The organism is Noviherbaspirillum denitrificans (assembly GCF_002211445.1).
In the GTDB taxonomy this organism is placed as follows: Bacteria; Pseudomonadota; Gammaproteobacteria; order Burkholderiales; family Burkholderiaceae_D; genus Noviherbaspirillum; species Noviherbaspirillum denitrificans.
Genome location: NZ_LSTO01000001.1, coordinates 4365460 through 4407074 on the forward strand (window position 1 = coordinate 4365460; position 41615 = coordinate 4407074).

At 59.6% G+C, this 41615-nt stretch carries 35 protein-coding genes and 1 pseudogene; 17 read left to right on the plus strand and 19 right to left on the minus strand.

Annotated elements, in window-relative coordinates; genetic code table 11:
• Positions 1-1675 (minus strand): penicillin-binding protein 1A (locus AYR66_RS21185; RefSeq protein WP_088709976.1); only part of this gene is annotated, 1675 nt, incomplete at its 3' end.
• A 312-nt stretch (positions 1676-1987) separates the two neighbouring features.
• Between AYR66_RS21185 and AYR66_RS21190 the strand changes: the two genes are divergently transcribed.
• The 8 genes and pseudogenes from AYR66_RS21190 (at position 1988) to AYR66_RS21225 (ending at position 11851) form a co-directional block, all read left to right on the plus strand.
• The gene (locus AYR66_RS21190; RefSeq protein WP_088709154.1) at positions 1988-3070 is read left to right on the plus strand and encodes a pilus assembly protein PilM; all 1083 of its coding nucleotides are present in this window, start codon (positions 1988-1990) and stop codon (positions 3068-3070) included.
• Positions 3067-3669: a PilN domain-containing protein gene (locus tag AYR66_RS21195; RefSeq protein WP_088709155.1), complete on the plus strand. Its 603-nt coding sequence runs from the start codon at positions 3067-3069 to the stop codon at positions 3667-3669. The genes AYR66_RS21190 and AYR66_RS21195 overlap by 4 nt, the downstream gene beginning before the upstream one ends.
• 15 nt (positions 3670-3684) lie before the next feature.
• Positions 3685-4353 (plus strand): type IV pilus inner membrane component PilO, encoded by a 669-nt coding sequence (locus tag AYR66_RS21200; RefSeq protein WP_088709156.1) that lies wholly within the window; start codon positions 3685-3687, stop codon positions 4351-4353.
• Entirely contained in the window at positions 4350-4892 is a 543-nt protein-coding gene (locus AYR66_RS21205; protein ID WP_088709157.1) for a pilus assembly protein PilP, read from the plus strand. Before AYR66_RS21200 ends, AYR66_RS21205 begins: the two co-directional genes overlap by 4 nt.
• Complete coding sequence (locus tag AYR66_RS21210) at positions 4889-7057, plus strand: type IV pilus secretin PilQ (protein ID WP_234814966.1); 2169 nt, start codon at positions 4889-4891, stop codon at positions 7055-7057. The genes AYR66_RS21205 and AYR66_RS21210 overlap by 4 nt, the downstream gene beginning before the upstream one ends.
• Positions 7058-7161: 104 nt before the next feature.
• Positions 7162-9039, plus strand: coding sequence for an Ig-like domain-containing protein (locus AYR66_RS21215; RefSeq protein WP_088709158.1), 1878 nt, complete (start codon positions 7162-7164; stop codon positions 9037-9039).
• Positions 9036-10696 (plus strand): annotated as a pseudogene (gene aroKB / locus AYR66_RS21220) (bifunctional shikimate kinase/3-dehydroquinate synthase AroKB). The gene AYR66_RS21215 and the pseudogene aroKB overlap by 4 nt, the downstream one beginning before the upstream one ends.
• Positions 10697-11851: a deoxyguanosinetriphosphate triphosphohydrolase gene (locus AYR66_RS21225; protein ID WP_088709159.1), complete on the plus strand. Its 1155-nt coding sequence runs from the start codon at positions 10697-10699 to the stop codon at positions 11849-11851.
• Here the strand turns inward: AYR66_RS21225 and AYR66_RS21230 are convergent.
• From AYR66_RS21230 to AYR66_RS21265, 8 genes are all read right to left on the minus strand, one after another.
• Complete coding sequence (locus AYR66_RS21230) at positions 11848-12933, minus strand: enoyl-CoA hydratase/isomerase family protein (RefSeq protein ID WP_088709160.1); 1086 nt, start codon at positions 12931-12933, stop codon at positions 11848-11850. The genes AYR66_RS21225 and AYR66_RS21230 overlap by 4 nt on opposite strands.
• A gap of 154 nt (positions 12934-13087) precedes the next feature.
• Positions 13088-13435 carry a ribosome hibernation-promoting factor, HPF/YfiA family gene (gene hpf / locus AYR66_RS21235; RefSeq protein WP_088709161.1) on the minus strand — a complete coding sequence of 116 codons (348 nt, stop codon included), beginning with the start codon at positions 13433-13435 and terminating at the stop codon, positions 13088-13090.
• A 92-nt stretch (positions 13436-13527) separates the two neighbouring features.
• On the minus strand, positions 13528-15024 hold the full coding sequence (locus tag AYR66_RS21240; protein WP_088709162.1) for an RNA polymerase factor sigma-54: 1497 nt from the start codon (positions 15022-15024) through the stop codon (positions 13528-13530).
• Between the two features lie 19 nt (positions 15025-15043).
• A complete protein-coding gene (lptB, locus tag AYR66_RS21245) occupies positions 15044-15784 on the minus strand; it encodes an LPS export ABC transporter ATP-binding protein (protein WP_088709163.1) in 741 nt (246 codons plus the stop codon).
• 1 nt (position 15785) lies between these two features.
• Positions 15786-16331, minus strand: coding sequence for a lipopolysaccharide transport periplasmic protein LptA (lptA, locus tag AYR66_RS21250; RefSeq protein ID WP_088709164.1), 546 nt, complete (start codon positions 16329-16331; stop codon positions 15786-15788).
• Between the two features lie 38 nt (positions 16332-16369).
• Complete coding sequence (gene lptC, locus AYR66_RS21255) at positions 16370-16951, minus strand: LPS export ABC transporter periplasmic protein LptC (RefSeq protein ID WP_088709165.1); 582 nt, start codon at positions 16949-16951, stop codon at positions 16370-16372.
• Between the two features lie 5 nt (positions 16952-16956).
• The gene (locus AYR66_RS21260; RefSeq protein ID WP_088709166.1) at positions 16957-17481 is read right to left on the minus strand and encodes a KdsC family phosphatase; all 525 of its coding nucleotides are present in this window, start codon (positions 17479-17481) and stop codon (positions 16957-16959) included.
• Positions 17481-18509 (minus strand): KpsF/GutQ family sugar-phosphate isomerase, encoded by a 1029-nt coding sequence (locus AYR66_RS21265; RefSeq protein WP_088709167.1) that lies wholly within the window; start codon positions 18507-18509, stop codon positions 17481-17483. The genes AYR66_RS21260 and AYR66_RS21265 overlap by 1 nt, the downstream gene beginning before the upstream one ends.
• Positions 18510-18707: 198 nt before the next feature.
• On the opposite strand from AYR66_RS21265, the gene AYR66_RS21270 reads away from it, so the two are divergent.
• Positions 18708-20693, plus strand: a complete 1986-nt coding sequence (locus AYR66_RS21270; protein ID WP_088709168.1) for a monovalent cation:proton antiporter family protein — start codon at positions 18708-18710, stop codon at positions 20691-20693.
• Positions 20694-20780: 87 nt separating this feature from the next.
• A complete protein-coding gene (locus AYR66_RS21275) occupies positions 20781-21689 on the plus strand; it encodes an AEC family transporter (RefSeq protein ID WP_088709169.1) in 909 nt (302 codons plus the stop codon).
• Here AYR66_RS21275 and AYR66_RS21280 read toward each other — a convergent pair.
• The gene (locus AYR66_RS21280) at positions 21686-21961 is read right to left on the minus strand and encodes an acylphosphatase (RefSeq protein ID WP_088709170.1); all 276 of its coding nucleotides are present in this window, start codon (positions 21959-21961) and stop codon (positions 21686-21688) included. The genes AYR66_RS21275 and AYR66_RS21280 overlap by 4 nt on opposite strands.
• A 9-nt stretch (positions 21962-21970) precedes the next feature.
• Positions 21971-24823 (minus strand): excinuclease ABC subunit UvrA, encoded by a 2853-nt coding sequence (uvrA, locus tag AYR66_RS21285; RefSeq protein WP_088709171.1) that lies wholly within the window; start codon positions 24821-24823, stop codon positions 21971-21973.
• A gap of 144 nt (positions 24824-24967) precedes the next feature.
• Between uvrA and AYR66_RS21290 the strand changes: the two genes are divergently transcribed.
• Both AYR66_RS21290 and ssb read left to right on the plus strand, forming a co-directional pair.
• Positions 24968-26158, plus strand: coding sequence for an MFS transporter (locus tag AYR66_RS21290; protein ID WP_088709978.1), 1191 nt, complete (start codon positions 24968-24970; stop codon positions 26156-26158).
• Between the two features lie 53 nt (positions 26159-26211).
• On the plus strand, positions 26212-26703 hold the full coding sequence (gene ssb / locus AYR66_RS21295; RefSeq protein ID WP_088709172.1) for a single-stranded DNA-binding protein: 492 nt from the start codon (positions 26212-26214) through the stop codon (positions 26701-26703).
• 383 nt (positions 26704-27086) lie between these two features.
• Here ssb and AYR66_RS21300 read toward each other — a convergent pair whose 3' ends face one another.
• A complete protein-coding gene (locus tag AYR66_RS21300; protein WP_088709173.1) occupies positions 27087-27371 on the minus strand; it encodes a helix-turn-helix domain-containing protein in 285 nt (94 codons plus the stop codon).
• 156 nt (positions 27372-27527) lie between these two features.
• On the opposite strand from AYR66_RS21300, the gene AYR66_RS21305 reads away from it, so the two are divergent.
• The gene (locus AYR66_RS21305; RefSeq protein ID WP_088709174.1) at positions 27528-28004 is read left to right on the plus strand and encodes a formyl transferase; all 477 of its coding nucleotides are present in this window, start codon (positions 27528-27530) and stop codon (positions 28002-28004) included.
• Positions 28005-28087: 83 nt separating this feature from the next.
• Here the strand turns inward: AYR66_RS21305 and istB are convergent, their stop codons facing one another.
• The 6 genes from istB to AYR66_RS21330 all read right to left on the minus strand — a co-directional run bounded on the left by istB (position 28088) and on the right by AYR66_RS21330 (position 34891).
• Entirely contained in the window at positions 28088-28897 is an 810-nt protein-coding gene (istB, locus tag AYR66_RS21310) for an IS21-like element helper ATPase IstB (RefSeq protein WP_088707203.1), read from the minus strand.
• Positions 28887-30389, minus strand: a complete 1503-nt coding sequence (istA, locus tag AYR66_RS21315; protein WP_420093097.1) for an IS21 family transposase — start codon at positions 30387-30389, stop codon at positions 28887-28889. Before istA ends, istB begins: the two co-directional genes overlap by 11 nt.
• A gap of 443 nt (positions 30390-30832) precedes the next feature.
• Positions 30833-31123: a hypothetical protein gene (locus tag AYR66_RS21320; RefSeq protein ID WP_088709175.1), complete on the minus strand. Its 291-nt coding sequence runs from the start codon at positions 31121-31123 to the stop codon at positions 30833-30835.
• Positions 31124-31292: 169 nt separating this feature from the next.
• On the minus strand, positions 31293-31841 hold the full coding sequence (locus AYR66_RS28500; RefSeq protein ID WP_141104118.1) for a hypothetical protein: 549 nt from the start codon (positions 31839-31841) through the stop codon (positions 31293-31295).
• A 150-nt stretch (positions 31842-31991) separates the two neighbouring features.
• Complete coding sequence (locus tag AYR66_RS21325) at positions 31992-32954, minus strand: SDH family Clp fold serine proteinase (protein WP_088709176.1); 963 nt, start codon at positions 32952-32954, stop codon at positions 31992-31994.
• Between the two features lie 188 nt (positions 32955-33142).
• Entirely contained in the window at positions 33143-34891 is a 1749-nt protein-coding gene (locus AYR66_RS21330; RefSeq protein WP_088709177.1) for a glutamine--tRNA ligase/YqeY domain fusion protein, read from the minus strand.
• A 210-nt stretch (positions 34892-35101) separates the two neighbouring features.
• On the opposite strand from AYR66_RS21330, the gene AYR66_RS21335 reads away from it, so the two are divergent.
• Positions 35102-36223 carry a hypothetical protein gene (locus AYR66_RS21335; RefSeq protein WP_088709178.1) on the plus strand — a complete coding sequence of 374 codons (1122 nt, stop codon included), beginning with the start codon at positions 35102-35104 and terminating at the stop codon, positions 36221-36223.
• Positions 36224-36286: 63 nt separating this feature from the next.
• Here AYR66_RS21335 and AYR66_RS21340 read toward each other — a convergent pair whose 3' ends face one another.
• Positions 36287-36856 (minus strand): class I SAM-dependent methyltransferase, encoded by a 570-nt coding sequence (locus tag AYR66_RS21340; protein WP_170942232.1) that lies wholly within the window; start codon positions 36854-36856, stop codon positions 36287-36289.
• A gap of 178 nt (positions 36857-37034) precedes the next feature.
• On the opposite strand from AYR66_RS21340, the gene AYR66_RS21345 reads away from it, so the two are divergent.
• The 3 genes from AYR66_RS21345 (at position 37035) to AYR66_RS29705 (ending at position 41566) form a co-directional block, all read left to right on the plus strand.
• Positions 37035-38726 (plus strand): methyl-accepting chemotaxis protein, encoded by a 1692-nt coding sequence (locus AYR66_RS21345; protein WP_088709180.1) that lies wholly within the window; start codon positions 37035-37037, stop codon positions 38724-38726.
• Positions 38727-38764: 38 nt separating this feature from the next.
• Positions 38765-40879, plus strand: a complete 2115-nt coding sequence (locus AYR66_RS21350) for a putative bifunctional diguanylate cyclase/phosphodiesterase (protein ID WP_088709181.1) — start codon at positions 38765-38767, stop codon at positions 40877-40879.
• Between the two features lie 264 nt (positions 40880-41143).
• Positions 41144-41566, plus strand: a complete 423-nt coding sequence (locus AYR66_RS29705) for a hypothetical protein (RefSeq protein WP_206047243.1) — start codon at positions 41144-41146, stop codon at positions 41564-41566.
• The last annotated feature ends 49 nt before the right edge of the window (positions 41567-41615 follow it).

Below are 41615 nucleotides of genomic sequence, written 5' to 3' on the forward strand. Positions count from 1 at the left end.
CCTGGCCATACTTGGCGCCGATCTTGTGCAGGATGCGGATCGAAATCATGTTCTTCGACTTCGCCAGGCCTTTGCGCATCGGCATCGGGCCTTCGTACTTGCCGTCGTAGTTCTTCGGTTCCCATGCCTGCCCGCCGGTCTGGCCGGCATCGAAGGAGATCGGCGAGTCGGCGATGATGGTGGAGGGCGACATGCCCTTCTCCAGTGAGGCCGAATAGATGAACGGCTTGAACGACGAACCCGGCTGGCGCCATGCCTGCGTCACGTGGTTGAACTTGTTGCGGTTGAAGTCGAAGCCCCCGATCAGCGCGCGGATCGATCCATCCTCCGTGTTGGCCGCGATAAAGGCAGATTCCACCTCGGGCATCTGGGTGATCGTCCACGCGTTGTTCTCCTGCGTGACGCGAATGACCGCGCCGCGCCGCACCTTCTTGGCCGGCGGTGCCTTGTCGCTGAGCAGGTTGGTGGCGAAGCTCAGGCCAGGGCCGGTGATGTTGATCTCTTCGCCGGACGAGAGTACGGCCTTCACGCTCTTGGGCGAGGCATCCAGCACGACGGCGGCAACGATATCGTCGCTGTCCGGGTGTTCCGCCAGTTCGACTTCGATTGCGTGGTCCGCCGCTTCCTTTGCCGCCGGAATCTCCATGAAGGCTTCCGGACCGCGGTAGCCGTGGCGCTTTTCATAATCCATCACACCGCGGCGCAGCGCCAGGTAGGCGGCATCCTGGTCAGCCTTTGTGATCGTTGTATAGACATTCAGGCCACGCGTGTACGTTTCATCCTTGAACTGGTCGTACACCAGCTGGCGTGTCATTTCTGCCACGTATTCGGCGTGCACGCCGAACTCGCTGCTGTTGGTCTTGATCTTGAGCACCTGGTCCTTTGCCGTCTCGTACTGCGCATCCGTGATGTAACCGAGCTGGAGCATGCGCTGCAGGATGTACTGCTGGCGCGCACGGGCGCGCTTGGGATTGGCGACAGGATTGTAGGCGGACGGCGCTTTCGGCAGGCCGGCGAGCATTGCCGCTTCAGCCACGGTGATATCCGACAGCTTCTTGCCGAAATAAATCTGTGCCGCGGACGAGAATCCGTAGGCGCGCTGACCCAGGTAGATCTGGTTCATGTACACCTCGAGGATCTGGTCCTTGCTCAGGTTCTGCTCGATCTTCCAGGCCAGCAGGACCTCATAGATCTTGCGCTTGAGCGTCTGCTCGCTCGACAGGAAGAAATTGCGCGCCACCTGCTGCGTGATGGTCGATGCGCCCTGTTTCGAGCTGTTCGTCAGGTTGTGGACGCCGGCGCGCAGGATACCAATGTAGTCCACGCCGCTGTGGTCGTAGAAGCGGTCATCCTCGATCGCCAGCACGGCTTTCTTCATGATGTCCGGCACGTCCTTGATGCGTACAAGATTGCGGCGCTCCTCACCGAATTCGCCGATCAGTACGTTATCGGCGGAATAGATGCGCAGCGGGATCTTCGGCCGGTAATCGGTCAGCGTGTCCAGCCCCGGCAGGTTCGGATAGGCCATGGCCAACGCGAAGCAGACGATCAGGAGGCCGATGACTGCCAGCCCGACCACCGTCCCGAACAGGCCGAGGATGATGCGCGTGAGCAGGGAAAAACGGGGCGTCGACGCCTGTTTGGGAGCGTCGGCTTCAGGTTTATTGCTGGACATGCGGGGGGACAAGAAGGAGATAAGGGAACGGAAGAATTATAACGGTGGGCAACATTAAGGGATATTAGTAGAATCTCAACATTTGTCCCCACGGCGCGTGGGCTTTTGGCAACTGGTTACAAATTCCTGTACGGAAATCACTTTACACCCTTCGAAGCTTATTGCTAGGATTTAATGTAACGTTGGATATATATCACCTAAATATAGGTTTTTAAACGAATTTTTTGTCGAAGCACCACAAATCCTGCTACTTCGACCTATAAATAAGTGGTGCGTTCACGCAATACGCCACATTTTCGGGGAGTAAAACCCTTGGCCATTGATCTCGGATCGTTAGTCGGCAAGAAGAATCCACCGTTGATCGGCCTGGACATCAGTACCTCGGGCGTCAAACTCGTCGAACTGTCAGACACGGGCAAGAACGAATACCGGCTGGAACGTATCGCGAACGAGCCTCTGCCGCGCGGCGCCGTCGTGGACGGCAATATTGAAAACATTGAACAGGTGACGGAAGCGGTTCGCCGCGTCTGGAAAAAAAGCGGCACCAAGGCCAAGCATGTGGCACTCGGCATGCCGCCGGCATCGGTCATTACCAAGAAAATCATTCTTCCTGCAGGCCTCTCGGAGGAGCAGCTCGAGGTGCAGGTGGAAAGTGAAGCGAACCAGTACATTCCGTTTGCGCTCGAAGAAGTCAGCCTTGATTTTTGCGTCATCGGCCCGGCGCAGAATTCACCCGACGACGTCGAAGTGCTGATCGCCGCCACGCGCAAGGAAAAGGTGGAAGACCGTGTTGCCGTGGCCGAGTCCTGCGGTCTCAAGCCGATGGTCATGGATATCGAATCCTATGCCGCGCGCACGGCGATTGACCGTATCACGGCCCAGCTCCCTAAAGGTGGCCAGGGCCAGATTGTCGCCCTGTTCCAGATCGGCGCCCAGGTTACCCACGTCTCCGTGCTGCAGGATGGCCAGACGATTTACGAACGCGAGCAACCCTTTGGCGGCAACCAGCTCACGCAGGACGTCGTGCGTGCTTACGGCCTGTCGTTCGAGGATGCGGAATCGAAAAAGCGCTCCGGCGACCTGCCGGACGGCTATGACCGCGAACTGGTCGAGCCCTTCCTGGAAAATGCCGCCCTCGAAGTCACGCGCGCCATCCAATTCTTTTTCACGTCCACACCCTATACCCACATCGACCAGATATTCCTGGCCGGCGGCTGCGCGGTCATTCCGGGGCTGGTCGAAATCGTCGCGGAACGTGCCAAGATCTCGACTTCTGTCGTCAGTCCCTTCAAGGGAATGCAGATCGCTTCGACGATCCGCGAAAAACAGCTGCGCGCCGAGGCGCCGTCTTACCTGGTTGCGTGCGGGCTGGCCATGCGGAGGTTTGAAGAATGATCCGGATTAATCTTCTTCCCCACCGCGAGGAAAAACGCAAGCAGCGGAAAATCGCCTTCCTGCGCCTGCTCGTGCTTGCTGCGCTGATGGGGCTGGCGATTGCGATTGCCTATGCGGCGTTTATCGGCGCCAAGATCGCCAACCAGAACCAGCGAAACAGCTTTATCAAGGCAGAGAACGCCAAGCTCGATACGCAGATCAAGGAAATCGCCACCCTCAAGCAGGAAATCGAAGCGCTGCAGGCGCGCCAGCAGGCGGTCGAAGACCTGCAGAGCGACCGCAACCAGCCGGTTTACCTGATGGATGAGCTTGTCAAGCAAGTACCGGAAGGCATCTACCTGCGCACCTTCAAGCAAGACAACCAGCGTGTTGCGCTGACCGGTTATGCGCAGTCGAACGAGCGGGTCTCCGAGCTGCTGCGCAACCTCAGCAACAATTCTCCCTGGCTCGAACGCCCCGACCTGATCGAAATCCGCCTGACCAACCTTGGACAGGGAAGGGATGCGAAAAAGGTATTCGACTTCACCGTCAATGTCGGCATCAAGCGTCCGCGCGAGAAGGAACAGGCTGCATCGACACCCCCGAAGAAGCAGCCCTGACAGGAAAGACGCACTATGGCAGACCTCAAGAAAATCGGGGACACAATAGCGAGCCAGTTCCAGGGCCTGAACGGCCGGGACCCAGGGCAGTGGCCGATCATCCCGCGCGTGCTATGCGCGTTCGGAACGCTGCTCGGCGTGATCGCTCTTGCCTGGTTCCTCTATCTCAGCAGCCAGCAGGAAGAGCTCGAGCTCGGCGAGCAGGAAGAAGTCAAGCTGCGGGAGGAATACAAGACCAAGGTCAAGCAGGCAATCAACCTCGACAGCCTGCGCAAGCAGCGTGACCAGGTCAACGAATACGTGTCCACGCTCGAGAAGCAGTTGCCCAGCAAGGCCGAGATGGATGCGCTGCTGTCGGATATCAACCAGGCCGGTCTTGGACGTGGTCTCCAGTTCGAGCTGTTCAAGCCGGGCCAGGTGGTGGTCAAGGATTACTATGCCGAGCTGCCCATCGACATCAAGGTCACGGGCAGCTATCACGATATCGGCGCGTTCACCAGCGACATCGCGAACCTGCCGCGTATCGTGACCCTGAATAACCTCAACCTCATTACCGGCAAGGACGGCACCCTAACGCTCGAAGCGGTGGCCAAGACCTTCCGCTATCTTGACAAGGATGAGGTTGCGGCGCAGCGCAAGGCCGCGGAAGAAAAGGCGAAGAAAGCGAAGGGGGCGAAGAAATGAAAATTCCGCGCACCTTGAAGTTGGGCGTATCGTTCGCCGCCTTGTCCGTGCTCGCCGGTTGCGGCGACGGCGGAGTACAGGAGGTGAGGGACTGGATGACGGAAGTACGTGCGCAAACGCCGGTCTCTGTCCAGAAACTGTCGGAGCCGAAGAAGTTCGAGCCTTTCACCTATTCGGGAAAGAACGAATTCGACCCCTTCAATTCGACGAAGCTTTCCGTCGCACTGGCCAAGATAAATGCCAAATCGACCGGCGGCATCAAGCCCGACATGGACCGCCGCAAGGAGCCGTTGGAAAGCTACCCGCTGGATGCCATCAAGATGGTCGGCACACTGGAAAAACCTGGATTGAGCTATGCGCTACTGCAAGTGGACAAGGTGGTTTTCCAGGCAAAGGTCGGCAATTACATCGGCCAGAATTTCGGCATGATCACCCGGATCACCGACACGGAAGTCGAGATCAAGGAAATCGTGCGGGATCCATCTGGTGAATGGACCGAACGCAAAGCCAAGTTAGAGTTGCAGGAGAATAAAAAATGATGGCCGCACATACTTACCTACGAGGCTTCGGCGTCGGCGTACGCAGTGTATTTCGTCAATTCGCAGTCGCAGGCCTGTTGCTTGCGTCCTGCGTTGCCTACGCACAGGAAAACGCGATCGAGTCGATCGGCGCCAACCAGCAGGGCGCCAATGTCATCGTGAAAGTGAAGCTGAGGAAGGCATTGGGCAAAGCGCCCATCGGCTTTTCCATCACCAATCCGGCACGCATCGCGCTCGACTTCTCGGGAACCGCAAACGGAACCGGGAAAATATCCCAGGACATCGGGCTGGGCGACGTGCGCAGCGTCAACGTCGTACAGGCCGGTGACCGTTCCCGCCTGGTATTCAACCTGCTTCGTCCGCTCAACTACGCCACAGTAGTCGAAGGCGATACCGTGGTCGTGACCATTGACGGTTCCGGCGGTATTGCTACTGCAGTCAATGCTTCCGGCGTTCCGGTATCGACCGCGCCGGCAGCTGCAGCGAAGCAGGTATTGCGCGACATCGACTTCCGCCGCGGTGTGTCCGGCGAGGGCCGCGTCGTAGTTGACCTGCCGAGCAACCAGGTGGCGGTCGACGTGCGGCAGCAGGGGCAAACGATTGTTGTCGACTTTCTGAAAACGTCACTGCCGGAAGTCCTGCGCCGCCGCCTCGACGTCACCGACTTCGCAACCCCTGTGCAGACCATTACCACCTCGCCGCAGGGCGAAAACGTCCGCATGGTGATCGAACCCAAGGGACTGTGGGAGCACAGCGCCTACCAGAGCGATACCCAGCTGGTGGTCGAGGTCAAGCCGATCAAGGAAGATCCAAACAAGCTGGTGCAAGGTACCCAGGGCTATCGCGGCGAGCGCCTGTCGCTCAACTTCCAGAATGTGGAAGTGCGCGCCGTGCTGCAGGTCATCGCCGATTTCACCGGCCTGAACATCATCACCAGTGACACCGTCACCGGCAACGTGACCTTGCGCTTGAAGGACGTACCTTGGGACCAGGCGCTTGACATCGTGATGCAGGCCAAGGGGCTGGACATGCGCAAGAACGGCTCGGTGCTGTGGATTGCGCCCAAGGACGAACTGCTTACAAAGGAAAAGCTGGAGCTGGAGCAGAAGGCGCAGATTGCCGAGCTGGAGCCGCTCAAGACAGAGACCTTCCAGTTGAACTACCAGAAGGCGGAATCCTTCAAGCAGGTCCTCGGCATTGACGGGACAGACGCCAAGAAAAGCATTCTCTCCAAGCGTGGCAGTGCCGTGATCGATCCGCGGACCAATCAGTTGTTTGTAACCGATATTGCGTCGAAGCTGGAGGAAATCCGCAAGCTCGTGCAGAAAACGGACATCGCGTCAAAGCAGGTGCTGATCGAAGCGCGGATCGTCGAAGCCGATGACAAGTTCAGCAAGAACCTTGGCGCCAAGCTTGGCTTCACCGACATGAGGACATTGCGGGGCGGGGATACTGGCTGGCAGGTTTCGCGCTCGAGCAATTCGCGCGTGGCCGTTACCGGCAATCTGACCGGTGTTGGCCAGCAAACGGGCCAGGCCGAGGTGGATGACAATGCGTATACCAACAGCCAGTTTATCAACCTGCCGGCAGCGGGCATTAACGGTGTCGCACCTGGGACATTGGCGGTCAGCCTGTTCTCCGCAGCCGCCAACCGCTTCCTGAATCTTGAACTCTCTGCGCTGGAAGCAGACGGCAAGGGTAAGATCATCTCCAGCCCGCGGGTCGTGACGGCTGACCAGCTCAAGGCGGTGATCGAGCAGGGTACCGAACTGCCATACCAGGTTGCCACGTCGAGCGGCGCAACATCCATCATGTTCCGCAAGGCGAACCTCAAGCTGGAAGTGACGCCGCAGATCACGCCGGACGGCAATGTCATCCTGGATGTGGATGTGAACAAGGATAGTGTGGGTGTCGAAACGCGTGCTGGCTTTGCCATCGATACCAAGCACGTGAAGACGCAGGTACTGGTGGAAAATGGCGGAACGGTGGTCCTTGGCGGCATCTTCCAGCAGATCGAGCGTGAGCAAGTGTCAAAGGTACCTGTGTTCGGCGATATTCCCGTCCTCGGTCATTTGTTCAAAACGCAAGGAAGAACCAACGACAAGACGGAGCTTTTGATTTTCATTACACCTAAAATCGTTGCCGACCGCGTGGTAACACGCTAGTCAGGTAAACAGCAAGAATTCGAATAATGTTAAGGGTAGGGCTTATGACTCCAGGGGATTTCAGGACCTCGGTCCAAAAGTTTGTACGTTTTGCTGCAGGCGGGATGATGGCCTTGGCCCTCGTCTCCTGCGGTGGTGGCGGCGGTTCGGCCGGCACCACCTCGGGAACAAGCGGCAGTTCATCGACGCCAGCCTCCGTATCCTTGCTGTTCAGCAGCTCGGAACTGCCGTCCTCGGGAACGACCGGCACGGAAGTAACGGTAACCGCGCTGGTAAAGAACGCGAATAACAATGCGATTGCGTCGGCGCCCGTCACCTTTACTGCAAGTTCAGGTGCGCTGACCGCAGTTTCGGCCACGACCGACGCAAACGGCAAGGCGACTGCCCTGCTCAGCACCTCCGGCGACCGCACCAACCGCACTATCACGGTTACCGCCAAGGCGGGCAGCGTCACGACGACCGGTACCGTCAGCGTTGTCGGCACGGCAGTCTCCATTACCGGCCCGTCTACAGTGACTTCGGGCGGCACCGGCGATTTCGCTATTACGGTGCGCGACCAGGCCGGGAAAGCCATTTCGGGAGTGCCGGTCGCCATCTCGTCGACCAAGGGCAACAGTGTGGCCCTCAAGACCGCCGCAGGTGGCACGACGAGTGCAGCCATTACCAATACACAGGGCCAGGTTGTTGTGACGGTCACAGGCGTCCAGGCAGGCAAGGATACGCTGGTGGCATCTTCGCAGGGGAATACGTTCTCTTACGAATTCAACGTCAACACGCTAAGCCTCGTCATCACACCGTCCGCGTCGCAAGCCAATGTGGGCACTTGTAACGCCCTCAATGCGCGTCTCGAAAACTCCGGCGTTGGTCAGGACGGGGCGCTGAACATGAGCGCGTCGCGCGGGGTGATCTATACCGACGCCGCCTGCACGGCCCCGCTGGGTAGCAGCGCCATCCCGGTCACCTCGGGCCAGGCGCAAACCACGTACATCAAGTCCGACACAGCCGGCACGGCAACCATTACTGGAACTGTCGCGAACGGTCCCACGGCACAGACCAACATCAAGTTCGTTGCTCCCTTGACGCCATCGGCCACCATCAGTGTGCAGCCGGAACCTTCGGTCGTGAGCCCAAGCGGCACGGGCCAGAGCAATACCAGTGTGCTGACTGTGATCGTGCGTGACGGTACTGCCAACAACAACCTGGTGAAAGGCGCGATTGTCGAATTCTCGATCCTCACCGACCAGAGCGGTGGCGCCCTTTCCAACCCGGCTGTAGTAACGACTGAAGATGACGGCACTGCGAAGGTCATTTTCTCTGCAGGCCCGGCGACTACGCCTGCTAACGGGGTTCAGATCCAAGCACGCATCCAGGGCACGAGCAAGACTGCCACGGCGACATTGACAGTTTCCCGCAAATCGCTGTTCGTTACGGCAGGTACCGGTAACAAGCTTGAGACGCCGACGACTTCGACGTACCGTCAGGATTACTCGGTATTTGTGACTGACGCCTCAGGCAATGCAGTGCCTGAAGTGACCGTCACGGCTTCGGTAAGGGCTATCAACTATCGTAAAGGTCGGTACACGTTTGACTCCGATCCAGCAACACCTGAAACCGGATGGATTCGCGCGTTACCGCATTACGTTTGCGCGAACGAGGACATTAATAACAACGGTATTCTTGACGCGGGAGAGGACTTTAACAACAGTGGTGCACTGGAGCCGCGCATTCCGATGACAGTCACCTCCAGCGGCAAGACAGATGCAAGTGGAACGGCGATCGTCTCCATCCTGTATCCGCGCGACCGCGGCAACTGGACCGATGTACGAATGACGGTTACGGCAAGTGTGCAAGGTACTGAGGCAACCTATACGACTTCCACGTATACTCTGCCAGTGTTGGCGGCGGATTTTGCAGATCAGGCGACTGAGCCGCCAGGTAATCCGAGCCCGTATGGGGTAAATCCCTGCAACATACCAAATTGACATCCAATATATTCCTGGTTGGCCTCATGGGCGCCGGCAAGACGACAGTCGGCCGCGCCCTGGCCAAGAAACTCAACAAACGGTTCATCGATTCGGACCATGAGATCGAGGCGCGCACAGGCGCCTCGATTCCTTTGATCTTTGAAATCGAGGGCGAAGCAGGATTTCGCCAGCGCGAGGCGGAGGTGATCCGCGACCTGACTTCCCAATCGGATATCATCCTGGCGACCGGTGGTGGCGCGGTCCTTCGACAGGAAAACCGCGAGTGCCTCAAAGCACGCGGCACCGTGATCTACCTGCGTGCCAGCATCAACAGCATTCTCCAGCGCACCAGCCACGACAAGAACAGGCCCCTGCTGCAGACCGCCGATCCCCGTGCGCGGCTCGAGCAGCTTTCCCGGGAACGCGAACCGCTTTACCTGGAAGTTGCCGACTTTGTCATCGAAACCGGCCGTCCTAACGTACAATCTCTGGTGCAAACCATCATTTCGCAGCTCGAAATGGCCAATAAGGCTTCGTCGGGTGACGAAACGCCGAACCAGATTTCCTGAACTCTATGAACGCGCAGCAAACATCGCCGATCACCTTGAACGTAGACCTGGGTGATCGCAGCTACCCCATTTCCATTGGACAATCGCTGTTGTCGGATGCCGCGCTCGTGACGCGCCACATCGCCGGCAAGCGGGTTGCCGTTGTTACGAATACCACCGTCGGGCCGCTGTACCTGGATCGCCTGGTCGAACTCCTCAAGGGAGCGGGCAAGCAGGTCACAACCGTCGTTCTGCCGGATGGCGAAGAGGAAAAGAACTGGGCCAGCCTGATGCGCGTGTTCGACGTACTGCTGGAAGAGAAATGCGACCGCAAGACGACGCTGGTCGCGTTGGGCGGCGGCGTCATCGGCGACATGACGGGATTTGCGGCGGCGACCTACATGCGCGGCGTGCCGTTCGTGCAGGTGCCGACCACGTTGCTGGCGCAGGTTGACTCATCCGTCGGCGGCAAGACCGGCATCAACCATCCGCTTGGCAAGAACATGATCGGCGCGTTTTACCAGCCGCAAGCCGTAATCGCCGATACCTCCACGCTGGATACGCTTCCCGACCGCGAGTTGTCCGCAGGACTGGCCGAAGTCATCAAGCACGGCGCCATCATCGATCCCGCCTTCTTCGACTGGATTGAATCGAATATCGGCAAGCTTGTCGGGCGCGACCCTGGCGCGCTCTCCTATGCGATCCAGCGTTCATGTGAGATCAAGGCCGATGTCGTGCGCCAGGACGAGCGCGAGGGCGGGCTGCGCGCCATCCTCAATTTCGGGCACACCTTCGGCCACGCGATCGAAGCGGGACTCGGCTATGGCGATTGGCTGCACGGCGAGGCAGTCGGGTGCGGCATGGTCATGGCTGCCGACCTGTCGCATCGTCTCGGTTTCATCGACGCAGCCACGGCTGCGCGCCTGAATGCGCTGGTGAAGGCGGCAAACCTGCCTGCCGATGCTCCCGACCTTGGCGTCGAGCGCTGGCTGGAGCTGATGCAGGTCGATAAGAAGAACGAGGGCGGACAGATCAAGTTCATCCTCCTCAAGCCCCTCGGCACTTCCGTCATCATGCCGGTGCCGCAGGATGTCCTGTTAGAAACCCTCAAGGCCTGCGTCCGGTAAATGGATTTTGAAGCCAACCTCGCACCTTATGCCGCGCGCTCCGCGGTATCGCGGGGAAGGCATTTCGCCGAACCAGCGCCGGCTTCACGCACCGAATTCCAGCGCGACCGTGACCGCATCATCCACTCGACCGCGTTCCGCCGGCTCGAGTACAAGACGCAGGTATTCGTCAACCACGAAGGCGACCTGTTCCGCACCCGGCTCACGCACAGTATCGAAGTAGCGCAGATCGCGCGTTCGATTGCGCGCAACCTGCGGCTCAATGAAGACCTGGTCGAAGCGATATCACTCGCGCACGACCTCGGCCATACGCCGTTTGGTCACGCCGGCCAGGACGCATTGAATGCCTGCATGAAGGAATACGGTGGCTTCGAGCACAACCTGCAGAGCCTGCGGGTGGTCGACAAGCTGGAGGAGCACTACGGTGCCTTCGATGGCCTGAACCTCATGTTCGAAACGCGCGAAGGCATCTTGAAGCATTGCTCGCTTGCCGTTGCGCAGACGCTGGGCGATGTCGGCCAGCGCTTTATCGACGGGAAGCAGCCGACGCTGGAAGCGCAGCTGGCAAACCTGGCGGACGAGATCGCGTACAACAATCACGACATCGACGATGGCCTGCGCTCGGGTCTCCTGACGACAGCTCAGCTGAATGAAGTGGATTTCTATGCGCGCCATCGACGCGATGTGGAACAGGCATACCCGGGAATTGCCGGGCGGCGCGCCATACATGAGACCATCCGGCGCATGATCAATGCGCTGATCGTCGACCTGATCACGACATCAAGGGCACGCATAGACGCGGCACACCCTGCATCAGTAGAAGACGTGCGCGATGCACAGCCCATGATCGCGTTCTCGGACGAAATGAACCGCGACGCCGCGCAATTGAAGGTCTTCCTGCGGCATAACCTGTACCGGCATTACCAGGTCAACCGCATGACCAGCAAGGCGCGGCGCATTATCCGAGAAATGTTTGACGCATTCATGGGCGAGCCGCGGTTGCTGCCGCCCGACTACCAGACGGGCTTGCGCGATGGTGCGAGTGCGGATCAGGTGGCGCACCAGGCGCGCAAGGTGGCCGACTATATCGCCGGCATGACCGACCGCTATGCGATGCGCGAGCACCGTCGCCTGTTCACGATCGAAGAAGCCTAGTCGAGCGTCCTCAGCGGATGCGCATGCGCCGGCCACGCCGGTTCAAAGAAGCCTTCGACCATCTCCTTGCTGACGTCCTCCAGCTGAGCCGGCGACCACTTCGGCGCATTATCCTTGTCGATGACAACCGACCGGATGCCTTCCAGCACCTCACCGTTTTCGAAACTGCGGCGCACCATCGTGCGCTCCATGCGCAGGCATTCCGCCACGCTCATGGTCTTGCCCTTGCGCAGTTGCGACAGGGTGACGCACATCATCAGCGGTGAGCGCTTGTTCATGGTGTCGATCGTCTTCCTGGCGAAGGCACTGTCATCCCGTGACAGCGAGGCGACGATGGACGTGACATCATCGTGCGCGAAATGGCGATCGATGGTCGCGCGTTCCGCGGCAAGTAAGCCTGCAGCGACTTGCGACTGGAAGCGTGCCGCGAACTCACGTATGGCTTGCGGCAGGCGGGACGAGTCCGCCGATTCCAGCAGTTCAGACAGTCCAGGAAGCTCGGACGCCGGCACGAACACATCTGCAAGGCCCGCGTACAGCGCATCGGCGGCACCGATTACTTCACCCGTGACGCCAAGGTAGGTACCGATCTCGCCCGGGACGCGCGACAGGAAATAGCCGCCACCGACATCCGGGAACAGGCCGATGTTCACCTCGGGCATCGCCATTTTCGTGCGGTCCGTAACGATGCGCATGCGGTTGGTTTCTCCACCTTGTGCCACACCCATGCCGCCGCCCATCACGATGCCGTCCATCAGCGCCACGTAGGGCTTCGGATAGAAGTGGATCAGATGGTTCAGTGCGTACTCTTCAGTGAAGAAATCTTCCAGCAGTGCGCTGCCGCCCTGCGGTGTCGCGCGGCCCGCATCGTAGAAGAACCGGATGTCCCCGCCGGCGCAGAATGCGCGTTCGCTGCTGCTGCGGATCACTACCGCCTGCACGGCGCTGTCGTCGCGCCAGGCGAGAAGTGCCGAGGTTATTGCCCGCACCATGTCAAGCGACAGGGAGTTCAGTGCCTTCGGGCGGTCGAGGGTGATGAAGCCGATGTTGTTCTTGATGCGGGTGTGGACGAATTCAGTCATGGCTGTCGATGGATTGCGGAATGCGGGTCATTGTATCGGCATTGCCGCAACGCTGCAGTCGCTCGCCCGACATTCGCCTTGCAGGCGATGGGCAATAAAAAAGGGCGCATCCAATGCGCCCTTGATCATTCCGGCACCGGGCCGATGAGAGTTTTTACGCAGAGGCCGACACGTCGGGCATGCGCTTGAAGGTTTCGTGCTGGTGGTCCTGGATCTTGGTCTTGTACTTGAGTACCTGACGGTCCAGTTTGTCAATCAGCGTGTCGATCGCCGCGTACAGGTCTTCCGCAAAACTCTCCACGTGAATGACGTTGCCCCGTAGTCGCAGATTCACTTCTGCTCTCTGTCTCTTGTCCTTTTCCGAAGGTTTTTCCACACCCAAGATGACTGCGATATCAATGACATGATCGAAATGGCGGATGATGCGTTCCAGCTTGTTCTCCACGTAGTCGCGGATGGCCGGTGTCAATTCGAGGTGATGTCCACTGATGGTCAGATTCATACAGCGCTCCTATGGATGGTGTCGCTGGAGGTTCAAGTGTGCCCGCGCAGGCGAGCTACGCTGAACACAGCAACTGCACTACAACACGGGTACTACAGGGATTTGCGCAGATTGACTGGAGGGATTTTCAGGGCTTCGCGATATTTCGCGACGGTGCGTCGTGCCACGACCATGCCTTGCTCCCCCAACATATCCGCGATCTTGCTGTCTGAGAATGGATTCTTGGGGTCTTCTGCTCCTATCAATTGTTTGATCAGCGCGCGGATCGCCGTCGATGAAGCTTCACCCCCCGCTTCGGTGGCGACATGGCTGCCGAAGAAGTACTTCAACTCGAACATGCCGTGGGGGGTCAGCATGTATTTCTGAGTTGTCACACGGGAAATAGTACTCTCGTGTAAACCAAGTGTATCAGCAATTTCACGCAAGACAAGAGGGCGCATGGCGACTGCGCCGTGGGAGAAAAAGTTGCGTTGGCGGTCGACGATTGCCTGCGCCACGCGCAGGATCGTGTCGAAACGCTGGCGCATGTTTTTGATCAGCCATTTCGCTTCCTGCAGCTGGGAAGTAAGCGATCCCTCACCCTTGCTTTGCTTGAGGATATTGGCGTACAGGGCATTCACGCGCAGGCGCGGCATGACGTCATGATTGAGGAAGACTTGCCAGCCGTTCTTTGTCTTCTTGACAATCACGTCGGGCACAACGTAATCGGAAGCGTCCGATGCGAACAGCGCGCCGGGGTGGGGATTGCATTGGCGGATCACATGCTGTGCTTCACGCAGGTCTTCCTCGTCGCAGTCGAGTGCCTTCTTCAGTTTGTTGAAGTCGCGCTGCGCGAACAGCGGCAAGTGGTTTTCCACGATCTCCAGCGCGCGGCGGCGCGTCACGAGCGGTACCTTCGGAAAGCGGCGGATCTGGAGCGAGAGGCATTCGGACGCGTTGCGTGCGCCGACACCAGCCGGATCGAAGCTTTGCACGAGTTTCAGCGCGACTGCCAGTTCTTCCAGTTCGACTTCCAGCTCTTCCGGCAGGCGTGCGTGGATTTCCTCGATCGGTTCCTCGAGATAGCCGTTGTCGTCAAGCGCATCGACGATCAGCTCGACGAGCGCGCGGTCACGCGCTTCGCGAACGGTCACGCGCATCTGTTCAAGCAGGTGTTCACGCAGGGTGACTTCATGCGCTTCCAGCTGCGGGCGCGCATCGTCGTCTTCCGGCGCTTTCGATGTGCGTGCGACGTCGTCGAAGCTCCAGTCGCTGTCGCCGGAGCCGCCGTCTGCGTTTTCGCCGCCGCCTTCAAAGCCGCCTTCGGGTTCTTCTGGGCCGGAGGAGGAGGGCGCGCTGCTCTCTGCTGCGGGGGCTTCCGAAGTGCTTCCGTTGGCCGTGCCCGTGGCGCTGATCGCGCCGTCAGCAAGCAGGCGCACCGAATGGTCGAGCGGGTCGTCCACGCGCTCCAGCATCGGATTGTCCGAGAGGATCTGTTCCAGCTCCTGGTGCAGCTCGAGCGTCGACAGCTGCAGCAGCCGGATCGACTGTTGCAGCTGAGGCGTCAGCGCCAGATGTTGCGATATGCGAAGTTGGAGTGTTTGTTTCATACGTTCTGGTCTTCTTCCATTACATCCGGAAGTGCTCACCCAAATACACGCGCCGTACCGACTCGTTCGCAATGATGTCGTCGGGGCGGCCGCTTGCCAGGACGGAGCCCTGGTTGATGATATAGGCCCGGTCGCAAATACCCAAGGTTTCCCGTACGTTGTGGTCAGTAATCAACACACCGATGCCGCGCTCCTTGAGGAAGCGCACGATACGCTGGATCTCGATCACCGCGATCGGATCGACGCCGGCAAACGGTTCGTCGAGAAGCACGAAGCGCGGATTGGTCGCGAGCGCGCGCGCAATTTCCACGCGCCGGCGTTCGCCGCCCGACAGCGACAGCGCCTGGTTCTCGCGCAGGCGCTCGATCTGGAGTTCGGCCAGCAGCGTGTTGAGGCGCTTTTCGATTTCCGCTTTCGGCAGCGGCTTGTCGTCGATGCGTTGCAATTCCAGCACCGCGCGGATGTTGTCTTCCACGCTGAGCTTGCGGAATACCGATGCTTCCTGCGGCAGATAGGACAGGCCGAGCGTTGCCCGCCGGTGGATCGGCAGGCGCGAAATACCCACGCCATTGAGGTCGATCTCGCCCGCGTCCGAAGGCACAAGGCCGACGATCATGTAAAACGATGTCGTCTTGCCGGCGCCGTTCGGGCCGAGCAAGCCGACCACTTCGCCGCTCGCGACTTGCAGCGAGACGTCGCGCACCACCTGGCGCGTACCGTAGCTCTTTTGCAGACCGTTGACTACCAGTGTGCTCGTCATCTCACTTTTCCTTCGATTCAGAGCGTGGCTGGATGACAGCCTTGATGCGTCCGCCACCCGGCTTGTTGCCGGAGGCCGTGTTGTTGACGGTGAAGAATTCGGCGCGGCTGTCATAGGAAATGAATTCGCCTTCCACTTCATCGGTGGGCTTCGTGCCTTCGAGACGGCGCATCTTTGCCTTCGAGAACAGTTTCACCATCTCGGCCTTGCCATCGTATTCGATGCGCTCTGCCTCGCCTTCCATCCACTGGTTCGGGCCGGCGTCGCGCTTTTGGCGGAAGGTGGCGACGCCGCCCGGGCGTGCATACAACGTCGCAAACTGGTAACCCGCCGCATCCTGCGACACCACCAGCTTGTTGGCGCGCATGATCAGCGTACCGCGCGTCAGGACCACGTTGCCGGTAAAGGTATTGACCTGCTTGACGTCGTCATAGGCCATCTGGTCGGCCTCGACATTGGTCGGCTTGTCGGAGTCGGCTTTTTCCGCGTGCGCATTGCCTGCAGCCAGCGCGAACAGCGTCAACAGCAACAAGAAGAAACGTTTCATGAAAGATCTCGAATGTGATGCATCAAAGTTATACCGGATCACCGCTGCCGGGCTTGATACGTGCCATGAACATTGCTGGTCAGGTTGAGTTCCCGCGTCGCATTGTTCGCCAGCATGCCTGTTCCCGTCAGCCTCGCGCGATCCGTCGTGATTTCCACCGGCCTGTCGGTTTTCATCACGTCATCGTCCGGCAGCACCAGCATGTACTCGGTCCGGATGTGGACCGATTGCGACGTCGGCGTAGCTGGCCTGTCCATCTGCACGTTGTCATACAGGTGCACCTTGCTGTTGTCGCTGTTGACGCTGCCGCGTTCGGCGCGGATCGTCGTCGGTGCTTCCGGATTGCTGATGTTGCGCATAACCGGCTTGACGATATCGTAGGAATCGTCCTGCGGATTGTGCGTGAGCCGGTCGCCGGCAACGTGGTATTTCGCGGCGCCCGTCTTCGACAGTTTCACGTAGCTGAATTTTTCGACGTAGAAATCCGGCTCGCTGCGTTGCGGACTCGGTAGCACCGTATCCGTTGCGCGGCGCATGACCTCATACAGCCAGAAGCTGGCCAGCGCCAGCACGACCAGCGGCGCGAGTGTCATGAAAAACCGGATGCGCCAGGGTCGCATGGTCTCTACTTCAGGTAGGGCGCCAGCGCCGCTTCGTAATTGCCCTGGGCGCGCAGGATCAGGTCGCACAGCTCGCGTGCCGCGCCCTGGCCGCCGCCGGCCTTGGTGACATAGTGCACCCGCGATTTCACTTCGCCGTGGCCGTTCGGCACGCTTGCCGCAAAACCGACGCGCGTCAGGATCGGGAGGTCGATTACATCGTCGCCGACGAAGCCGCAGGCGGCCTTCGTCACACCGGTCTTTGCCAGCAATTCCTCGAAGGCTTCGAGTTTGTCATGCACGCCCTGGAACAGGTGCTCCACGCCGAGGTCCGCCGCGCGCCTGGCAACAATTGGCGACTTGCGCGCGCTGATGATCGCGGTGGCTACGCCTGACTGCTGCAACAGCTTGATGCCGTGGCCGTCGAGCACATTGAAGGTCTTGATCAGTTCGCCATCCGGCGCGTAATGCAGGCTGCCGTCGGTCAGGATGCCGTCGACATCGAAAATCATGAGCCTGACCCGCGCTGCCCTTGCCATTACGTCTTGCATCAGATCACCTTCGCATGGGTCAGGTCGTGGATGTGCAGCGCGCCGACCAGCTTGCCGTCGGCATCGGCCACCAGCAGCTGGTTGATGCGGAAATGTTCCATCAGCTCCACCGCTTCGACGGCGAGTTGATCGGGATTGACGGTGCGCGGATTGGCGTGCATCACGTCGGACATCTTCAGCTTGTTGAAGTCCTGCACGTTCTCGATCAGGCGGCGCAGGTCGCCGTCGGTGAAGATGCCGATCGCGCGGCCCGCGTCGTCCACCACCGCCGTCATTGCCATGCCCTTGCGGGTGATTTCCAGCAGGGCGGTGGGCAGCGGCACGTCGGGTTTAACCGCGGGAACGGCGGCGCCGGAGCGCATCACGTCGCGCACATGGGTCAGCAGTCGTCGTCCAAGCGCGCCGCCGGGATGGGAGCGGGCGAAGTCTTCTTCGCGGAATCCGCGTGCGTCGAGCAGGGCCACAGCCAGCGCATCCCCCATCGCCAGCGTCGCCGTGGTACTGGCGGTCGGCGCCAGGTTGAGCGGGCAGGCTTCCTTGTCGACACGCACGTTGAGATGGACGTCGGCAAGCTGCGCCAGGCGGGAAGCGTCATTGCCGGTCATGGCAATCAGCTTGGCGCCCATGCGCTTGATGATGGGGATGATGGACACGAACTCGGCCGCTTCGCCGGAATACGAAATCGCAATGACGACATCGTTATCGGTGATCATGCCGAGGTCGCCGTGCAAGGCTTCGGCCGCGTGCACGAACAGCGCCGGGGTGCCGGTGGACGCCAGCGTTGCGGCGATCTTGCGCGCGATATGGCCAGACTTGCCGATGCCGGAGACGACCACGCGCCCGGTGCATTGGATCAGCAAGGCCATGGCCTTGGCAAAACTGTCGTCCGGGCTGTCGGAGAGACGGGCCTTCAGCGCGAGCAGGGCGTCGGTTTCGATCTGGATCGTTTCGCGCGCGAGCTCGAGCGCACGCAGCGCCTTTTTCGCGTCGAAGTCTATCGGCAAGGATTTTGCATCGGTTACACTCATGCCGGAAGTATAAACGAATTACGAAAGCAAAAAATCTGCCAGTCACAACAAAAAATTCGGCTTTGAGGACGGTCAACGGCTGCTTTCTCGTCGTAAGTCCTTCATTCTTAAGGCAATCATGCAGGCATGCAAAAAACGTTGCCCGGCGTGAACAGGCGTTCATGCCTGCCCCCAATCGACCACTAGTTATAAGCATCCATGTTTTCGGCACTTGAACTCACGCTGATCCTGTTGAGCGCCGCCGTGCTCGGCGTGGTCGCGTTCCGCATGTTGCACCTGCCGCCAATGCTGGGTTACCTGGTGGTCGGCATCGTGATCGGGCCGCACGGTTTCGGCATGGCGACGGAAAACGCCACCACCCACGTGCTTGCCGAGTTCGGGGTCGTCTTTCTGATGTTTTCGATCGGCCTCGAGTTTTCGTTGCCGAAACTGATATCGATGCGCCGGACCGTGTTCGGCCTCGGCATGGCGCAAGTGCTGCTGACGATCGCGGCGACCATGGTATTCGGCTGGGTGATGGCGCGCTTTCTGCCGCAGCTCGTCGATATCAGCTGGCGCGCGGCATTTGCGCTCGGCGGCGCGCTGGCGATGTCGTCCACGGCTATCGTTTCCAAGCTGCTGACGGAACGGCTGGAACTCGACAGCCCGCACGGCCGGCAGATCTTCGGCATCCTGCTGTTCCAGGATCTGGCGGTGGTGCCCTTGCTGATCCTCGTGCCGGCGCTTGCAAAGAACACCCAAGACCTTCTGCCGACGCTGGCGCTGGCGACCATGAAGGCCGGCATCGTGCTGGTGCTGCTGCTCGTAATCGGGCAGCGCCTGATGCGCGGGTGGTTCCATATCGTCGTCAAGCGGCGCTCGCAGGAACTGTTCATGCTCAACCTGCTGCTCATCACGCTGGGCGCGGCATGGATCACGGAAAAGGCCGGGCTGTCACTGGCGCTCGGCGCTTTCGTCGCCGGCATGCTGATTTCGGAAACCGAATACCGGCATCAGGTGGAAGAGGACATCAAGCCGTTCCGCGACGTGTTGCTCGGGCTGTTCTTCATTACCGTCGGCATGCTGTTGAACGTTCGCCTGGTGCTGGAAAACTGGTGGCTGGTGCTGCTGCTGCTCTCCGGTCCGGTGCTGCTGAAATTCGGTCTGATTGCCGCGTTGACTAGGCTTACCGGCGCATCGACCGGCGTTTCTCTCCGTACCGGCCTGGGGCTGGCGCAGGCCGGTGAGTTCGGCTTCGTGCTGCTGAACCAGGCGGGCGGTTTGCAATTGATGGACCCGCTGCTGATCCAGCTCATCCTGGCATCGATGGTGCTGTCCATGCTGGCGGCACCCTTCATCATCGCCAAGTCCGATGCCATCGTCATGAAGCTGTCGTCCAATGAATGGATGATGCAATCGCTGGCACTGACGCAGATTGCGACGCGCACCATGACCACGCAGCAGCACGTCCTGATCGCCGGCTTTGGCCGCACCGGCCAGAGCCTGGCCAAGCTGCTGGAAGAAGAGGGGATTGCCTACCATGCGCTCGATCTCGACCCGGACCGCGTGCGCGAGGCGCAGGCCGCCGGCGCGAACGTATCGTACGGCGATGCCGCCCGTCGCGAAAGTCTTGTTGCCGCGGGTATCCATCGCGCGGCGGCGCTCGTGGTCACCTATGCCAGCACGCCCTCGGCCCTGAAGGTCCTGCATTTCGCGCATGAACTGGCGCCGGCCTTGCCAGTGATCGTGCGCAGCCATGACGATTCGGAACTGGACAAGCTGCGTGAAGCGGGGGCTGCGGAAGTCGTCCCTGAAGCCCTCGAGGGCAGCCTCATGCTGGCGTCCCATGCACTGGTGATGCTGGGCGTGCCGCTGCGCCGCGTGGTGCACCGCGTGCAGGCGGCTCGCGACGAGCGTTACGCTTCCTTGCGCGGCTATTTCCACGGTGCCAGCGATGCGCCGGAAGACGCGGAACACCTGCATGTGCGGCTGCATTCCGTCACCCTTCCCGAAGGGGCGAACGCCATCGGCAAGGCGCTCTCGGCACTGCGGTTGGCCGAGGCCGGCGCAGAGGTCACCATTGTCCGGCGCGGCAAGAGCCGCATTGAGGTCAAGCCTGAAATCGTACTGCAGGCCGGCGACATCATCGTGCTGCGCGGCGCTACCGAAGGGGTTGCGCGCGCCGAGGAGCGGCTGCTCAAATAATGTGCGTGTTTCTCCATGGGAAACGTGCGCCCGCATATCTCGCTACAATGCCCGGACAGCCTTCGACCTCTCCGAAAGAATTTAAACATGCAAGTGTTTGAGCGCATCCTCGGCATCATCCTGCCGGTCTTCATCATCATTGCGGTGGGATATGGGTACGCGAGATTCAGGGGCGAGCGCGTCAGGAGTGACATGGCGTCGGTCAACCGCGTGAGCATGGATGTGCTGTGTCCGCTGCTTGTGTTCACGGCGCTGGCGGCGAAGGATTTCGACCTCGTCCACAACAGTACGCTGATCCTCGCCGGCGTCCTGATCGCGCTTGGGTCGGGGCTGATCGCGTGGCCGGTCGCGCGCCTGTTCGGCTACGATGCGCGCACCTTCATCCCACCAATGATGTACAACAATTGCGGCAACATGGGCCTGCCGCTTGCGGCGCTGGCCTTCGGTCCCTCGGGGTTGTCCGCCGCTGTCGCCTTGTTCATGGCTTGCAACCTGATTTACTTCTCCGCCGGCATCAAGATCATCGAAAGCGGGCGCAGCTATCACACCCCGATGTGGAAATTCCTCGTCAGCCCGATGATGCTGTCGATGGCGATCGGCATGCTGTTTGCGATCTTCAAGATCACGCTGCCCGCGCCGTTGATGATGGCGCTGAAGATGCTCGGCGACTCCTGCATTCCTATCATGCTGTTCGCCCTCGGCGTGCGCATGCTCGATGTGAATTTCAAGAGTTGGAGCATCGGGCTGATGGGAGCGATAGTCTGTCCCGTGAGCGGGCTGATTGTCGCCTGGCTGCTGGACGGCGTGCTGACCCTGACGAATGCACAGCGCGGCCAGATGTACCTGTTTGCTTCGCTGCCGCCCGCGGTGTTCTGCTTCATGGTGGCCGAGCAATACAAGCAGGAGCCGGATAAAGTGGCGTCGATCGTGCTGCTGGGGAACCTCGCGGCGCTGGCTTTCGTGCCGCTCGGTCTCTGGATGGGACTGCCGCGCTAAGCGGTCGGCCTGACTTCAAATACGCCGGCAACAGATGCGTCGTCTATTTCACTGACGACGACTTCCGTCACCCGCGCTTCCGCCGGGCCGCGGCGCGACCAGGCGGTGATTCTTTCCACCGCGTCGGGCGCGCCGTCCACCACGGCTTCCACTGAACCATCCCTGCGGTTGCGTACCCAGCCTGCGAGCTGCAGCGCGCGTGCCTGTGCCTCGAAGGAGACGCGGTAACCGACGCCTTGCACCAGTCCGGAAATACGCAAGTGGGTGGCCATGGCTTTTCCTTATTTTTTCTTGAGCATTGGTACGAGGTACTTGCCGGTGACGCTCGCCGCGTTCTTCGCCACTTCTTCCGGTGAACCGGCGGCGATGATCCGGCCGCCGCCCGCGCCGCCTTCCGGCCCGAGGTCGACAATCCAGTCCGCGGTCTTGATGACGTCCAGGTTGTGCTCGATGATGACCACGGTATTGCCCTGGTCGCGCAGGCGATGGATCACCTTCAGCAGCAGGTCGATGTCATGGAAGTGCAGGCCGGTGGTCGGTTCGTCGAGGATGTACAGCGTGCGTCCCGTGTCCCGCTTGGACAGCTCCAGCGACAGCTTCACGCGCTGCGCCTCGCCGCCCGACAGCGTCGTTGCACTCTGGCCAAGGCGAATGTAGCCGAGGCCGACGTCGAGCAGGGTCTGCAGCTTGCGCGCCACGACAGGCACCGGCTTGAAGAACTCGTGCGCTTCCTCGACCGTCATCTCCAGCACTTCGTGGATGTTCTTGCCCTTGTACTGGACTTCCAGCGTCTCGCGGTTGTAGCGCTTTCCGTGGCAGACGTCGCAAGGCACGTACACATCCGGCAGGAAGTGCATCTCCACCTTCAGTACGCCGTCGCCCTGGCAGGCTTCGCAGCGGCCGCCCTTGACGTTGAACGAGAAGCGTCCGGCGCTGTAGCCGCGTTCCTTCGAAGAAGGCACTTCCGAGAACAGGTCGCGGATCGGCGTGAAGACGCCGGTGTAGGTCGCCGGGTTCGAGCGCGGCGTGCGGCCGATCGGTGCCTGGTCGACCGAAATCACCTTGTCGAAATGCTCCAGTCCGCTGATCGTTTCGTACGGCGACGGCTCGGTCTGCGAACCGTACAGGTGGCGCGCGGCCGCGTGGTAAAGCGTGTCGTTGACCAGCGTCGACTTGCCCGAGCCGGATACGCCGGTGACGCAGGTCAGCAGGCCAACCGGCAGGTCGAGCTTCACATTCTTCAGGTTGTTGCCTGATGCGCCGGTAATCACGAGCTGGCGCTCCGGATCGGGCGCAGTGCGCTTCTTCGGCACGTTGATGGCCAGCGTGCCGTTCAGGTATTTCGCCGTCAGCGATTTCTTGTTCTTCAGGATGTCGTTCAGCGGTCCCTTGGCGATGACTTCACCGCCATGCACACCCGCGCCGACACCCATATCGACGATGAAGTCGGCGCAGCGGATCGCATCTTCATCATGCTCGACCACCAGCACGCTGTTACCGATGTCGCGCAGGTGCTTGAGCGTGGCGATCAGGCGGTCGTTGTCGCGCTGATGCAGGCCGATCGACGGTTCGTCCAGCACGTACATCACGCCGGTCAGGCCGGAACCGATCTGCGACGCAAGGCGGATGCGCTGCGCCTCGCCGCCGGATAGTGTGTCCGCGCTGCGTTCCAGCGACAGGTAATCGAGGCCGACGTTGTTCAGGAACTTCAGGCGCGACACGATTTCCTTGATGATGCGGTCGGCGATTTCCTTCTTCGCGCCGGTGAGCTTGAGCTTCTCGAAGAATTCCAGCGTGTCGCGCAGCGGCGTGATCGCCACTTCATGGATCGAGCGTTCCTGCTTGCCGGTGCCGACCTTCACGTAGCGCGCTTCCACGCGCAGGCGGGCGCCCTTGCAGGTCGGGCATTCCTTCTGGTTGATGAACTTCGCCAGCTCTTCCTTCACCGCCATGGAGTCGGTTTCGCGGTAGCGGCGCTGCAGGTTGTTCACCACGCCTTCGAAGGTGTGCTCGCGCACCACGGCGCGGCCGCGTTCATTGATATAAGTGAACGGGATGGTCTGCCGGCCGGAGCCGTACAACACAGCCTGTTGCGCCGATTCGGGCAGCTTCTCGAAGGGCATGTCGATGTCGAAGCCGTAGTGTTCGGCGATATTCGATAGCATCTGGAAATAGAACTGGTTGCGGCGGTCCCAACCCTTGATCGCACCGCTGGCGAGCGACAGGTTGGGGAAGGCGACGATGCGCTTCGGATCGAAGAACTCGATATGGCCGAGGCCGTCGCATTCCGGGCAGGCGCCCATCGGATTGTTGAACGAGAACAGGCGCGGTTCCAGCTCCTGCAGTGAATAGCCGCAGGTGGGGCAGGCGAACTTGTTCGAGAACAGGTGCTCCTTGCCGCTGTCCATTTCCAGCGCGATCGCGCGGCCTTCGGCCAGGCGCAGCGCGGTTTCGAAGCTTTCGGCCAGGCGCTGCTTCACCTCCGCCTTGATCTTCAGGCGGTCGACGACGACGTCGATGGTGTGCTTCTCGGTCTTCTTCAGCTTGGGCAGGTCGTCCACCTCATAGATGCGCGCCGCATGCGTGCCGCTCTGGATGCGGAAGCGGACGAAGCCCTGCGCCTGCATTTCCTCGAACAGGTCGACGTGCTCGCCCTTGCGGTTGGCGACCACCGGCGCGAGGATCATCAGCTTGGTGTCTTCCGGCATGGCCAGAACGGCATCGACCATTTGCGACACCGACTGCGCGGCCAGCGGGTTTTCCGGGTGGTCGGGGCAATAGGGCGTACCAACGCGCGCGTACAGCAGGCGCAGATAGTCGTGGATCTCGGTCACGGTGCCGACCGTCGAGCGTGGATTGTGCGAGGTGGCCTTCTGCTCGATCGAGATTGCGGGCGACAGGCCTTCGATCAGGTCCACGTCCGGCTTTTCCATCAACTGCAGGAACTGGCGCGCATAGGCCGACAGCGATTCGACGTAGCGGCGCTGGCCCTCCGCATAGAGGGTGTCGAATGCCAGTGACGATTTGCCGGAGCCGGACAAGCCGGTAATGACGATCAATTGGTTGCGCGGCAATTCCAGATTGATATTCTTCAGGTTATGCGTGCGCGCACCGCGAATTCTTATTTCTTCCATGAACTGCTTTCAACTTGCGCCGAACTCGGCTTTATACGGGTCAACCTGATACTATAACGGGTTTTGGAAGCCGCCGTATTCGTCCGTTCCACTTCGTTTTTCTACCTGATGTCATCCATTCCCTCCGCCGAACTGAGTCCGCGCATGTCGCGCCTGGAAATCCGGGCCAGCGCCTCGCTGGCATCGATCTTCGCGCTGCGCATGCTCGGCATGTTCCTGATCCTGCCCGTTTTTGCCGTCCATGCGCGCTCTCTGCCGGGCGGAGACAGTGCAACCATGGTCGGCTTGGCAATGGGGATTTACGGCCTCACGCAGTCGTTCGGGCAGATCCCGTTCGGCGTCGCATCGGACAAGTACGGCCGCAAGCGCGTCATCATCATCGGCCTGGTGCTGTTCGCGATCGGCTCCTTCATCGCGGCGGCGGCATCGAACCTGACCTGGGTGATCGTCGGCCGCGCCATCCAGGGGGCTGGAGCGATTTCGGCGGCGGTGACCGCCTTCATTGCTGACTCGACCCGGGACGAGCACCGCACCAAGGCGATGGCGATGGTGGGTGGATCGATCGGCCTGACATTCGCCATCTCGCTGGTCGCCGCGCCCGCGATGTACAAGCTGATCGGCATGGAAGGCCTGTTCGCGCTGACCGGCATCCTGTCCTCGCTGGCCATCCTGGTCGTGCTCTATGTGGTGCCGCCGGCACCGCCGAAACCGCCGGTGAAAAATGTGCCGTTCTCCGAAGTGCTCGTCAACCGCGAACTGATGCGCCTGAATTTCGGCGTGTTCGCGCTTCACGTGACCCAGATGGCCATGTTCGTCATCGTGCCGTCTGCCCTGGTCCAGTACGCCGGCATGCCGCTGGCGACGCACTGGAAGGTTTACCTGCCGGTCGTGCTGATTTCGTTTGCGTTCATGATGCCGCCGCTGCTGGCAGGCGAAAAGCGCGGGCTGATGAAGCAAGTGTTCCTGGCGGCCATCGTCCTGATGGCAATCGTGCAAGCCGGTTTCTGGATGTTCATGTCGAACCCGACCATGCCGTCCGCGGTGTTGATCGTGTTGTTATTGCTCTTCTTCATATCCTTCAACATACTGGAAGCCTGCCAGCCGTCGCTCGTCTCGCGCCTTGCGCCTGCGGCGGCGAAAGGTACGGCGCTTGGCATCTACAACACCCTGCAGGCGCTTGGCCTGTTCTGTGGCGGGGCGCTTGGAGGCTGGCTGCAACAACATTTTGGGGCGCCGTCCGTCTTCATCCTGGCGACAGTGCTGACTGTTGTCTGGATTATAATTGCCGCCACCATGAAGAACGTGCCGCGCCGCGGCGCAGTGGCTGGCGCCTGACCCGTTTTGTCAGTACATACACGTTTCGTTTGTAAAAGCTTTAGGAGAAATTTATGGCATCGGTAAACAAAGTCATCATCGTCGGCAACCTGGGGCGCGATCCTGAGACGCGCTACATGCCGAACGGCGATGCCGTCACCAACATCGCGGTTGCGACCACCGAAAGCTGGAAAGACAAGAACTCGGGCGAAAAGAAAGAGCTGACCGAGTGGCACCGCATCACCTTTTACCGCAAGCTGGCTGAAATCGCCGGCCAATACCTGAAGAAGGGTTCGCAGATCTACGTCGAAGGGCGCCTGCAGACCCGCAAGTGGACCGACAAGGATGGCGTCGAGCGCTACACCACCGAAATCATTGCCGACACCATGCAGATGCTGGGCAGCCGCCAAGGCATGGGCGGTGGTGGCGGTGGTGGCGGCAGCTCCATGGACGACGATTACGGCAGCGCTCCCGCACCGCGTCAAAGCTCGGGCGGCGGCCAGGCACGTCCGGCTTCGCGTCCGGCGCCGAATTTCAGCGACATGGACGACGACATTCCGTTCTAGTGAGTACGTTTACTGGAAAATGTAGAAATAAGGAAACGAGGCCTGCAAATGCGGGCCTCGTTTCTTTCTGGCCATACAAAAAAGTTGATTACATGGATTGTAGGGGCGGTACATCCAATTTTTGTTAAATATGGCGAGCGCAGGAATTCGTCCAACTCCTTTTCTCAGCGTGCAAAGGGATGCTCAAGGGAGCATTAAGGAAAAACCTGTTGGACTCTCATACGGTGGTAGGGTTATCCACGGCGCCGCTCGCCGCCCAATGCGCAGGGCAAGAGCGTGCGGCGCGGTGGGTAACCCGGGCGCCACCATGTTCAAGATTGAACAAGAACGGCGATTGGACGCGCAGCGACGCACAAATTAATGTTGCCAGCGCCTTAAGTCCATTAGTTCTCGTCGAGTATTTCGCTCACTTCGCCGCGTATACGCTGGAGCAACGCATCAAGATTATTTTCCTTATCCTGCATATAAGCGAGTAGGAGCAACGAAACGGGATGAATTTTTAACGCAGATGCAAGGTTGTCAATTTTCTCCACAGTCGGGGATTTAATGCCGCGCTCAATGCTGCTTACATAGGTTCGACTTGAAACAACAGAAAACTCTTCTTGGCTAATACCCTTACTTTTCCTGGCCGCGCGTAATGCTTGCCCGAATGTTCTTCTTGGATCCATCTTGCGTTCCCGATAAAAAGCAAGATGTTTTCGTGATGAACACTTTAGCGCTACAATCTATAGTGTTCATTAAGTGTTGCAGCTGAGGAGATGTGCGTTCTTTTCCCGTTGGGACGTTTCACTCACAGCCGTAACCCCAGAGGTGGGAGTGTGCAGATGGCGACTGATTACATAGTTGGAATGATCGAGTGTGAAGAGATAAAGGCCGGCAGTATAAGAGTCGTACGTGCGCAAAGCGCCGACGAGGCGGGCATTATCTATCGTCATTTCATTATTGCTAACGATGACAACTTCCAAGGCTGGGTTCGGGATAAAGATCCCGATTTCGGGTTTTGTACCAGATTCTTGATTGCGTCACCCGGCGAACATAAGTACTTTACAAAATGGCGCCGCTCGCCGGTCAAGTTTGAATTATTTAAGACCAGAGTCTTTCAGTATTTTGGTGAGTGTCCCAGTTTGGGCCAGAATTTTCTGGACGCGTACTTGGCAGATATAGATGACCCGACATGCGCCAATATGCCGCAGGAGCTATACGAGTTTGTGGCCGTGAGGGAAATGCGAGCTGAGCACATTGCTGTCGCACCAGTCGATTGGCTTACTGCAGCACTCGAGCGGCCGAAGCTTTCCTTCTAAAAGACCCTTAAATGTTGATGTTCACGTAAAAGTGACCCACGATTTTCATCGAATTTTGACCCACCCTTTTTATGCGTAGACGGCTACGCTGCTGTGGATAAGTCTTCGGTCGCTAGTCCTGTTTCTCCCTTCTTCGAGCCCTTTCTGGGGGATGTCTTCCGCGTCGATTCACTGTGCCTGAAGCGCCAGGAATCATTGCCGGTCTCAATAATATGGCAGTGATGCGTGAGTCGGTCCAGCAATGCTGTCGTCATCTTCGCGTCCCCGAACACCGCAGGCCACTCGCCGAAGCTCAGGTTGGTCGTAATCGCTACGCTGGTTCGTTCGTACAGCTTTGAGAGCAGGTGGAACAGTAGTGCACCACCAACCTGGCTGAACGGCAGGTACCCCAGTTCGTCGAGGATGACCAGATCGACGTACATCAGCCGGTGTGCGATCTGGCCTTGCTTACCGGCCGCCTTCTCTAGTTCCAGCGCATTGACCAGTTCAACAGTGGAGAAGAACCTGACGCGCTTGCCGTGCCGGTTGATGGCTTCGATCCCAAGCGCCGTGGCTAGATGCGTCTTGCCGGTACCCGGTCCGCCAATGAACACCAGGTTGTGTGCGGCGTCCAGGAACGACATGGTGTGGAGCTGCCGAATCAGCGCTTCATCGACCTTCGCCTCGGCGAAGTTAAAGCCATTCAAATCACGATGTGCGGGGAAGCGGGCAGCCGTCATCTGGTAGGCAATCGAGCGAACCTCGCGCTCGGCCGTCTCTGACTTGAGCAGCTGGACCATGAACCGCTCCGGATCGAAGTCCGCTATGCGGGCCTGGGCTACCAGCTCCGACCAGGTCTGTGCCATGCCGTGCAGCTTCAGGCTCTTCAATTGGTTGACGATCTCATGCGACATGCTGAACCTCCGTATCCAGCGAACGCAACCGCTCGTAGCGGGAGACATTGGCTTGTGGCTCTTCCTTCAGTGTCAGCGCTGTCGTAATCGATGCAGTCGCCGGTGCCTGTTTGATGCGGCCAAGCACGTTGAGAACGTGTTCACCGCTGGGTCGTCCCGATTCCAGCGCGTTCCTGACTGCATCCAGTACGGCTTCGAGCCCGTGATCCGGGATGGCCGAGAGGACTTGCGCCATGACGCGGTCACCCCCAGGATGTTTCAGGAGATGGCGCTGCAGGTGCAATAGCGGCTCGGGCATGGTCTGGAATGGCGCTCCATTACGTAATGCACCGGGCTTCTGGGCAATCAGCGGGATGTAGTGCTGCCAGTTGTAGCGGGTGATATAGCGGTCGAACACGCGCTCGTGCCGCGCAATCTCTTCGTTATCAGCGACGACCACCAGTTCGGTTGGATAGACATGCAGGCTGACTACGCGGTGTGCATAGGGTGTCGGGACGCTGTAACGGTTCTTCTGGAAGTGGATCAGGCTTGTTGACGACACCCGTACCGGCTGCTCGACGTAACCGTCGAATGGCTTGGGGACCGGCATCAATTGCAACCGTTCGTCCTGCAGAACCTCGGCCACCTTCATCTCCGGCCAGTCGGGATGCGCCATGTCTTCCCAGCTTTGCCGGCAGTTCTCGGCCAGCCAGTCATTCAGTTGTCCCAGACTGTTCCAGCGGATGTCGGCTGCTGCCACCCAGATCTGCCTGCGCCGGTCCTGGACGTTCTTCTCGACGATTCCCTTTTCCCAGCCAGCCGCCCGGTTGCAGAACTCCGGCTCGAACAGATAGTGCCCGCACATGGCCTCGAAGCGGGCATTGACGTTGCGCTCCTTGCCCTTGCCGACCTTGTCCACGGCGGTCTTCATGTTGTCGTAGATGCCCCGCCGCGGGATCCCGCCGAAGGCGGCAAACGAGCGGGTATGGGCATCGAACAGCATCTCGTGGCTTTGCGACGGATACGCCACCAGCCAGAAGGCACGGGATGACGCCAGCTTGCAGTGCGCTACCTCCAGACGCCGGCGCAAGCCGCCAATCCAGGCGTACTCGCAGCTCCAGTCGAACTGAAATGCCTCGCCATGGGCGAAGGCAAGCGGCACGAACGCTTTGCGGCTCGGTGCCTGAGCCAGTTCCTGCTGCAGCCGGCGAACCAGCGCGCAGACACGGCCGTATCCACCGCTGTAACCCTGCGCCTGGATCGCCTGGAACATGACACGGGCCGTACGTCGATCCCGCTTGGCGCGGTGGCTGTCGGTTTGAATCCAGGTCCGGACCTGCTCAGCATAGGCGTCAACGACGCTCTTGCCCTCGCGTTCCGGATACCTTGGTTCGGTCATGGCTGGCTCGCGCAGCCACTTGCGGATCGTATTGCGCGACAGATTCGTGCGCCGTTCGATCTCTCGTATGGAGAGCTTCTCGCGGAAATGCATCCGCCTGATCTTGGCAAACATGCCCACTGTGATCACTCCTCGTCCTCCTGCCCATTTATTGAGCAGGCGATTGAATCACGTGGGTCAAATTTGGATGAAAACTACTGCGGAAAGTGGGTCAATTTTCAGTGAACGTCAACACCGGGCGAATTTCAGGAATGGTCGGAGGATCTCAAGGGAGCTACTCCTACACGGTGCGCGCGTCGGCCGATTGCTTTACCGGCGCGGTGACAAACAGTGCTGTTCTCTTTGTCAGCTGAATGCGTCACTGGGTCACTTCTAGTTCGGGGTCGGTCTTGCACGAACACATTCTTTTGGTACGCAACGGGAATCGTGACCACGAACGTAATGTGTTCATGCAAGACCTGACCCCGTTGTTTGCGCATGTGTTCGTGCAAGACCTGACCCCGTTTTTTGTGCGCGGGACGCCCCCTACGCTTGCTGATTCACCTGTGCGAGGAAATTTAGAGCTTTATCGTCCTTAAATAATGTTGCTTCAATTTGGACTTTAAATGGTGATCGTAAAGGTATTGCAGCCGTTCTTTTGTCATCGCGCCACCTCGACATGTTTGAACGCCGGATTCAGCAAACGCCCGCAGCAGGTGGTCCATCGGTGACAGCGGCTTCTCGCGTTCAAATATCAGATACATCTCGAAGGTAGCCAAGACGAAGCCGCTTGAGTACTTCCAGTTCCCCGGTTTTGATTTGCATTTCGCAATCAGTTCTTTAATTCGGGCTTGATCTTCATGATTCATTTTGACACCTTACGGCTTTATAAAGCTACGAATCTCAAGTGAAAGACGAAGGAAGAATATGGGGAAAGTCCTTTTGCTAACGTAGGGAGCGGTCTGCGTAGCGACCTAAAAAATCTTCCGTGCATAAATCTGGCTAGGTCGGAAAGTGAAGTGGTGCGTGGAGTGCGCGTTACGCTTCCTGTAAATTCAGATATAACATCCTTCCCCATTCCTTCACCTTCTCATTTGTCACGAGCCCTCCCCGAGCAGCGAGATGCGGTGTGAATAGAATAGCGGCCGATCCATATTCGAAGGACATCACAGAACATCCAACTGCTTCACTCCATTTGTACGTTTTACGAAGGTACTGTGCTGTAGCATCCCCGTGGACTAACAATGCCTTGGGCTTTATGCTCCGCAGAAGAAAGTTGAAGATAAGGGGAATTTTGTCGGCGCGAGTAAGATCATTTTCCTTCGGCGTTGAAACCGAATATAGATTCGTCTCAAGGGCACGATGTTGAGCGCCAAGGGCATCGTTTAAAATTTCTATTCGGCTACGTGTAGTGCTCCATCGATGGAACCCGGTTTTTCCTTGCGCACGCTTCTTTGCGGCGCGTTCTTCCTCATAAACGTGAAGCCATTTCTCTTTATTAAATGTGGCTCGCTCTTTGTCCCAAAACGAAGCCCATGACACAGTTGATGCCGGGTTCGTCCCTACGACAAAAATGTCGCATTGCATTGGATTTCCATGACAAACAAAGGGTCTTATCTCTGATATATCCCTACCCGATGCCTGGGCCGTCTCATTGATTAAACGGTCCAATGTCTCGGAGAAGATTGTAGTTAGTGATGTCGGCATTGGCGGATTATTGGTCTATTGGGATAGGCTTTAAGTATTCTTTCCACGTGAGCGAATACTAAGCCCGCCATCTAGTGTGCCAACGTAGTAGAACTCCTTGTTTACAAAGAACCTAAGCGCCATCTCGAAGAAGTCAAAAAACCTATAAATTTCATTTGCGCACTTGTACTCCGGGGTATCAATCTTAACCATCTCACCAAGTAACGTAGTCGCTTCGTCAGAATCAATGACAAAGCCATGATCTTTATAGTGATCTACGAAATGTTTACTTAGAGTTTCTGAAGTATGGGGATCTGGAAACGATTTTCCGGTCAACAGACGCTGTGCATACTGCGCGGCAGATTCGCTGATGCGCTCGAAGTAGCCAAGGTCTCGAAGGTTTAAATTCTTTGTCAGGTAATTCGCCATCATGTCTGATGCACCGGGGAACCTAGACGCAAGCTCGGCAAGTTTATTTAACGCGTTTGCCAAGCCTAACGCGGGATAGCCGCCGATCTGCGGATCAATTGGACCAAGTTCGCTCATCAAGCCCATATGTATCTCGTCAGCACCCAGGGATAGCAAAGTTGCTGCAGATTTCGCGCGCCGTGGTACGGCAACTGCAAACTTTCCCCTTGATAGTCTTTTACACGTCTTACTAATTAAGTATGCGGGCTCGATTCGACCGCCACCGCTCTGGACGATAAGAAAAATATTCTTTTCACCGGGAGAAATTGACGCAGCTTGATAAATTTTGTCGGAGTGATAGCTAGAGATTGAGTCGAGCTCGTCAAAGAGAATTAAAACGAGATAATCTGTCAGTCCATGACTGGCCACAATTTTATTCAAATGTTCACCCACTAATTTTTGCGTTAGTGCCTCGTCATCTTCGCGGACAAGAGAAATAACATCTGAATTTTTTGTTAGGTCAAACGTCTTTATCGAGGTAGAAGCGGGTGCGTCTTCAGATGCTGATCTGGATGCACTCTGGATATTGTTTTTCTTTGAGGCCATTCTTGTCATCCTGTATAGGTCTCTAATTCATGTAATTAGAAATTTATCCGTCTAGCAATGTTCGAGAGGACTTTCTAGCTTACCAGTGAGCAAAGCCCGCCGAATCCCACGTTTTAGATAGGCAAATTGGTAATGGATGTAAAAAAGCCCGCGAATGCGGGCTGTAGATGTAGTGCAAGAAGAACGGGTCACTTCCCCCACGAATCCTTCAACGTAACCACACGATTAAACACCGGCCTAGTAGCCGAGTGATCCACGCGGTCAGCAACGAAGTACCCATGCCTCTCAAACTGAAACTTCTCATCCGGCATGGCATGCCGTAACCCCTGCTCCAGATAAGCCGTAATCACTTCCTTCGCATTAGGATTCAGCGCCAGCTTGAAATCCTTCCCGCCCGCATCCGGGTTCGGATCAGTAAACAGCCGGTCATACAAGCGCACCTCAGCCTCCAGCGAGTGCGGCACGCTGACCCAGTGAATCGTGCCCTTCACCTTGTAGTTGTTCGCGCCTTCAGTGCCGCTCTTGGAATCCGCAAAGTAATTGCAGTGCACCGCAATCACCTTGCCGTTTTCATCCTTGTCGCAGCCGGTGCATTCGACCACGTAGCCGTACTTCAGGCGCACCTTGTTGCCGGGGAAGAGGCGGAAGTAACCCTTGGTCGGGACTTCCATGAAGTCTTCTTCTTCGATCCACACTTCCTTGGTGATCGGGAACTTGCGCTGGCCGCGTTCCGGGTGGTGCGGGTGGACCGGGGCGCTGCATTCGTCCGCGAGGTTTTCCGGGAAGTTGTCGATGATGAGCTTCAGGGGCTTGAGCACGGCGATGGCGCGGGCGGCCTTGGGGTCGAGGTCGTCACGCAGGGCGCCTTCCAGGGTGCTCATGTCGATCCAGCTGTCGGCCTTGGCGACGCCGGCGCGTTCGCAGAACAACTGGATCGCTTCCGGGGTGTAGCCGCGGCGGCGGATGCCGACGATGGTGGGCATGCGCGGGTCGTCCCAGCCGTCGACGATCTTTTCTTCGACGAGTTGCAGCAGCTTGCGCTTGCTGGTGATCGCGTAGGTGAGGTTCAGGCGCGCGAATTCGGTTTGTTCCGGCAGCGGGCGCTTGAAGAAGCCGCCTTCGGCCAGGCGTTCCAGCACCCAGTTGTAGAAGGGGCGGTGGTCCTGGAATTCGAGCGTGCAGAAGCTGTGGGTGATGTATTCGATCGCGTCTTCGATCGGGTGCGCGAAGTCGTACATCGGGTACACGCACCACTTGTCGCCGGTGCGGTGGTGGTGCGCGTGGCGGATGCGGTAGATGGCCGGGTCGCGCATGTTCATGTTGGGCGAGGCCATGTCGATCTTGGCGCGCACGATGTGCTGGCCGTCCTTGAATTCGCCGAGCTTCATGCGGCGGAACAGGTCGAGCGATTCTTCCACCGGGCGGTCGCGGTAGGGTGAGTTCTTGCCGGGCTCGGTGAAGTTGCCGCGGTTCTTCGCCATTTCTTCGGCGCTCTGGCTGTCGACGTAGGCGTGGCCGGCGCTGAGGAGGTACTCGGCCATCATGTACATCTGGTCGAAGTAGTCGCTGGCGAAGTAGAGGTGGTCGCCGCCGCTGTCCTTCCAGTCGAAGCCGAGCCATTTGACGGCGTCGAGGATGCTGTCGACGTATTCCTGTTCTTCCTTGGTCGGGTTGGTGTCGTCGAAGCGCATCGTGCAGCGGCCGCCGAAGTCGCGGGCCATGCCGAAGTTGAGGCAGATCGATTTGGCGTGGCCGATGTGCAGGTAGCCGTTGGGCTCGGGCGGGAAGCGGGTGATGACGCTGGGCAGCGGGTTGCCGTTGGGATCGGTGCGGCCGGCGTACTTGCCGGAGCCAATGTCGGATTCGATCAGGCCGCGCAGGAAGTTGGAGGCCGGGGCGTTGTCAGTGGCTGCTGCGTTTTTGGAATCGTTGCTCATGAATTCGGGAGTGCGGTAAAGGTTTAACCGGACATTTTACCGTAGTGGACGGCTGGGGCTGCCGCGGGGCGGGGAGTGCGGGTTTTTGACGATTGTCAACAGCGTGCACTTACATACATAAACCGGCCGGCTGCCCGAGGAGTCGAAGGCGCATGACGGCGATACGCCGCGTGCAGGGAGCCATCCTTTACCCCTTTGGAGCCGACAAGAATGCCAAGAAGACTCAGTTTCCTCGCAGCGGCGGGAGCCGCCCTGATCCTCGCCGCCTGTGGTGGCGGCAGCGCCGACATCGCATCGAATCCTTCCCCGGCGACCCAGCTGCGGCCGACGGTGTGGACGTCGGAAGGTCGGCCGTTCAGCAGCTGCAGCCTGAGCCCGGGATGCTCGGGCAATCCGTATGCGCCGTTCTTTGCTTATTCGACCGTGGCGCCGCCGGCGGGGGCGAGTCTGAGCGGGGTGGTGCGCTTCGAGGTGCGCGGGAACGAGCTGGCCAATGTCGAGCTGCTGGCGGGCAGCGGTTACCTGCCGCGCTACGGGAAATTCAATATCACCGGCGACAGGACGGTGGCGTGGATGGACCTGGACACCACGCGCTTGCCGAACGGACCGGTCAGCATGCGGGTAAGTGCCTTCAACGTGCCGGCGGGACAGCCGGGGGCGGCGGAGATCGTGGCGATGCAGGCGCGCAGCTGGACCATCAATAATGCGGCGACCATGCAGCCGGGCTTCAGTGCCAACGTGGTGTCCGCGCCGGCCGATGGGGCGACGGTCAGCGGCATCACGCGGCTGGAGATTCGCGGCAGCGGCATCGTCAATGCCGAACTGTTGCCGGCGAGCGGTTATACGCCGCGGCTGGCGAGCTTTAATGTGTCGGCAGACAGGACGATGGCGTGGGTGGACCTGGATACGCGGTCGTTGCCGGATGGCGTGAAGGATGTGCGCATCAGTGCGTACAACGTGACGGAAGGACAGGACGGTGCAAGCGAGATCGTCGCGATGCCGGCACGGCGTTGGACAGTGGCCAATGGGACGGGGACGTTTGTCGCGGGTGTGACGATGGCGCCGGTGCATGGGGAAATCGTCGGCGGACGCGTGCTGCTCGAGGTGCGCGGCAGCGGGATGAGGAATGTGGAGCTGTTGCCGGCCAGCGGATATACGCCGCGGCTCGGGGTGTTCAATATGGAACTGAACGGCACGTATGCATGGCTGGAGGTGGATGCGTCGGTGCTGGCGGGCAGGGCGCTGCGGATCAGTGTGTTCGATGTACCGCCGGGGCAGCCGAATGCGCGCGAAATTGTGGCGATGCCGTCGCGGGAGTGGGTGTTGAGGTAGTTGTGCAACCGTGATGAGGTGCGATCCGGGGACGTGCTTCGACCCCGGATTTCTCTATCCAGGCTAGGTTGGACGGAGGGCGATTTCCCAGGCTGTCTTCGGCTTGTCGTAACGGTCTATCGTCGCTTCCCGCATCGACAGGCGTTCCCATCCTTCGGTGAACAGGCGCTCCAGGTCTTCCGCATCGAAGAAGCGCTTCGGCCTGCCGTCCACATCGTAGTAATGGTGCGCGAGTTCGGGGTGGCCGATGGCGCCGAAATGTACATCGCGCGTCGAATTCACCCTGCACAGCAGCAGGCCGCCGGGCGCCAGGCAGCGCCGGATTTCGCGCACCGCGTCCACCGTCTTGTCCCAAGCGAAGTAATGCAGGCACAGGCTCGCAATCACGACGTCGAAGCGCGCATCGGCGAAGGGTAGCGGTGCGTTCAGATCATGACAGACGAGGTGGGCGGCGGGTACGGCATGCCCGCACCGATCCAGTGCATCACGCGACAGGTCGGTCGCGGTGATGTCGCTGAAGCCCTGTTCCGCCAGCCGGCGCGTGTCGCGTCCGCCGCCGCATCCGAGCTCCAGGATGGCCACATTCCGGGCGATCGTTCTAGTCCATTTATCCAGCCATTGTTCGTCTTGCATCGCCTCTCCGGGTGTTTGAAATTCACAACGATTTTCCACGTCGTTTAAACATTTATTACCCATACCGCAAATATGGGATAGCCATTCGTTGTTGGGAATGGGAAACTTTCCTGAACGGTGTTATTCGGCTTTTGCAGTAGAGAACTTCCGAAGTTAAAACAATCAGGGAGACAATGCCATGCGAAAGAACCTGCCTGTTACGAATACCGAATACGAGATGCAGGACGGTCGACCGATCGTGTCGAAAACCGACCTGAAAGGGAAGATCACCTACGTCAACCCTTACTTCATCGAGGTCAGCGGTTACGACGAATCGGAACTGCTCGGCGCCCCCCACAATATCGTACGCCACCCCGACATGCCGGAGGCCGCCTTCAAGGACCTCTGGGACAGCCTCAAGCAGGGCGAAATATGGAGTGCGCCCGTCAAGAACCGCCGCAAGAACGGCGACTACTACTGGGTCCTTGCCAACGTCACGCCGATCACCGAGAACGGGCAGGTGGTCGGCTACATGTCTGTAAGAACAAAGCCGACACGCGAGCAAGTGAAACTGGCAGAGGCGGCCTACGCCGAGATGCGTGAAGACAAGCACTCGCGCCTGGCTGTCGTGCGCGGACGCCTCGAACGCAGGGGACTGGCGGCGCTGCTGTCGAAGCTGGCCGCGATGCCGCTGCAAGTGCGTTGCGGATTGACGTCGGCAGTGCAGGTGCTCCTGATGGGCGCGCTGCTCGTCGCAGGACTGATGGCCGACAAGGCGATGCCGTCGTGGACGCTGTGGGCCTTCGGCCTCTCCGCAGTGCTCAGCCTCCAGCTCTGGCTCTATATACAAGGCAACGTCGTCGCGCCGATCGCGAAGGCAACCAGCCTCGCGCAATCCCTCGCGGGCGGCGACCTCACCAGCAAGGCGGCATTCGACCAGCGTGGTGACATGGGCCGCCTGCTGCAGGCGCTGCAGCAGTTGAATGTGAACCTCATCGCCACCATCGGCGACATTCGCGCCAACGTCGAAGTCATCGATACCGCGACCGGCGAAATCGCCGCCGGCAACATGGACCTGTCGTCGCGTACCGAAGTGCAGGCATCGAGCCTTGAAGAAACCGCGTCGAGCATGGAAGAACTGGCATCGACGGTGACGCAGAATGCCACCAGCGCGAAGGAAGCCAGTTCGCTCGCTGGCACGGCTTCATCGATTGCCGAAGAGGCGGGCAGGGCGGTGGAAGAAGTGGGACGCACGATGGAAGAGATTTCGCGTTCCGCGAAGATGGTGGCGGAAATCACCGGCCTGATCGACGGCATTGCCTTCCAGACCAATATCCTCGCGCTCAATGCGGCGGTGGAGGCGGCGCGGGCGGGCGAAACGGGTCGCGGCTTTGCGGTCGTCGCCGAGGAAGTGCGCAACCTCGCGCAGCGTTCCGCATCGGCGGCCAAGGACATCAAGAACCTGATCCAGGGATCCGTCGACAAGGTGGACGCAGGCAACGCGATGGTGGCCGGCGCGACGCGCACCGTGGCCCAGGTGGTGGAAGCGGTGGCGCGCCTGAATACCATCGTCGGGGAAATCGCCCTTGCGGGCCAGGAACAATCGGACGGCATCCAGCAGGTCAACCAGGCGGTGTCGCAGATGGACCATGTGACACAGCAGAATTCCGCACTCGTCGAAGAAGCGGCGGCGGCCACGGCGAGCCTGAATGAACAGGCCTTGCGCCTGAGCCACGCGGTGGCGGTCTTCAATACCTCCGCCGGCGGGCAGGCGCGCAAAGCGCGGCGCGACCCGCTCGCTTCGGCGACAGTCCGCAGCCTGCCGGCGCAGCGACAATCGGGCGCGCGCATCAGCGTTCGCAGGCAGGCAGCACTGCAGCACTCTGCATGAACGCAAGAAGTCCCCGCATCGACTGAAGAGGGATCACCATGGATGGACAGATCGTGTCGCGACGCCGCGGCAAGAACCCGGCGTTGCCATTCCTGCTGCAGCGTGCCATGGAGGCATGCGCCAATGCGGTAGTAGTGTGCCGCGCGACCGCGCCGGATTACGCGGTGGAATACGCCAATCCGGCCTTCGAACGCATGACCGGCTATGCCTGCGAAGAGCTGGTGGGAAAGAGCCTGCGCATCCTGCACCGGGGCGAGGCTGACCAGGAAGGCCTGACCGAGATCCGTGCCATCCTCCGTGAGCGGCGCGAGGGGCAGGTGACATTGCGCAACCAGCGCAAGGATGGGTCCGTCTTCTGGAGCGATCTCCATATTTCGCCGGTGCGCGATGCGAAGGGTTCAGTCACCCATTTTGTGGGCACCAAATGCGATGTGACGGAAACGCTGCGCTCGTTGCGCTTGCGCGAACGCGCGATCGAGGCCAGCGTCAACGCCATCATCGTGTGCAGCGCGCAGGGACGGGGCTTTCCGGTGGAGTACGTCAATCCCGCGTTCGAGCGCATGACCGGCTATGCGCCGGGCGAGGTGATGGGGAAGAGCCTGCGGCTGCTGCATGGCAACGATGTCGAGCAGGAAGGACTGACGGAGATCCGCGCCATCCTCAGCGAACAGCGCGAGGGCCACGCAACGCTGCGCAACTACCGCAGGGACGGCTCGATGTTCTGGAGCGACCTGCACATCGCGCCGGTGCGTAACGAGAAGGGTGTCGTGACTCACTTCGTGGCTGCCAAGTACGACGTGACCGAGACGCGCGCCTACCAGCAGGAACTGGAATACCAGGCGAACCACGATGCGCTGACCGGCCTGCCCAACCGCACCCTGTTGCACGACCGGCTGCTGTGCGCCATCGCGCGGGCACGTCGCGCGGACACCGGGTTCTCGGTTGCCTTCATCGACCTCGACCGGTTCAAGCTGGTCAACGACACCATGGGGCACACGGCCGGCGACCTGCTGCTCAAGCAGGTTGCGACGCGGCTGCAATCCCTGCTGCGCCATACCGATACGCTGGCCCGGCTGGGTGGCGACGAATTCATCCTGATCGTCGAACACCAGGAAGGCGGCGTACCCAATACACGCGTCGTGCAGCGCATGATGGACGAAGTGGCCAGGCCGCTGCATGTGCATGGGCAGACGTTCTTCATCACGGCCAGCATCGGCATCGCCAACTTCCCCGACGACGGCGAAGATCCGGAAGCGCTGATCATGCATGCCGATACCGCCATGTATCGTGCCAAGGAAACCGGGCGCAACAATTTCCAGTTCTATGAAAGAGGCCTGAACCAGCGCGCGATGGATCGCCTGCAGCTGGAAATGGAATTGCGCGTCGCGCTGGAGCATGGCCAGTTCTCGCTGCATTACCAACCGCAGGTTTGCCTGACGGAAGGCCGGGTGACCGGCATGGAAGCCCTGTTGCGGTGGAATCACCCGGACCTCGGTGCAGTGGCGCCGGCTCGCTTCATCGACCTTGCGGAAGAGACCGGCCTGATCGTGCCGATCGGCTACTGGGCGCTGCGCAGCGCCTGCCTGCAGAACAAGCGCTGGCAGGATGCGGGCCTGCCGAAGTTCCATGTCGCAGTCAATGTGTCGGCGCGGCAGTTTGCCGACAAGAACCTCGCGCAATGCATCACGTCCATCCTGCAAGAGACAGGACTGGAGCCGCGCTACCTCGAATTGGAACTCACCGAAAGCCTGGTGATGGACAACGTCGACCACACGGTGAACGTGCTGTCCGCACTGAAGGACATCGGCGTGCGCGTGTCGATCGACGACTTCGGCACCGGCTACTCCAGCCTCAGCTACCTCAAACGCTTTCCGATCGACATGCTCAAGATCGACCGCTCCTTTGTGCGCGATATTCTGCACGACCCGGATGATGCGGCAATCGTGCGCGCCATCATCTCGCTCGCGCACAGCCTGCGCATGGGCGTGATCGCCGAGGGTGTCGAGGATGCGCGCCAGCTCGACTACCTGCGGAAAAACCGCTGCAACCAAATCCAGGGTTACTACATCTCCCGGCCCGTGCCGGCGGACGACATCGATGCCTTCCTGCGGGCCGGCAATGCCGTTGCCATGGCAGCTGTCCTGGCCGCCTGAACTGTTACCGGTTTGACACCGTATAAACATCGTGCCGGTGACCGGTGCGCGCTTGATCTAGGTCTATTTCCACAGCTTGCCGACCCGATTAAATAGCCGTAAGGCGATGATCGATGCTGGGTCGGTATCGTCTCCACGACATTCCGGCGGCCTGTCTTTCCGCATTGACGTCCGGTGCCTGTCGACAACCGCACAGGGGGCGCTGCCGTGGTCCAGGCACTCCCTCTTCAGCGCTGCCAAGAACAAGAACGGAAGGAGCACTGAATGACGATTAGACGCGACGACCTTGTGGCTGCGGCAGCCGCCGGGCTCCTGCAGTACCGGCAAGTTGATCCCTTGCTGGTGTTTCTCCTGCAGCGCGACATCACCGCGCAGCGACAGGCGATGCTGGCGCAGCAGGCGCGTCCCCGGCAGGTGCAGGGTGTGCATGCGCTGCTGTCGTTCATCCTGGGCGTGCTGGCGGTCATCACGGCCGCCATGTTCACCGTGCTGTTTTCCAGCCGGGCGGCGCATGCATTCGGCAGTGGCGCGTATGTGCTGTTTGCGCTGGCGTACATTGCGGCCGGCATGTCGATTGCCGCCTGGTTCCGCCGCCGCGGGTACGGCCGGCGACTGCGTTTGCTGTTTGCGGTGGTGCTGGCAACCGTGCCGCTGGCGGTGGTTGCGTTGCAGCAGGTGGCGACCTGACCTTGTAAGGTTTCTGCCTCCCCGCCAGACCAAGCTCCATTCCCGCCTG

What these genes read in the sequence shown, in the direction of transcription:
- AYR66_RS21290 (WP_088709978.1), top strand. Translation starts at nt 24,968, where the DNA reads ATGTCGCGCCTGGAAATCCGGGCCAGCGCCTCGCTGGCATCGATCTTC.
- AYR66_RS21260 (WP_088709166.1), bottom strand. Translation starts at nt 17,481, where the DNA reads ATGCAAGACGTAATGGCAAGGGCAGCGCGGGTCAGGCTCATGATTTTC.
- AYR66_RS21340 (WP_170942232.1), bottom strand. Translation starts at nt 36,856, where the DNA reads ATGCAAGACGAACAATGGCTGGATAAATGGACTAGAACGATCGCCCGG.
- AYR66_RS21280 (WP_088709170.1), bottom strand. Translation starts at nt 21,961, where the DNA reads ATGGCCACCCACTTGCGTATTTCCGGACTGGTGCAAGGCGTCGGTTAC.
- AYR66_RS21240 (WP_088709162.1), bottom strand. Translation starts at nt 15,024, where the DNA reads ATGAAACAAACACTCCAACTTCGCATATCGCAACATCTGGCGCTGACG.
- AYR66_RS21270 (WP_088709168.1), top strand. Translation starts at nt 18,708, where the DNA reads ATGTTTTCGGCACTTGAACTCACGCTGATCCTGTTGAGCGCCGCCGTG.
- AYR66_RS21325 (WP_088709176.1), bottom strand. Translation starts at nt 32,954, where the DNA reads ATGGCCTCAAAGAAAAACAATATCCAGAGTGCATCCAGATCAGCATCT.
- istB (WP_088707203.1), bottom strand. Translation starts at nt 28,897, where the DNA reads ATGTCGCATGAGATCGTCAACCAATTGAAGAGCCTGAAGCTGCACGGC.
- lptB (WP_088709163.1), bottom strand. Translation starts at nt 15,784, where the DNA reads ATGACGAGCACACTGGTAGTCAACGGTCTGCAAAAGAGCTACGGTACG.
- AYR66_RS21195 (WP_088709155.1), top strand. Translation starts at nt 3,067, where the DNA reads ATGATCCGGATTAATCTTCTTCCCCACCGCGAGGAAAAACGCAAGCAG.
- AYR66_RS21275 (WP_088709169.1), top strand. Translation starts at nt 20,781, where the DNA reads ATGCAAGTGTTTGAGCGCATCCTCGGCATCATCCTGCCGGTCTTCATC.
- AYR66_RS21210 (WP_234814966.1), top strand. Translation starts at nt 4,889, where the DNA reads ATGATGGCCGCACATACTTACCTACGAGGCTTCGGCGTCGGCGTACGC.
- hpf (WP_088709161.1), bottom strand. Translation starts at nt 13,435, where the DNA reads ATGAATCTGACCATCAGTGGACATCACCTCGAATTGACACCGGCCATC.
- AYR66_RS21345 (WP_088709180.1), top strand. Translation starts at nt 37,035, where the DNA reads ATGCGAAAGAACCTGCCTGTTACGAATACCGAATACGAGATGCAGGAC.
- lptA (WP_088709164.1), bottom strand. Translation starts at nt 16,331, where the DNA reads ATGAAACGTTTCTTCTTGTTGCTGTTGACGCTGTTCGCGCTGGCTGCA.
- uvrA (WP_088709171.1), bottom strand. Translation starts at nt 24,823, where the DNA reads ATGGAAGAAATAAGAATTCGCGGTGCGCGCACGCATAACCTGAAGAAT.
- istA (WP_420093097.1), bottom strand. Translation starts at nt 30,389, where the DNA reads ATGTTTGCCAAGATCAGGCGGATGCATTTCCGCGAGAAGCTCTCCATA.
- AYR66_RS21350 (WP_088709181.1), top strand. Translation starts at nt 38,765, where the DNA reads ATGGATGGACAGATCGTGTCGCGACGCCGCGGCAAGAACCCGGCGTTG.
- AYR66_RS21205 (WP_088709157.1), top strand. Translation starts at nt 4,350, where the DNA reads ATGAAAATTCCGCGCACCTTGAAGTTGGGCGTATCGTTCGCCGCCTTG.
- AYR66_RS21215 (WP_088709158.1), top strand. Translation starts at nt 7,162, where the DNA reads ATGATGGCCTTGGCCCTCGTCTCCTGCGGTGGTGGCGGCGGTTCGGCC.
- lptC (WP_088709165.1), bottom strand. Translation starts at nt 16,951, where the DNA reads ATGCGACCCTGGCGCATCCGGTTTTTCATGACACTCGCGCCGCTGGTC.
- AYR66_RS21200 (WP_088709156.1), top strand. Translation starts at nt 3,685, where the DNA reads ATGGCAGACCTCAAGAAAATCGGGGACACAATAGCGAGCCAGTTCCAG.
- ssb (WP_088709172.1), top strand. Translation starts at nt 26,212, where the DNA reads ATGGCATCGGTAAACAAAGTCATCATCGTCGGCAACCTGGGGCGCGAT.
- AYR66_RS21300 (WP_088709173.1), bottom strand. Translation starts at nt 27,371, where the DNA reads ATGGATCCAAGAAGAACATTCGGGCAAGCATTACGCGCGGCCAGGAAA.
- AYR66_RS21320 (WP_088709175.1), bottom strand. Translation starts at nt 31,123, where the DNA reads ATGAATCATGAAGATCAAGCCCGAATTAAAGAACTGATTGCGAAATGC.
- AYR66_RS21265 (WP_088709167.1), bottom strand. Translation starts at nt 18,509, where the DNA reads ATGAGTGTAACCGATGCAAAATCCTTGCCGATAGACTTCGACGCGAAA.
- AYR66_RS21330 (WP_088709177.1), bottom strand. Translation starts at nt 34,891, where the DNA reads ATGAGCAACGATTCCAAAAACGCAGCAGCCACTGACAACGCCCCGGCC.
- AYR66_RS21225 (WP_088709159.1), top strand. Translation starts at nt 10,697, where the DNA reads ATGGATTTTGAAGCCAACCTCGCACCTTATGCCGCGCGCTCCGCGGTA.
- AYR66_RS21230 (WP_088709160.1), bottom strand. Translation starts at nt 12,933, where the DNA reads ATGACTGAATTCGTCCACACCCGCATCAAGAACAACATCGGCTTCATC.
- AYR66_RS29705 (WP_206047243.1), top strand. Translation starts at nt 41,144, where the DNA reads ATGACGATTAGACGCGACGACCTTGTGGCTGCGGCAGCCGCCGGGCTC.
- AYR66_RS21305 (WP_088709174.1), top strand. Translation starts at nt 27,528, where the DNA reads ATGGCGACTGATTACATAGTTGGAATGATCGAGTGTGAAGAGATAAAG.
- AYR66_RS28500 (WP_141104118.1), bottom strand. Translation starts at nt 31,841, where the DNA reads ATGCAATGCGACATTTTTGTCGTAGGGACGAACCCGGCATCAACTGTG.
- AYR66_RS21335 (WP_088709178.1), top strand. Translation starts at nt 35,102, where the DNA reads ATGCCAAGAAGACTCAGTTTCCTCGCAGCGGCGGGAGCCGCCCTGATC.